This window comes from Streptomyces sp. NPDC058246, assembly GCF_042881985.1.
Taxonomy (GTDB): Bacteria; Actinomycetota; Actinomycetes; order Streptomycetales; family Streptomycetaceae; genus Streptomyces.
Genome location: NZ_JBHVWZ010000012.1, coordinates 1 through 55888, shown reverse-complemented (window position 1 = coordinate 55888; position 55888 = coordinate 1). Strand labels below are relative to the sequence as shown.

Genomic DNA, 55888 nt, shown 5'->3' with positions numbered 1-55888 from the left:
GCAGAACCGCCCGGCGGCCCGGCCAGGCGGTCGGACGACCTGCTGGTCGGCACCTGCCCGGGTGCCTCCTGGCGCACGGCCTGGGTCAGCAGTGGCAGCGGAGGCGGACGAGCACGGTGTCCCCCGGCAACCCGGCGAGATGGGCCTCACTGCCCGGCCACTCCGCAGGCTCGGGGCGGTGCGGACAGAAGGCCGGGTCGCAGGTGCCGTGGACCGCGCCGCCGTCGGCCTCCCGCCACCAGCCGTCCAGGGTGAGCACGTCGGTTTCGACGGGCGTGGACCAGGACAGCTCGCGGATGTAGGCGTCGCGGTCCCCGGGGTAACGGATCACGGGATGCTCGGACAGGAACGGGAAGTCCGGAAACCCCAGGCCGAGACTGAAGGGGTGCTCCATATACGCCTTGATGAGGGGCTGGTTCCGATAGGCGGCCAGCGCCTCGTCCCCGTACGGATCCGTCACCCGCGCGCCCGGATCGTCCTCCCACCGCCGTACGAAGTCCTGGAGCGGTTCCGCCACGGGATGCACGCCCGAGAGCTCCTGCCACAGGTCCCACGACGCAGCGAGCACGCGTCGGCACGCGGCCGGCGGTTCCGTGAAGTCCAGCAGTTCACGAGGACCGCCCGCGCAGACGCCCGGAGGGCTGGGCCGCGGCGTCCCGTCCGGGTCGGGATCGTCGTGGATCAGCCGGGGATCACCCTCGTGACCTGGGGCGACGGCGAAACCGGTGCGGTCGCTGGCGGCCTGGACCCTGCGCCAGTCCCACATGCCGCGCCCGACCGGAACGTCCTCACCGTCCGTGTAGAACGGCGCGAGGGCCGCGTCCAGCGCCGCTTCGAGATCGTCCGCCGCTTCGGGCGGGAGACAGACGGTCACTCGCAGGTGCGCCACCCCGTACACCTCCGTTGTCCATGTGCCGCGCTCGTGTCCCGCGGAGTCGGCAAACCATAACGGAGGCGGTGTGGCCGAGGGTCCGTATTTTCCGCCGGCGGGAGCGGGGCCCTGTCGAGTGGGGGTCCGTCACGAGATATCTTGATGTCGAGCAATGTTGCAGACGTGGAGCGGAGCACCCGGTGACTGACTCGACCATCATCTACACGCACACTGACGAGGCCCCGGCCCTGGCGACGTATTCGTTCCTGCCGGTGGTCCAGGCGTACGCCTCGCAGGCGGGTGTCACTGTGGAGACCCGTGACATCTCGCTGGCCGGGCGCATCATCGCCCTCTTCCCCGAGTTCCTCCAGGAGGGCCAGCGCATCGCGGACGCCCTTCACGAGCTCGGTGAGCTGGCGAAGACGCCTGAGGCGAACATCATCAAGCTGCCGAACATCTCGGCGTCGATCCCGCAGCTGAAGGCCGCGATCGCCGAGCTGCAGGAGCAGGGCTACGCGCTGCCGGACTACCCCGACGACCCGAAGTCGGACGAGGAGCGCGACATCCGCTCCCGTTACGACAAGGTCAAGGGCAGCGCCGTGAACCCGGTGCTGCGCGAGGGCAACTCCGACCGCCGCGCCCCCGCGTCGGTCAAGAACTACGCCAAGACCCACCCGCACCGCATGGGCGCGTGGTCGTCCGACTCGAAGACGAACGTCGCCACCATGGGCGTCGACGACTTCCGCTCCACCGAGAAGTCCACGGTGATCTCCGAGGCGGGCTCGCTCCGTATCGAGCTGGCCGGCGACGACGGCTCCACCACCGTGCTGCGCGAGTCCGTACCCGTCCTCGCGGGCGAGGTCGTGGACGCGTCCGTCATGCACGTCGCACCGCTGCGCGAGTTCCTCACGGCGCAGATCGCCCGCGCCAAGGCCGAGGACGTGCTGTTCTCGGTGCACCTCAAGGCCACGATGATGAAGGTCTCCGACCCGATCGTCTTCGGTCACGTGGTGCGCGCCTTCTTCCCGAAGACGTTCGCGAAGTACGGCGAGATCCTCGCCGGCGCCGGCCTCACCCCGAACGACGGTCTCGGCGGCATCTACAAGGGCCTGGAGTCGCTGCCCGAGGGCGCCGAGATCAAGGCCTCCTTCGACGCCGAGCTCGCCGAGGGCCCGGCCCTCGCCATGGTCGACTCGGACAAGGGGATCACCAACCTGCACGTCCCGTCCGACGTGATCGTCGACGCCTCCATGCCGGCGATGATCCGCACCTCGGGCCACATGTGGGGCCCGGACGGCCAGGAAGCCGACACCCTCGCGGTCCTCCCGGACAGCAGCTACTCCGGTGTCTACCAGGTCGTCATCGACGACTGCCGCGCCAACGGCGCCTTCGACCCGGCGACGATGGGCTCGGTCCCGAACGTCGGTCTGATGGCGCAGAAGGCCGAGGAGTACGGCAGCCACGACAAGACCTTCGAGATCCCGGTCACCGGCACGGTCCGCCTGGTCGACGCGGCCGGGAACGTCGTCCTGGAGCAGGTCGTCTCCGCCGGCGACATCTTCCGCGCCTGCCAGACCAAGGACGCCCCGATCAAGGACTGGGTGAAGCTGGCCGTCACCCGCGCCCGCGCCACCGGCGACCCGGCGGTGTTCTGGCTGGACGAGACCCGCGCGCACGACGCCGTACTCATCGAGAAGGTCAAGCAGTACCTGCCCGAGCACGACACCGAGGGCCTGGACATCCGCATCCTGTCCCCGGTCGAGGCGACCAAGCTCTCCGTGGAGCGCATCCGCCGCGGCGAGAACACGATCTCCGTCACCGGCAACGTACTGCGTGACTACCTGACCGACCTGTTCCCGATCCTGGAGCTGGGCACCAGCGCCAAGATGCTGTCGATCGTCCCGCTGATGGCGGGCGGCGGCCTCTTCGAGACGGGCGCCGGCGGCTCCGCGCCGAAGCACGTGCAGCAGCTGGTCAAGGAGAACTACCTGCGCTGGGACAGCCTGGGCGAGTTCCTCGCGCTGGCGTCCAGCTTCGAGCACCTCGCGACGACCACGGGCAACGCGCGCGCCCAGGTCCTCGCCGACACCCTCGACCGCGCGACGGCGACCTTCCTGAACGAGGACAAGTCGCCGACCCGTCGCGTCGGCGGCATCGACAACCGCGGCAGCCACTTCTTCCTCTCCCTGTACTGGGCGCAGGAGCTGGCCGCGCAGACCGACGACGCCGATCTCGCCAAGGCGTTCGGCCCGCTCGCCGAGACGCTCACGGCGCAGCAGCAGACGATCGTCGACGAACTGATCGCGGCGCAGGGCTCCCCGGCCGACATCGGCGGCTACTACCAGCCCGACCCGGCCAAGGCGGCGACGGTCATGCGCCCGTCGACCACCTGGAACGAGACGCTGGCGACCCTCGCCTGACGCACGCACCACCACGCGGACCCGGGTCCGCAACTGCGCCGCCCCGGCCGGATCTTCCGGCCGGGGCGGTCGCGTATGACGGGTGCTCAGTCTCCCGCTCGGCGCGTCACGGTGAAGGGAGCGGTCCACCTGGGCGATCACCGGTGGCGAGCCCGAACACCCGCTCATAGCTTCGGCCCATGACCAAACGACAGATGGCCTACCTCGCATGCACCGTGGCCGTCGTGGCGTCGGGGCTGGGTGCAGCCCCGTCGGCCGACCATGTGACGGTGCACTGGGTTCACCCCGGCGAGTCGATCCAGAAGGCCGTGAATTCCGCGCAACCGGGGGACGCCGTCATCGTCTCCCCCGGCACCTACAAAGAGAGCGTCCGCATCACCGTGTCGGGCCTGACGCTGCGTGGCTCGGGCACCGGTTCCACCGTCATCGTGCCGGGCACGGCCTCCGGTGACAGCACGTGCGCCAAGGCCGGCAACGGCATCTGTGTGACCGGCACCGAAAGCAAGCCGGTCAAGGACGTCACCGTACGCGCGCTGACCCTCAGAGGCTTCGCCAAGAACGGCCTGTGGGCCGCGGGGACCGACCGGCTGACGGTCCGGAACGTGATCTCCGAGAAGAACGGTCAGTGGGGCTTCGCCCAGGAGCGGTCCGTTCGCGGAGTGTTCCGTCACAACATCGCCCAGAACAACGGCGACGCCGGTGTGTTCCTGTCCAACACGGTCGACACCGAGGAAGGGGCCCGGGATGCCAAGGGGGCGGTGGTCAGCCACAACCTGCTGGCCGGCAACCGGATCGGCGTCACCGTGCGGCGGCTGCGGAACCTGACCATCGACCACAACGACGCGACCGGCAACTGCACGGCGGTGTTCGTCGTCGGTGACGAGAACAAGCCGGCCGTCGGGGCACTGAGCGTGCGCGGGAACTACATCCACGCCAACAACAAGAACTGTGCGAAGACCGCCCGGCTCCCCTTCCTGCAGGGCTCGGGGATCGTCCTCACCGGCGCCGAGGACACGCTGGTGACGGGGAACCAGGTCGAGGACAACGTGGGCAAGTCCCCGCTGTCGGGCGGCATCGTGCTGTTCAAGAGTTTCGTCGGCGCCCACAACCAGCGCAACGAGATCCGCGACAACGTCGTGGTGCGCAACGGCACGGCCGATCTGGCCAACCGGGACACCGGCGAGAGCAACACCTTCCACGGCAACACGTGCGCGGTCTCCGAACCCGCCGGACTGTGCTGACCGGCCCGTTACCCACCCCCACAGACAGCACGACGGCACGACAGCAGAAGCGAGGCATTGGATGACGACTGTCGATCAGGCTCCCCCGCCGCCCATGCGGCTGAGGGAACTCGTTTTCGGAGCGGCGTGCGCCGCCGCCGTACGCGCGGCGGCCCGCCTGGGTGTCGCCGACGCCCTGGAAGACACCCCCATGAGCGTGGACGACCTGGCGGCGGCGGTGAAGACCCAGCCGCACACCCTGCGCAGGCTACTGCGCGCCCTGTCCTGCCAAGGGGTCTTCGTGGAGCACCCCGACGGCACCTTCGGGCACACGGAGATGTCCCGGCTGCTGCGCGAGGACGATCCGCACAGCCTGCGGTACATCGCCCTGTGGTGCACCGAGCCGTGGACGTGGAACGTCTGGCCGAAGCTCGACGAGGCGGTGCGCTCCGGCCGGAACGTCTTCGAGGACGTGTATGACAGGGAGTTCTTCGACTATCTCAACTCGGAGGCCCCCGAGTCGGCCCACGTCTTCAACCGGGCCATGACGACGTCCAGCGAGCAGTCGGCGCGGGACGTCGCGAACCTTCTCGACCTGCGGAACGTGTCCTCGGTCGCGGACATCGGCGGCGGTCAGGGGCACGTCCTGGCCAGTCTGCTGGAGAAGCACCCCACGATGCACGGCACGCTGCTCGACCTGCCGGGTGTGGTGGAGAACGCCGATCCGCGGCTGCGGGACGGCGGTGCGCTGGCCGGCCGGGTCCGCGTCGTGGCCGGCGACTGCCGCGAGGACATCCCGGTGCAGGCGGACGTGTACATCATCAAGAACATCCTGGAGTGGGACGACGACAGCACCCGCAGGGCGCTGGCGAACGTCCGCAAGGCGGCCCGGCCCGGTGCCCGCGTCGTCGTCATCGAGAACCTCGTCGACGACACCCCGTCGATGAAGTTCACGACGGCCATGGACCTGATGCTGCTCCTCAACGTCGGTGGTGCGAAGCACACCCGGCAGAGCATGGTCGACCGGCTGACGGACGCGGGGCTGGTCATCGGAGAGGTCCGTCCGGTCAACGCGTATCTCCACGCCTTCGAGTGCACCCTCCCCGGCTGATCCGAAGCCAGTCAGGGGCTCCGGCCGAACCGGAGAAACCCGAGGCCGCCGGTTCCGCGTCTGACGCGGAGCCGGCGGCCTCGGGTTCTGCTCGGGCGCTCCCTCAGGAAACGCCGTCCCGCTCCCAGCGGTAGAAGCAGTGCGCCATGGCGTCCTTCGGGCTGCGCCAGGTCTGCGGGTCGTACGCGCTCACGTACGCCGCCAGCTGCTCACTGATGTCCCGGAACTCGGGGTGCCCGGCCACCTTCGCGATGGCGGGGGCGGGGTCCTGGTCGGATTCGATGAGGTGCATGTACACGTCGCCGAACTGGAAGAGGCTGCGTCGCTTGACGCCGATCAGGTGCGGGAGCTCACCGCGGTCGGAGGCGGCGAACACGTCGGCGATCGACGGCGCCGAATCGGGCGCCATACGGGCGACGATCAGGGCGTGGTGCATCGGGTGTCCTTCCTGATCCGGCGATCAGCCGGGCATCACGGGCGCGGTCCGGCGGTCACGGGCGACCCGCTCGATCCGGTCCCGGATGAGCGCCATCTGCGTGACCGAGTTGCGGTTGATGTTGTCCGTCATCCAGGCGTCGTCGACGGGCGCGTCGGGCTTCATCGCGAAGTCCTGCACCCAGTGCATGACGGTGCCCTGCGGGGTCTCCTTGTACTCCCACCGGATGTCCATGTGGGCGAAGGGCCCCGTCTCGACACGGCGGGCCCGCACGGTCCGCTTGGCGCGGTCCACGGTCCGCTCCGAGACCCAGCTCCAGACCTTCCCGTTCTCGTCCGGGTGCATGGTCAGGCGGAACGTCGTCGTGTCGCCCTCACGGGAGAGCACTTCGAGGGACGCGTACTCGCTGAAGAGCTGCGGCCAGTTCTCGATGTCGTTGGTCATGTCCCAGACGAGATCGAGAGGCGCGTCGATGGCGATGCTGTTCTCGGTGTGTCCTGCCACTTCAGGCTCCAGCCTTGAGGGTGCTGTTGACGAGGTCGAGGAATTCACGGGGCGTCTTGCAGCGCTCCGCGTCGGGGGGCAGCGGCTGGCTGTACCGGTTCTCCAACTCGCCGACGATGCCGAGCAGACCGAGCGAGTCGAGTCCGAGGGTGCCGAACGGCGAGTCCGACGAACTCTCGAGGTGCTGGGGGTCGACGGTGATACCGGCCGCCTTCTTCATCAGCGAGGCCAGCTCGATGACGGTCACTTCGGTGGTGATCATGGTGTGTTCTCCTTCCCGCCCGGTCCTACCGGGCGGAGTCGCCGCCGCGGCGCACGACCAGCGCCGCGTTGGAGCCCATGAGTCCCCTGCTGAGGATCAGGGCCGTGTGCAGCTCGGCGGGGCGAGCGCTCGACATCACCAGGTCGAGGTCGTGGCAGATGTCGAACACGTTGGGGGTAGGGGGAATCTGGCCGTGTTCCATGGCGAGCACCGCGGTCGCCGTGTCCAGCACCGGCGCGGCGCAGTACGTCCGCCCTATGCCGGTCTTGGGTGCCGTGACGGGGACGCGGGTGCCATGCGCCCCCAGGGCGTCGGCGATGGCCAGGGCTTCGGCGCGGTCCGCCTCCGGTACGCCCAGGGCGTCGGCGAACACGACGTCGATCTCCTCGGGGGCGCAGCCGGCCTCGTCGAGGGCGCCCCGGATCGCGCGGGCGAGTCCCTCTCTCGACTGCTCCCAGCGGGAGGCGCCGGTGAAGGTGGCTGCGTGTCCGGCCACGGTGGCCCGGACGGGCGCTCCGCGGTCGCGGGCCCGTGCCTCGTCCTCGACGACGAGCATGGCGCCGCCTTCCCCGGGAGCGAAGCCGCAGGCTCCCGTGGTGAAGGGCCGGTACGCGCGTGCGGGGTCCTCGACGGTGCTGATCTCGGGGTATCCGAGCTGGCACACCATCGAGTACGGAGCGAGGGGCGCCTCCGCGGCTCCGACGACCATCACGCCGGTTCCGCGCCGCACCTCCCGGGCGGCGTGCGCGATGGAGTCCAGGCCGCCCGCCTCGTCACTGGCGACCACGCCACAGGGCCCCTTGAAGCCGCTGCGGATGGAGATCTGGCCGGTGCTCGCGGCGTAGAACCAGGCGATGGACTGGTACGGGCCGACATACCGCGACCCCTGTCCCCACAGCTTCTGGAGCTCTCGCTGTCCGAACTCACCACCGCCGGAGCCGGCCGCGGTGACCACGCCGATGTCGTACGGCTCCGCGGGGTCACCGCGGCTGACGCCGGCATCGTCGAGGGCGAGGGCGGCCGCGGCCATGGCGAAGTGGCTGAAACGGTCCGTCTGTACGAGGAAGCGCTCCTCGATGAGGGCCGCGGCGTCGAACGCCCGGACCTCGCCCGCGACACGGAGCGGCATGTGCTCGCATCCTTCGCGGGTGATCCGGTCCAGGACGACAAGGCCTTCCTCGACGGACTTCCAGTAGGCGTCGGCGCGCAATCCGTTGGGCGCGATCACACCGATACCGGTGACGGCCGCGCGCCGGGGGCGCTGAGTGCTCATCGTGTCCTCCCACCCGGCCCGGTCAGGAGCACAGCGGACTGGAAACCGCCGAATCCGCTGCCCACGGAGAGCACGTTCTTCAGCTTCCGCGGGCGTGCGGTGCGCGGCACGTAGTCCAAGTCGCACTCGGGGTCGGGAGTTTCGTAGTTCGCCGTCGGCGGCACCACCTGGTGTTGCAGGGCGAGGACGCAGGCGACGACCTCGATGGCGCCGATCGCGCCGAGCGAGTGCCCCACCATGGATTTGATGGAGCTCATGGGCGTCTTGTAGGCGTGCTCGCCCAGGGACCGCTTGACGGCGGCGGTCTCGTGCCGGTCGTTCTGCCGGGTGCCCGAGCCGTGCGCGTTGACGTAGTCGATCAGCGTGGGGTCGAGGCGGGCCTGGTCGAGCGTGGTGTCGATCGCCCGGGCCATCTCCAGTCCCTCGCTGGTCAGACCGGTCATGTGGTAGGCGTTGCCGTAGGTGGCGTAGCCGCTGATCTCGCAGTACACGTGCGCGCCGCGGGCTCGGGCGTGCTCGTAGTCCTCCAGGACCAGCACCGCCGCGCCCTCGCCCATCACGAAGCCGTTGCGATGGGCGTCGAAGGGCCGGGAGGCGTGCTCGGGGTCGTCGTTGTCGGGCGACGTCGCCTTGATGGCGTCGAAGCAGGCCATGGTGATCGGGGATATCGGCGAGTCCGACGCCCCGGCTATGCAGACGTCCGCCCGGCCTTCCTCGATGGTGTGGAAGGCGTAGCCGACGGCGTCGAGGCCGGAGGTGCAGCCGGTGGAGACGGTCTGCACCGGTCCCTGGGCGCCGAACCGCTCGGCGACGACCGAGGCGAGCGTGCTGGGCGAGAACGCCAGGTGCAGCTTCGGGTCGGCGGCGCGGTGGTCCACGTCCCACCGCCGGCCGCCCTCGCTGACCAGGACGTAGTCGTGTTCCAGGCGGGTGGTACCGCCCACGGCGCTGCCCAATGAGACTCCGACGCGCCAGGGGTCCTCCCTGCCGGTGTCGAGTCCGGAGTCGCGTACGGCTTCTCCGGCGGCGACCACGGCGAACTGGATGTACCGGTCGGCGTGTTGGCTCAGCTCCGGGTCCAGGCCGTGCGCCATCGGGTCGAAGTCGCATTCGGCGGCTATGCGCGAGCGCAGGCCCTCCGGATCGAACAGCGTGATGCCGCGGGTCGCGGTACGGCCGTTGGCGAGGAGGTCCCAGAACGCCGTCGCTCCGGTGCCGCCCGGAGCGACCACACCTATACCGGTGACGGCCACCCGCCGGGTCACTTTATGGCCCCACTTCGCTCGGACGGCTGTCCGTGGTCCGACGCGGACAGGTCCGTCCCGGCGGCGGCGAACTCGGGGGTGAGCGCGCAGCCGTCGGTCACCTCCGTGTCGACGTGGCCGAGGCTCGGGCGCGGGGCGAGCGGGCCCAGGTGGAAGACCATCCGGGCTTCCGAATCACCGACGTTGCGGAAACGGTGCCGCATGTTGATCGGGATCAGCAGACCCTGATCCGGCTTGAGTGGGTGCGTCTCACCGTCCAGGTCCACCTCGAGCGCGCCACTGACGACGTACACGAACTCCTCGGAGTACGGGTGGTAGTGCTCGCCGATGCGCTCGCCCGGCTGGATGAGGGCCAGGCCCATGAAGCCGCTGGTGGAACCCGCCGTGGCGGGCGTGAGCATGGCCCGGATGTCACCTCCGCGCCTGCGGTTGGGTTCCGTCTCGCTCAGGTCCACGATGCGTGGATGCCGGTTAACCATGGTTGATACCTCCGGGTGTGGCAGTGACGTCCGGGTGGATCGGCCTCGGACTCGGGCCGCGGGGGTCCGTCAGGAATCCGCCGAGCTTCGGTCGGTGACGGGCATCATGTCGGCGTGCGACAGGAGGCGGTTGATGTTGCGCTCCGTCTCCAGGGAGCCCTCGACGCCGATCGCGGCACCGTCGAGGAGGAGCTCCATCGCCGCCGCCTTCTTGGGGCCCTTGAGGCCGAGCGAGGCGAGGGCGTCGCTGTCGAGTTCGCCCGTGATGTCGATGAGGCGCACCACGATGTCGTCGCGCTGGAAGACCGTGCTGCGGTACACCGGGTTCTTCGGGTCGTCCGCCGCGGCCTCGTCCTGGTGGGCGAGCAGCCGGGCCAGTTCCATGCCACTGCCGCGCTTGGCCGGGTAGTACAGCGCGTGCCGCCGCAGGTCGGCGGGCTCCTTGCGGCCCGCCACCACGTGGTGCACGGAGGGGAGCGCGGCCCGGGTGAAGAAGACCCGCGCCGAGTCCGGGTCGCTCAGGTCCCGGTCCTGCTCCAGGTACGGGTTGATGGCCTCCTCGACCGCCCGCACCTCGGGCTGACGCGCGACGTGGCGCAGGGCCACGAGCAGGTCGCCCTCGACTTCCACGGCCCGTACGACGCGGTTGCCGTGCATGAAGAGCGAGGTGCGGCGCAGCCGCGTGGTGTCGTCGACCTGGGCCTGCGGCGACGCGTACCCGGCCAGGATCTCCGCCACCTTGGACTCGGAGCCCGGCTTGACGGTGAAGGTGAGGGCGTGGCGTGCCACACCGTCCCCGACCCGGGCCGCCACCTGCGTGCCCGTCGTGGCGGATTCCGATGCGTGCCGCTGGGCGGGGCTGGTCTCACGGAGGATGCTGTAGCGCATCGACCGGGTGTCCCGGACGCAGCTGTGCATCGGCCTGACGGTCTCGACGTGCTCCTCGCTGTTCACCCAGGCGAGGAAGGGCGGGGCGCTCTCCCACTCGCTGGTGATGAGCCACTGCGAGGGGTTCTCGATCGACTGGCAGAGCTGGTCACTGATGTGACCGGGGACCGACGCGACCTGGTTGCGCATGTGCTCGTACGCGTCGAGGAACTGCTGCTGGGCTCCGTCGTACAGGTCGAGCAGCAGGATCACCCGCAGCCTCGAGCCGTCGAAAGCCGACTGCGATATACGTCCTGTGGTGGTCATCCGGCGCACCTCTCCTCATTTTTCACAGAAGGTCAGGAGCGACCGCCGTTCCCGAAAGACCGGGGTCGCCATGAGCCGATCGTTGACGGGAGCACGGATGAGCGCGAGCCCCACGGTGCGGACGAGTGAACCGCGTGTCATCCGGGTGCCCCGAGGGCGCGAACCGGTCCGCACCGGGGATGGAAACAGGGGAGGGAATCCGATCCCCTCCCCGACCCATGTCGCAGGTGCACTGGAGGCACTCAATGAACCGATTGGAAGAGGCCGGCGAGGTCGGCCACCACACGTCCGTCCTCATCGTCGGCGGCTCTCTGGTGGGCCTGTCCACCTCGCTGTTCCTGGGGCGACTCGGCGTGCCGCACATCCTCGTCGAACGCCACTCGGGCACGTCGATCCATCCCCGCGGGCGCGGCAACAACGTGCGCACCATGGAGGTGTTCCGGGTGGCCGGGGTGCAGCAGCGCATCAAGGACGCCGCATCGATCCTGGCGGAGAACCACGGCATCCTGCAGGCGCCGACCCTGGTGGGCGATGCCGGCGAGTGGCTGTTCAAGGAGATCGACCCGGGTGGCGGACTCGCGCGCTTCAGCCCCGCCGCGTGGTGCCTGTGCAGCCAGAACGACCTCGAACCGGTCCTGCTGAAGAGCGCTCGGGAGCTGGGCGGAGACCTTCGGTTCTCCACGGAGCTGATGTCGTTCGAGCAGGACGGTCAGGGGGTGACCGCGCAGGTCAAGAGCCGGGAGACGGGTGAGCACAGCACCATCCGGGCGGACTACCTCGTCGCGGCGGACGGTCCGCGCAGCCCCATCCGCGAGCGGCTCGGCATCGGGCAGAGCGGTCCGGGCGACCTGTTCCACAACGTGAGCGTCACGTTCACCTCCCGCCGCCTCGCGGACGCCGTCGGCGACCGGCGCTTCATCGTCTGCTATCTGACCGATCCGGAGGCCGACGGGGCTCTCCTGCCGGTCGACAACAAGGAGCACTGGGTCTTCCACGCTCCCTGGCACCCCGAACACGGCGAGACGCTGGAGGAGTTCACCGACGAGCGGTGCGCGGACCACATCCGGCGGGCCACGGGAGTGCCGGACCTCGATGTGCAGATCACCGGCAGGGCCGCCTGGCACGCCGCCGAGCGGGTCGCCGAGCGCTACGGGGACGGCCGGGTGTTCCTCGCCGGTGACTCGGCCCACGAGATGTCTCCCACCGGGGCGTTCGGTTCCAACACCGGTATCCAGGACGCGCACAACCTCGCCTGGAAGCTCGCCGCCGTACTGGGCGGCTGGGCCGGACCCGGACTGCTGAAGTCGTACGACGCGGAGCGCCGGCCGGTCGCCCAGGCGACGAGCGCACGGGCCTCGTCGCGTTCGGTCGAGCACAGCCACCCCGGGTATACCCCTGGACCGGAAGTCGGCGGACCTGTCGGACCCGGCGGACCCGGCAGTGTCGGCGGACCCGGCAGTGTCGGCGGCCCTGGCCGTCCCGGCGGCGCCGGTGGTCCTCGTGGCGCCGGTGGTCCCGGCGGACCTGGTGGCCCTGGCGGCCCCGGCGGCCCCGGCGGCAGGCAGGGCGGAATCCTCAACGTGGCGCTGGCCTACCGCTATCCGCGCGGTGCCGTCCTGGGAGCCGATCCGACGATGCCGATCGTGCCCGACGGTGTGCGGCTGACGGGTGAGCCCGGAACCCGGGCGCCCCACATGTGGCTGAACCGCTCCGGCAGCCGCGTCTCCACGCTGGACCTGTACGAGCGGTCCATGGTGCTGCTGAGTTCGCAGGGCGACGCCGGCGGATGGCACACCGCGGCGAAGGCCGTGGCGGAACGGCTGTCCATGCCGCTCGACTCGTACCGGATCGGCACCGGGCCCGACGCGGAACTGTCCCCCGAGGACGGCATGGACTGGGCGGCGGTCCACGGCGTCACCGCGGAGGGTGCGGTGCTGGTCCGCCCCGACGGGTTCGTCGCGTGGCGGTCCGAAGGCCCGTCGGCGGAGCCCGAGACGGCGTTGCACGACGCCCTGGCGGCGATCCTGGACCGGGCCTGACCGACGGCCCTCCCAGCGGCGGGTGTCCTCGGCAGCGTCGCCGAGGACACCCGCTCCCTGTCCGCCGAACGCCCCCTCCAACACAGCCCCCTCCAGCACCCCCCGGTTCACCCATGCCCCGGGCCCGCCGCGTCCTCGAACGGCCTGAGGCGGTGAGGGCGAGGTCGAACGGCATCAGCGAGCGCAGCCGGAATCCCCCGACCGCTGGTCGATGCGCCCGCTCGATTCCTTCGATGCGATCGAAGACCCTCGCATCCCCGTGGCTCGGCCATGGCAGCGTGTCCGGCATGACATCCGAGACTCGCACCGACGTGCTGCGGTACACGGCCTTCAGCCCGGATCCCGCGGGCGGCAACCCGGCGGGCGTCGTGCTCGACGCGTCCGCCCTGGACCCCGCGGGCATGCTCGCCGTCGCCGCCGAGGTGGGTTACTCCGAGACGGCCTTCGTCACGGCTCAGGACACCGCCGGCCGCCGGTTCACCCTGCGCTACTTCAGCCCCCTCGCCGAGGTCGACTTCTGCGGCCATGCGACGGTCGCGACCGCCGTCGCGCTGGCGCAGCGCATCGGCCCGGGAGAGCTGGTCTTCGACACCGCGGCGGGCGACATCCCGGTGCTCACGGCCGCCGACGACCAGGGAGTGCTGCGCGCCACGCTCACCAGCGTTCCGACCCGCTCACGCCCGGCCGAGGACGCCGAACTGGACGCGGCGCTCACCGCTCTGGGCTGGCAGCGGACCGACCTCGATCCCGCCCTGCCGCCGCATGTCGCCTTCGGGGGCGTGCAGCACCTGGTGCTGGCGGCCGCCGACCGGGCCCGGCTGGCGGATCTCGCGTACGACTTCGACGCCTTGGCGGCGGTGATGCGCCGGTACGGGTGGACCACGCTCCAGTTGGTGTGGCGGGAGACCCCGACGCGTTTCCACGCCCGCGACCCCTTCCCGGTCGGCGGGGTGGTCGAGGACCCGGCCACGGGTGCCGCCGCGGCCGCGTTCGGCGGCTATCTGCGCACGCTCGGCCTGGTGCCGGAAACCGGCACCGTCGTCATCCGACAGGGCGAGGACATGGGCCGCCCCAGCACGCTGACCCTGCACATCGACCCGACGGACCCACGCGTGCGCGTGAGCGGCCAAGCGGTGACCCTCGCCCAGCGGTGACCCTCGCGCAGCGGTGACCCTCGCCTAGGAGAGACGCACCCCTGGCCCGACGCCCGAGCCGCCCTCTTCGCGAGGGTCGGCCGGTGCGGGGGTGTCGTCGAGGAAGCCGCCCGACTGGTGCTGCCACAGCTTCGCGTAGGCACCGTCCGAGGCGAGCAGTTCATGGTGCGTGCCCTGCTCGATGACGCGGCCGCGGTCGAGGACGACGAGCCGGTCCATGCCGGCGACCGTGCTCAGCCGGTGCGCCACCACGAGCGCCGTCCGCCCCTCCATGAGCCGCCACAGCGCCTCCTGGACGAGGAGCTCGCTCTCGGAGTCCAGGGCGCTGGTCGCCTCGTCGAGCAGCAGGACCGGCGCGTCACGCAGGATCGCCCTGGCGAGGGCGACGCGCTGGCGCTGTCCACCGGACAGTTTCACCCCGCGCTCGCCCACCATGGTGGCGAAGCCGTCCGGGAGCGCGTCGGCGAACTCCGTGACGTGCGCCGCCTCGGCCGCGCGGCGGATCTCGGCGTCGGTGGCGCCCGGCCGGGCGAACGCGATGTTGTCCCGCAGCGTGCGGTGGAACATCGCCGGGTCCTGCGGTACGTAGGCGATCAGGCCCCGCAGGTCGGCCTGGCGCAGCCTGCTGATGTCCTGACCCCCGATCAGGATCCGGCCGGCGTCGATGTCCGTCATCCGCAGCAGCAGCCGGGTGAGCGTGGTCTTGCCCCCGCCGGACCGGCCGACGAGACCGATCTTCGCCCCGCTGGGCACGGCCAGGTCGAGTCCCTCGAAGAGCGGCTCGGCGCCCGCGTGGGTGAAGGTGACGTGCTCGAAGCGCACGTCGGAGGCCCGGGACAGCAGCGGCTCCGGGGACGCGGGGTCGAGCACGGTCGGCGGCGTCAGCAGCAGTTCGGTGAACTGCGCGGCCTCCGTCATCGAGCTCTCCAGGCGGCGGTAGATCTGGTTGAACTCGAACATGATCCGCGTCGCGTTGGAGTAGTACGTGAAGGCGACCACGACCGCCTCGACGCCGTGCCCGCCGAGCGAGACCGCCAGCAGCAGGCCCAGCGCGTTGGTCAGCACGGACAGCGGCGCGACCAGTGTGTCGATGCGCAGGTTGCCGTAGTCCCACGAGCGCAGGGTCAGGCGCCGTGACTCCGCGACGCGGGACCGGTGCTCGGCGGCCTCGCGTTCCTCGGCGGCGAACGCCCGGACCGTGTCCATGTTCATCAGGCTGTCGGCGACATGGCCCGACACCCGGGCGAACGCCTCCTCGCGCAGTTCGACGAGCGCCTGACGGCGGCGGATGAGAGGCGCCACACACAGCGCCGTCAGGGCGATCATCGCCAGGAGTCCGACGACGAGCAGCGGTTCGTAGCGCCACAGCACCACCGACCCGAACATCAGCGGCACGAGGCTGCCCACGATCGAGAACGTCACCGTGTCGACGCACTCCTCGAAGCGGGAGGCGAAGCTGAGGACCCGCTTGGTCAGCGACCCGGCGAAGTTGTCGTGGAAGAACGCGGCGTCCTTGGCGAACAGTTCGTCCATGCCGATCACGTAGAGGTGCTCGATGCCGAGGGCGTCCAGGCGGTTCAGGCAGTGCAGGCCGATGCGCCACAACGTCTCCGCGAGCAGCAGGACGCCGGCGAACCCGAGGACGTAGGGCAGCGTCGAGCCGATGGTGAGATCGGCGTCGCCGGCGATACGGCCGACGAGTTTCGCGACGACCAGCGGCGCGATGTAGTTGATGCCGATGTTGCCCAGCGCCGGCAGCAGCATCGCGGGCACCGTCAGCCGGCGGAGCCTGGCCAACTCCCGTCCGTAGTAACGAAGTGCGAGGAGCACCGAGCCCCTGCGCGGCGGAACCTCGCGCGATTCAGGCGATCCCATTCCAGCCCTGTGTTGTCGTGATGCCGTTGCCCCAGTGACCGTGCGCGGCTTCGGTTCGGGTGAGCGCCCTGGCTCGGGTCGTCCTCGGACAGGCGGGTGTACGACGACAAAGCCCCCAAGCCAGGAAATAAAGTGTCCCGCGACGGCACCCACGGAGTCCAAGCGTTTTCGGCCCAGCGCGGGTCCGGCGTGAGGTCACGCAAAAAGGGCCCCCGCAGGCTTTCGCCTGCGAAGACCCTTCGCACCGTCGGGACGACAGGATTTGAACCTGCGACCCCTTGACCCCCAGTCAAGTGCGCTACCAAGCTGCGCCACGTCCCGGTGCCCTTCACCCGCGGTGACCCGCGTGATCGTGCAGGTGAACACTACCGCACACGGGTGGATGGCCGTGCACGGGCGGTCACCGTCCCGCCGTACACATGGAGTACGCGGGCGTCGCTAGACCGGCGTGGTCGACTCGGCGGCCGCGGTGCGGAGCGCTTCGGCCAGGCGGGCGGCCGGTTCCGGCAGGGGGTGCGGGAGGCGGGCCACAACGATGCGGCGCCGCTCCTCGGGGCCGCCGCGCACGGACAGGATCCGTACGCCGGGAGGTGCGGCGGGGGCGAGCGCGGCGGGGACGGTGGTGAGGCCGCAGCCGGCGGCGACGAGGTGCAGCTTGGCCAGCCAGTCACGTGCGGTGTGCGCGATCACGGGGCGCTCGTCGAGGCCGGGCCAGACGCCCATCAGTTTCTCGTCGCCGGAGGAGGCCCCGGCGATCCAGCGCTGTCCACGCAGCTCCGCGATGTCGACCGAGTCACCGGCGGCGAACGGATGAGTGGCGGGCACCGCGAGGCGCAGGCTGCGTTCGCTGAGCGTGCGCAGGGTCAGCGGGGGCGTCTCCGTGTCGAAGGGGCGAAACGGCGGCATCGAGGCGAGCAGGGCCAGGTCCAGCGTGCCCGCTCGCAGCGCGCGGACAAGGGCTGGGGTGCTGCCCTCCCGGGTGCTGACCGTGATCGCGGGGTGGCTGCGGCGCAGCGCGGCGATCGCCCGGGGCAGCAGAACGGCGCCCGCGCTGGCGAACCAGCCCAGGCGTACCGTGCCGGCCTCGGCGGGCAGCCCGGCGAGTTCGCGTTCCGTCGCGTCGATCTGGTCGAGCACCGTGACGGCCCGCCGCAGCACGATGTGCCCGGCCGCGGTCAGTCGTACGCCGCTCCGGCGCCGCTCCAACAGCGGTGCCCGTGCCGCCCGTTCGAGGGAGGCGATCTGCCGGGACACGGCGGACTGGGTGTAGCCGAGCGCCCCGGCGGCGGAGGTGAGTGTGCCCCGCTCGGCCACCTCACGGAAGACGCGGAGCGCGACCAGCGAGACATCGGTGAAGTCCATGACGTTTACGCATACCAGACGTGAGCATCTTTCGTTGGACGCATGGCCACGGCGTTCTTAGCGTGGAGGGCATGACAGTTGCACGCATCGCTCTGGTCACCGGCGCCAACCAGGGGCTCGGCTTCGCGCTCGTCGAGGGGCTCGCCGCCCGCCTGGGCCCCGATGACCTGGTCCTCCTCACGGGGCGCAACGCCCAGCGGGTCGCGGACGCCGTCTCGCTCGTCACCAAGGATCCCGGCACCCGGAGCCGGGTGGAGGGTCGGGTACTCGACGTCTCCGACGCACGGGCCGTGGACCGGTTGGCCACCGAACTCGGCGCGCGGTACGGCGGGGTGGACATCGTGGTGTCCAACGCGAGCGCCATGCTCACTCCGGACCGGTCGCAGGCCGAGCAGGCCGACGAGTTCATCGATGTCGCCAATGGGGGCGCGCAGGCGGTACTGCGCTCGTTCGGCCCGGTGCTGCGTCCCGGTGGACGGCTGGTCGTCGTAGCCAGTTCCCTGGGCACGCTCGGTCATCTCGATCCCAGTCTGCACCACCTGTTCGACGGCGCCTCGCTCGACGAGGTCGAGGCGGCGGTCGAGTCCTGGCGCGCGGCCGTCCACGCCGGCACGTCGGAGGATCTCGGCTGGCCCCGCTGGATCAATGTGCCGTCCAAGGTGGCCCAGGTAGCCGCGGTGCGGGCGGTCGCGGCCGAGCGCCGGGCCACCGATCTGGAGCGGAACACCCTGGTGGCGGCGGTGTGTCCGGGGCTCGTGGACACGCCGTTGTCGCGGCCGTGGTTCGCCGACTTCAGCGGGGCGCAGAGCCCGGCGCAGGCCGCGGTCGCCGTGCTCGACCTCGTGCTGTCGCAGAAGGTCGACCCGACGACGTACGGCGAACTCGTCCGTTGTGGAGAGGTGCTGCCCTGGCGGGAGGGAAGGCCGCCACTCCACCAGGACGGGCTCCTCGCCGAGTAGCCGGAGCGGGCGGGGCGGGACGGTGCACCACCCCGCCCGCCCCGGCAGCCCCGCCGGTCAGGCGTTGGGGTCGAAGGCGATACCGGCCGGCTTCGCCTTCTCCAGGTGGTAGTTGAAGTTGCCGTCCTTGAGACCGAAGACGGCACTGCCGAAGTCGTACGCGCTCAGCTTGTCGCGCAGACCCGCGGGGTAGCCGTTCCAGCCGACCAGGCTCGGGAACTGCCAGGCGTGGTAGTGGTTCTCCGGCGGTTCGTCGTTGGTGTTGGCCGGGCGGAAGCAGTGCGTGCTGATGCCGTCCTTGTGGTAGACGACCTTGGGGTGCGTGCCGTCCCAGCGGATCGAGTCACGGCCGTAGACGTTGAAGTTGCCGTGGGCCGAGGTCGACACGTACTTGGCCTGGTTGTCCTGCACCCACACCACGACGTGTTCCCAGTCGTTGCGGTGGCCGCCGAGGCCACTGCCCGCCACGGCCTGGTCCTTCTCGAAGTAGAGGCCGTACATGATGGCGCACCAGCCGTTGTTGCACTTCTCGCGCGAGTAGCCGTTGGTGTTGTCGAGGTCCCAGGAGTCGTGGCACTGGCCGTTGAGGGCCCCGGACGGCTTGAGGCCGCCGTTGATGGTGCCGTCGGGGCCGATGGCGGGGGTCGGGTAGCAGCCGTCCGTGTCGTAGTCGTAGGCCGGCTGGAACGTCTGCTCCAGTCCGTCCGCGTTCGCGGGCAGGGCCTTCGGGGGGTCGGCGAGAGCGCTGCCGGGAAAGGCGACGACCAGCGCGATCGCGCTGCCGAGAATGAGGGAGCCTCTGCGGATCCGCGAGCTTTTCTTCACTGCGTCCTCCTGATCGACCGCGGCGTGGGGGCGGGGCAGGCCGGCCGGTCGCGTTGGCATGCCCAGATCAGCTTTCCGGGCCGCCGCGGAATCCGCCAGAGTCCGGAGGTGTCGGAGCGATGAAGGATCAACCAATGCGGAGGGTGCGGGCGGCCCGTGGGCCGTCGAGGGCGCTCGCGTCGCCCAACTCCCGGGCCCGGTGGGCTGGTTGCCCCTGGGCCCGGGAGGCCGCTCAGGGGCTACACCTGGCCGGCCGCGAGCTTCCATTCGCGGTGCAACGTGCCCAGCGGGATGCTGTGTTGGAGGACGGGGGTGCCGAAGATGGACAGCTGGACGCGCAGGGTGCCGGTCAGGTCGACACCGCCGTAGACGGCCCAGGAGCCTGCCGCGCCCACGCCGGTCTTCGCCGTGGCGCCGCCGGCGGAGGTGGCGGAGGTGGCGTCGGCCGAGACCGCCGCCTCACCGCGGAGATACGGGGCCAGGTCGGCGGTGACGCCGACCGTGCCGTACAGGCCGACGGTGGCCTCCGCGCCGAGTGACGCCTTCACGGCACCGGCCGCGGTGACGGAGGTGCGCACCGGGGTGCTCGTCATATGCGACTCGTTGACCGGCGTCCAGCCCTCGGCCGGCCCGAAGGTGCCGCCGGCCTTGAAGTCGCCCTTGAGGTCCTGCTCGATGTCGACGGTGACGTTGCCCTCGGCGCTGATCTGGAAGTAGCAGGTCAGGTCGAGGTTCACCACGACGGGAATCGGGCCGACCTGGAGGACCGGGTCGGCGTGCAGCTTCGCGAACGGGACCCGCACGGGCTGGGCGGAGGCGGCGGCGCGGCCCTTGACCGCCCACCGAGAGGTCCAGTCGCCGGAGACACCGAGGTGAGCTGCCCCTGGCCCGGAGGCCCCGGAGTCACCGCCGTAGGAGAAGTCGACCTCGGGGGCGACCTGGACGAAGCCGTGGACGGACGCGGTGGCCGAGGCCGGCGCCCCTTCCGCCGTGCCGACCTTCGCCCCGACGTCGATCCGCAGGCTGCCGAGCGGGACCTTCGTGCCCTCGGGCCCGGAGTGGATGTCTCCCGTCTTCGCCCAGGAGACCTTCACGTCGGGCAGCAGTCGGGCGACGTCGAAAGAGGCGGGGTCGACGGGGACCGAGCCCTTCGCGTCGTCGTCACCGAGCAGCGTGTCCAGCGTCGTCGGCGCGGTCTGCACCTCGATGCCGTCACCCTTCTCACCGATCACCTTGGTGACCTTGGCGAGGAGTCCTTCCGGAGCGCCGGGCGCGGGGGCGCTGGCGATGACGTCGCCGACGGCCGTGGCGTGCGGCTCTCCCGTGCCGCCGGTGGTCGGCGAGGGCGAGGAAGTCCCGTTACCGCCCGAAGCGCCTTGGCCTCCGGAAGTCCCCTTGCCAGTAGGAGATATGACGGCCCGTCGGGTATGGCTGTCGTACGACTTCACCTTCAGCGCGGTCTTACGCGCCTTGCCGCCCGCGGCGCCCGGGCGCGCGACGGCGGTCGAGGTGGCCGCCGCCTCGGGTGCGGCGGCGACCGCGAGCGGCTGCCCGGCCTCCGTGGTCGCGGCGGCGGAGGCCTCGGCGCCCTGGGCGCGGTCGGCGGCGGACGGATTGTGCGCGGCGGGGTCTGCGGAGCAACCGGCGGCGAGGAAGAGGGCGGATGCGGCGAGCGCGGGCATGAGGGCACGCAAGGGCCGCTTGCGGATACGCAAGATCAGTCCTGAGGGGGGTGGGGGTGACTAGGGTTACCGGTGGGTAACCAGAGGTGAGCGTGTCATGAACCTGTGAAGCTCCGCCGCATGTTCCGCGCACTCCGTGGGTGATGTGCGCCACGCCGACGACCACCGGGGGTCAGAGGGCGTACCCGAGGCTCGTTTTCTCCAATTGCTCTGGGGCACAACACAACTGATGCACCATCGGGAGGCCCCATGAGTGAAGACGCGCAGGGCAACAGAGTCCTCGACTGGCTTGCGGAGAACTCCTCACGGCAGCATCGTGATCCTGAGCGCGACCAGGACAACAGGACCGTGGGACGTCTGCGCCTCGGGGTCGGCGTCATCGGCATCGCGCTACCGCCGGCGGTGCCGCTGGGAAACGAGATCCTCCGTGCGCTGGGGTCCAAGACGCCGATCATGCCCGGATCCATCAGCGGCTCGTACTACACCGGCACCCGCAATGTCTTCGTCGGCAGCCTGTGCGCGCTGGGTGTCTTCCTGATCTGCTATCGCTACAACAAACGCGACGACCGCTTCAGCTCGGCGGCGGGTGTGTTCGCCCTGGCCGTCGCGTTCCTGCCGACGTCACCTGATCATCCGACCGCGCGCCAACAGACTGTCGGTGTCATTCATCTGGTGTGCGCCGCGCTGCTTCTCCTCATGCTGGCGGCGTTCTGCATCGTGTCCTTCTGGGATCCGGCACCGACGGACAGGCGGCAGGTGAATCGCCTCTATCTGACGGCCGGGGCGGCCATCGTCGCCTTCACGGCCATCGCCGGAATCGCCCAATTGACCCGCTGGGGCACCGACTGGACGTTCACCTCCGTCTATCTCTGCGAAACGCTCGCGGTGTGGGCGTTCGGCATCGCCTGGCTGACCGCGGCCCTGGACATCGGCGCCTTCAGGTTCAGGGTTCCCGGCCCTCGTACGCGGCCGTCAGCAGGCCCAGTACGCCATGCGCCGTGACCGGGCGGGGGTTGGCGTAGGAGTCCGTGCCGGCCTGCCCGGCCGCGACCGTCAAGTCGGTCTCCTTCAGGCCGAGTTCAGCGAGTGAACGGGGAGCGCCGAGGCTTCCGGACAGCTCCCGCAGGGCGCGCGGGACGTCGTCGGTGTGCAGGGCGCGGGACAGGGCGGTGATCGCCTGGGGCGCGGCGGACGCGTTGTAGGCGAGGACGTACGGCAGCACGACCGTGTGGGTCTCGGCGTGCGGCAGTCCGAAGGTGCCGCCGAGGACGTGGCAGAGCTTGTGGTGCAGGCCCATGGTGGTGGCGCCGAGGCAGGCACCGCACAGCCAGGCGGCGTACAGGGCACGGCTTCGGGCGTCGAGGTCGTCGGGGACGGCGGCGACGTCGGGAAGTGCCCCGGCCATCGCCCGGACGCCCTCCTCGGCCATGAGCGAGACGAGCGGCGAGGCATCGGGCGCGTAGAGAGCCTCGGCCGCGTGCGCGAGCGCGTTGACGCCGCTGGTCACGGAGAGGGGGACCGGGAGCGCGAGGGTGAGTTCGGGGTCGTAGACGACGCTGCGGGGCTGGACGCCGGGGTCGCGTCCGGTGCGTTTGGCACCGTGCTCGGTGAGGCCCCAGACGGGGGTCATCTCGGAGCCGGAGTAGGTGGACGGTACGGCGATCAGCGGCAGGCCGGTGCGCAGCGCGATCGCCTTGCCGAGGCCGATCGCGGAGCCGCCGCCGACCGCGACGCACCCGTCGGCGGCCGCCGCGCGCGCGACCTCGACCGCCCGGTCGGCGACCTCCACGGGCACATGCATACGAGCCTCGGCGTGCAGCCCCGCGCAGGTGTCGCCGAGGGCGTCGGCGACCGCCCGCGCGGTGTCCTCGCCCCGGCGTCCGCAGACCACCAGCACCCTGCGCAGACCGAGGCGCGCGACCTCGCCGGGTGTCGCGGACACCGCGGCGCCGGGCCGGAAGACGACGCGCGCGGGCCGGGTCTCGTAGGAGAAGTCGAGCGGGGTATTCATCGTGGCTCAATTACGAGGTCGAAGCGGGCGTGCCGGAAGGGGTTGGTGATCCCGAACTCCGTGGCCAGGGAAGGGTCGTCGGTCTCAGCGAAGTCGTGGACCAGGCTCTTCTTCACGGCGAACACCGCGTCGGAGTCGAGGTAGGCGCTGCCGGCCACGAAGATGTGCGTGGTGACGGGGGTGTGGCCGTCGGCCGTGGCGATGAAGTGGATGTGGGCGGGGCGGTAGGGGTGGCGGCCGGTGGCCCTGAGCAGCTCGCCGACCGGTCCGTCGGTGGGGATCGGGTACGGGCTCGGCACACAGGTGCGGAACCAGAAGCGGCCCTCGGCGTCCGCCGTGAAGAGCCCGCGGCCGTTGCCGGGCGGCTGGACGTCCGGCCGCTGCACGTCGTAGTAGCCCTCTGCGTCGGCCTGCCACACGTCGAGGACCGCGCCGGGCAACGGGGTCCCGTCCCGGGACAGCACGCGGCCGCTGACCACGCAGGGCTCGCCGCTGCCCACCAGGTCGATGTCGGCGCCGAGTTCACGTGCCGGCGACTCGGTCATGTGGAAGGGACCGAGGACCGTCGACTCGGTGGCCTCCGGCCCGCGGCGGGCTCCCAGGGTCTCCACGAGCATCGAGACACCCAGCACGTCCGACAGCAGGATGAACTCCTGCCGGGTGTCGGTGCACATCTGCCCGGTCGCCGTCAGGAAGTCGACGGCGCGCTCCCACTCCTCGATCGTCGGCTCCGTCTCGCGGACGAAGTCGTGCAGGTGACGGGTGAGCGCGCTGAGCAGCTCGCGCAGGCGCGGATCCGCGGTGCCCTCGAAGCTGTCGACCACGGCGTCGGTGATGTCCGTCGTGAATTCCGTGACCATGCCGCTCCCCTGCTCCCGCACTGTGGCTCACCCGCGACGGCGCGCACTCCTCCAAGGTACCCAGTCGGGGATGAGCGGGACGACTCGGCCAGGAGCGACCGCGAGCGCCACGGCGCAGTAGCGGGCCGCCGAGCCTCCTGCGTGACGGATGACGGCGTTTTCATCCGTCCGTCCCCCGTCATGCCACCTCATCGCGCCTGCTCGTCGCGCGCTCCGACCGTCGCACGGGACGGGGTACGCCGGGGCGGTGAGCAGCATCAGGGCGTGGCGGCCGCGCAGGGGGCCCGGGGGGCAGGAAGTCCGTCGGTGGCGGAGACGGTGGCGGCCGCGCGGCGTCGCCCGGAGTGCCGCCACCCAGGGTGCCGCCGCGGGATCCGATCCGCGGCCGCCCCCGCCCGTGGTTACCGCGGAGCGGCACGCGCGCAGCGGAAGGCCCGGAAAGTATGATCAATGAATGTCTGACATGACCGAAACCACGCCCGGCTGGCTGTCTCCCGACGAGCTGGAAATGGCCCGCGCGCGCATGCCGATCCTGTACGTGGAAGCGGTACCGGTGCGCGTTGACGACAACGGCGAAGTCACCCGCATCGGACTCCTGCTGCGCATAGGGCCGGACGGGACGGTCAGCCGCACCCTCGTCTCCGGCCGGGTGCTGCACCACGAGCGGGTCCGGGACGCGCTGCTGCGCCATCTGGAGAAGGATCTCGGCCCGGTGGCGCTCCCCCGCGTCCCGGCCTCCCTGCAACCCTTCACCGTCGCCGAGTACTTCCCGACTCTGGGGGTCACTCCCTTCCACGACCCTCGCCAGCACGCCGTGTCCCTCGCCTACATCGTCCCGGTGACCGGCGACTGCCGCCCGCGACAGGACGCGCTCGACCTGGTGTGGTTCAGCCCCGAGGAGGCTTCCTCGCCGCTGGTCCTCGACGAGATGCCGGGTGGCCATGGAGTCCTGCTCAAGCAGGCCCTGGCACATGTCGGCTGCCTCTCCTGATCAAGAGCACCGAGTCTGGAGTCCGGGGAGCGCGGCGTCGGCCGCGCTCCAGCGTCGCCCGCCCTGCTGGTCGCCGGCTCCCACATCGCTCCCAGGGAGCGAATCCGGAAACAGAAAAAGGGCCGTTACGAAAACGGCCCCTCACCTGCGATGTTCGAACCATCGAACCGTCGGGACGACAGGATTTGAACCTGCGACCCCTTGACCCCCAGTCAAGTGCGCTACCAAGCTGCGCCACGTCCCGTTGCCCTTCACCCGCGGTGACCCGCGTGATCGTGCGAACAGAACTTTACCCCACGTGGCGGGCTGCTCCGAAGGTGGAGCCGACCGCGCGACAATCGGCGTATGAGCGGGACATCTGAGGCACGGTGGGACGGCGGGCGCGATCGGGACACGGCGGGGCGGGCACGGAACGCCCGGCCGCGCGACGGATTGGGGCGCCCCCTTCCGTACGGCGCGGACGGGGTGGAACGACAGCCGGAAGGCGTCGTGCGCAGCCCCGAGGAAACGGTCGCCGAGGCCCAGACACTGCTGGAGGCGGGGAAACCGTTCCACGCGCACGAGGTCTTCGAGGACGCCTGGAAATCCGGTCCCGAGGACGAGCGGGCCCTCTGGCGGGGCCTCGCCCAGCTCGCGGTGGGGCTCACGCACGCGGCCCGCGGGAACACGACGGGCGGCGCACGGCTGCTGCGGCGCGGTGCCGGGGCGGCCGAGGAGTGGTCATCGCGGACCGGTCGGGAACGGCCGTACGGGATGGAACTCGCTGAACTCAGCTCCTGGGCAAGGGAGTTGGCATCGGTCGTGGAGCGGGAGGGCAAGGCGATCAGCGCGCAGGCGTGCGCTCCGCGACTGCGCGGGCGCCGCGTCTGAGCAGCGCGTCCGAGCAGGTGGTGCTGTATCGGGGCGGTGGTCCGACGCCGGGTGTGGCGGAGCGGCCCTGGTTTCGGCGGGCCGATGCGAGGGGACCGAGCCGGGGTGCGGCGGCGGCCCGACTCCCTGGGCGGTGGCTCCACCCCGGGTGCGGTGCGTCCACTGTCAGTGGCGTGCGGCAGACTCTCGGTGTGCGAAAGATTCATGTCATCGGGATCGGGGCGGGCGACCCCGATCAGCTCACGTTGCAGGCGGTCAAGGCGCTGAAGGGCACGGACGTGTTCTTCATCCTGGACAAGGGCGAGGTGAAGTCCGACCTCGTCCAGCTGCGCCGCGACATCCTCGACGCGCACATACCGCAGCGGGCGTACCGCCTGGTCGAGGCCCGGGACCCGGACCGTGACCGGTCCGCCGGGGGGGCGGCGTACTCGCCCGCGGTCGGGGACTGGCGCAGCGCCCGTGCGGACATCTACGAGCGGCTGATCTCCGAGGAGCTGGGGGAGGACGAGTGCGGCGCCTTCCTGGTGTGGGGCGACCCCTCGCTGTACGACAGCACGATCGGCATCCTGGAGGAGATCCTGGACCGGGGCGCGGTGGCGTTCACGTACGACGTCGTGCCCGGCATCAGCAGCGTCTCCGCGCTCGTCGCCCGGCACCGCACGGGGCTGAACCGGGTCGCGCGGCCGGTTCAGATCACCACGGGGCGTCGGCTGGCCGAGGGCTTTCCCGAGGGTGTCGACGACGTGGTCGTGATGCTCGACGCCCACCAGGCCTTTAGGCAGTACGCCGACGAGGACATCGACATCTACTGGGGCGCCTACATCGGCACACCCGACGAGATCCTCGCCTCCGGTCCGATAGCCGAGGCGGCTCCCCGTATCGAGCGCCTGCGGGCCGAGGCGCGCGAACGCAAGGGATGGATCATGGACACGTATCTGCTGCGCAGGCACCCGGAGGCCTAGGGAGCTCCCCCGGCGGCCGGGTAGCCGGGCGGGTCGCCCCGCATGCACAGGGCGCCCTGCGATGTGAGGGTGGCGCATGTGACGACCACCGAGGAGACGGCGGCGCCCGCGACGGAGGCGCCCGGGCCGCCGGTGCTGGACAGCCGGCGGCGCAACATCGTCTTCGGGACGATCGTGCTGGGCATGCTCCTCGCCGCCCTCGACCAGACGATCGTGGGCACCGCCCTGCCGACCATCGTGTCGGACCTGGGCGGCGCGGCGCACATGTCGTGGGTGGTGACGGCGTATCTGCTGGCCGAGACCGTCTCGACGGTCCTGGTCGGCAAGTTCGGTGACCTGTTCGGCCGCAAGGTGGTCTTCCAGGCCTCGGCGATCATCTTCATCACCGGGTCGTTCCTGTGCGGCCTCGCCGCGAACATGCCGATGCTGATCGCCTGGCGGGCCATGCAGGGCATCGGCGCGGGCGGTCTGATGGTGACCGCCATGGCGTTGATCGCCGATGTCATCCCGCTGCGCGAGCGGGGCAAGTACCAGGGTGCGATCGGTGCCGTCTTCGGCGTGGCCACGGTTATCGGGCCACTGCTCGGCGGGCTGATCACCGACCATCTCTCCTGGCGCTGGGCGTTCTACGTCAACGTGCCCATCGCGATCCTCGTGGTGATCGCCGCGGCCCGCACCATCCCGTGGTGAAGTCGGCGTCCCGCCCCGTCATCGACTGTCTGGGCATCGCGTTCGTCGCGGTCGGCGCCAGCGCGCTGATCCTGGCGACGAGTTGGGGCGGCAACGTACGAACGTCCGTCGGCGGGGGATGACGTCAGACGCCGAGCCGGGCCAGGGCCGACGCGACGTCGGGCACGGCGGTGACGCCCACCGGGAGCGGTGGGCGGCGGACGACGACCACGGGGAGGCCGAGATCGCGGGCTGCGGTGAGTTTGGCGGCCGTGGCGTCTCCCCCGCTGTCCTTGGTCACCAGGACGTCGATGCCGTGGGTGCGGAGCAGGGCCCGTTCGCCGTCCACGGTGAACGGGCCGCGGGCCAGCAGTATGTCGGTGTCGGGCGGCAACGGCGGCTCGGGCGCCTCCACCGAACGTACGAGAAAGTGCAGTTCGGCCAGGTCCGCGAAGGCGGCGAGGCCCAGGCGGCCGGTGGTGAGGAAGACGCGGCGGCCCAACGCCGGGAGCAGCACGGCGGCTTCGGTGAGGGAGGCGGCCGAGTGCCACCGGTCGCCGGGGCCGGGGCGCCAGCCCGGCCGGCGCAGCACCACGGTCGGAACACCGGTCACGGCGGCGGCCCGCGCGGCGTTCGCCGTGATGCCGGAGGCGAACGGGTGCGTCGCGTCCACCACTGCGGCCACCCCGTGCTCCCGCAGCCACTCCGCCAGCCCTTCCGCCCCGCCGAATCCCCCGATTCGTATGTCGCCCTGGAGTGCCCCCGGCCGGGACACGCGCCCGGCGAGCGAGCTGGTCACGCGCACTCCGGGTCGCGCCGCCAGTTCGGCGGCGAGTTCGCGCGCCTCGGTGGTGCCGCCGAGGACCAGGACGTGTGAGGACATGGGGTCGAGCGTACGAGGGCGGGGCGGGGAGCCGAGCTCCGGGTGGGCCGCCCCGGCAAAGCCGGCCCCGGGTCCGGCTGGGTAGGCCGCCCCGGCAAGGCCGGCCCCGGCTCCGGCTGGGTGAGCCGACGGCGCGGGGCGTCCGCGCGCAGGTACCCGGGCGGTCCTGCTCGGTATCGTCCGGGCATGAAGCGGGACATGAAGCCGGACATGCAGTCGGTACGCGCGGTCCTGATCGACATCGACGGGGTGCTCACGGTTTCCTGGAAGCCGCTGCCCGGCGCGGTCGAGGCGTTGCGACGGATCCGCGCGTCCGGGCTCGGGGTCGCCCTGGTCACCAATACGACGTCCCGTACCCGCGCGTCGATCGCCGCCACGCTGTCCGCAGCCAGCTTCCCGGTGGACGCCGAGGACATCCTCACCGCCCCCGCCGTCACCGCCGCGTATCTCGCCGAGCGCCGTCCCGGGGCCCGGTGCTCCCTGCTGAACAGCGGTGACATCGCAGAAGACCTGGCCGGCGTCGCGCTGGTCGACGAAGCCGACACCGAGGCCGTGCCGGACGTGGTCGTCGTGGGCGGCGCCGGTCCCGAGTTCGACTACGCCGCCCTCAACCGGGCCTTCGGCCACCTCCAGCGGGGCGCGCGATTGATCGCCATGCACCGCAATCTGTACTGGCGTACGGACCGGGGGCTGCAACTCGACGGTGGCGCTTTCCTGCTCGGCCTGGAGCGGGCGGCCCGCACCGAGGCGGAGATCACCGGCAAGCCGGCGCCCGCGTTCTTCGAGGCGGCGCTGACGCGTCTCGGGGTCGGTCCCGGCGAAGCGCTGATGGTCGGCGACGACATCGAGTCGGACGTGCTCGCCGCGCAACGCACCGGGATCACCGGTGTCCTGGTCAAGACCGGCAAGTACCTGCCCGAGAGCCATCGCGCGGCGAACGGCGAGCCCGACCACGTCCTGGACTCCTTCGCGGATCTCCCCGACCTGCTGGAGGTCGCCGACCGGTAGCGGTCAGCGCAGCAGCAGCTGCACTCCGCCCACCACGGTCGCCGCGATCACCAGTCGCTCGAAGAGCCGCTGGTTGATTCGGTGCACAGCCCATTTGCCGATGAACGCCCCCGGCACGACGAACGCGGCCAACGCCGCGTCCAGCAGCAGTGAGTGACCGTCGATCAGGCCGAGGCCCACGCTGAAGGGCACCTTGGAGACATTCACGATCAGGAAGAAGAAGGCGGAGGTGCCGAGAAAGCCCAGTTTCCGGAAGCCCGCCGACAGGAGATACATCGACATCACCGGGCCGCCCGCGTTGGCGACCATCGTGGTGAAACCGCCGAGCACCCCGTACGAACGGGCCTTGATCCGGCCCGTCCGTGTCGCCACCGAGTCGGGTTCGTCGTCCTGCGCGGCGACCCGCCTTCGCCACAGGGTGACCGCCGCCATCAGCAGCAGGATCGCCCCGATCGAGGTGCGTACGACCCCGTCGTCGGCCCACACCAGGAACAGCGTGCCGAGGACGACACCCGCGGCGACCGCCGGGAACAGCCGCCACAGCGTGGGCCAGTGGGCGTGGCGCCGGTAGGTGAGCACCGCCAGCACGTCCCCGACGATGAGAACGGGCAGGAGTACGCCGGTCGAGGCGCGGGCGGGCAGCACGGCGGCGAAGATCGCCAGACTGACCGTGTTGGCCCCGCTCACCGCGGTCTTGGAGAAACCGACGAGCAGGGCCGCGGCGGCGAGAGCGGCGAACTCCCAGACGGATATGTGCCAGAGCGTCATCGTGTTCATTCGGAGACTGATGCTAGGCCCACGTATCTCCTCGCGTAAGGACCGTCTCGCCTGGTGACCCCTTCATCCGGACCGCTGCTCCAAGTTCCCGTGCGTCAGCTCCTGCAACGCGTGCGTGGCGCCGGCGCGCCAGGTGGAGTTCATGGAGACGGTCTGGCCGAAGGCGTGGAAGAGCGGCAGCGCGCCGAGCGCGATGTCGTCGGGGCGGATGTCATTGGCGTCGAAGGCGTTGACCGTCGCATTCATCACCAGGTTGAAGTGGCTGAGGACGGCGCCCTTGGGGACGCCGGTCGTGCCGCTGGTGTAGAAGACGACGGCCGGGTCGTCCGCCTCGCGCGTGACGTACGAGAGCAGCGGATCGGCGTCGGTGGCGAGATTCTCGAACTCGGTTCCCAGCGTGACGACTTGGACGCCGAGGGCCCGCGCGGCGGCGGCAGCGGTGTCGGCCTGCGCCGGGTGGCAGAGCAGCAGCGTCGCGCCGCTGTCCTTGAGCACGTGCTCGACCTCGGCGGAGGACAGCAGCAGATGGACGGGGACGACCACGCCGCCCGCCGCCGCGATCGCGTAGTAGGCGGGCGGGAACTCCGCCGTGTTGGGCGCCATCAGCGCCACCCGGTCCCCCGGCCGCACGCCCAGGCCGACGAGCGCGCCGGCCTGGGCCCGGGCCCGCTCCCACACCTCGGCGAAGGTGAGGCGCAGATCGCCCTCGACGAGCGCCGTCCGGTCCGGACGGCGGCGGGCGTTCTCGGCGAGGATCGCGGCGAGGGACAGAGTTGCCATGAAGGGGGGCTCCGTTTCGTTGCTCACTGACGTACAAAGTACGCAATACGGCGCTTTCCGCGACGCTTTCAGTGGCGCTCGACCAGGACGGTGCTGCCCTGTCCCACCCCGACGCACATGGTGGCCAGGCCGCGCGAGGCGCCGGTGCGGCGCATGCGGTGCAGCAGGGTGGTGAGGATGCGGGCGCCCGAGCAGCCGAGCGGATGGCCGAGGGCGATGGCGCCACCGGTCGGGTTGACGAGGTCCGGGTCGATGCCGAGTCGTTCGACGCAGGCGAGGGCCTGGGCCGCGAACGCCTCGTTGAACTCGGCCTCCTCGATGTCACCGATGCTCCAGCCGACGCGCCCGAGGGCTTTCTGCGTGGCGGGGACGGGGCCGATGCCCATGACGTCCGGGTGGACTCCGGCCGAGGCGCCGGCGACATAGCGTCCGAGGGATTCCAGCCCCAGTTCGTTCAGAGCCTCCTCGCTGACCAGGAGGACGCCGGCCGCGCCGTCGTTCATCGGCGAGGCGTTGCCCGCGGTGACCGTGCCGCCCTCGCGGAACACCGGCCTGAGGCGGCCGAGCTTGTCGAGCGAGGTGTCCTCCCGTACACATTCGTCGCTGTCGACGATGACACCGTCGGGGCGCCGGACGGAGAGGAGTTCATCGTCGAAGTACCCGTTCTTGCGGGCGTCCGCGGCGCGCTGGTGGCTGCGCAGCGCGAACGCGTCCTGCCGTTCGCGCGAGACGTCGTACCGTTCGGCGACCTCCTCGGCGGTCTCCCCCATCGACAGGAGTCCGTGCAGTTCCTTCATCGCGGGGTTGACCAGGCGCCAGCCGAGCCGAGTGTCGACGGTCTCGATGCGGTGCGGCAGGGCTTCGTCGGGGCGGGGCAGCACGAAGGGGGCACGGCTCATGGACTCGGAGCCCCCGGCGAGCACGATGTCGGCCTCGCCGGCGGCGATCGCGCGGGCCGCCGTCGTGACGGCCTCCAGACCGGAGGCGCAGAGCCGGTTGACCGTGGCGCCCGGCACGGACTCGGGCAGCCCGGCGAGCAGCGCGGCCATCCGGGCGACATTGCGGTTGTCCTCGCCCGCTTGGTTGGCGGCGCCCCAGTAGATGTCGTCGATACGGGCCGGGTCGAGCGTGGGCACCTCTGCGACCAGGCCGCGGACGACGGTCGCCGCGAGGTCGTCGGGCCGCACGGAGGACAGGGCTCCGCGCAGCTTGCCGATGGGGGTGCGGCGGGCGGCCGCGAAGTGGACGGGACGCACGGCAGGACTCCTGAGGGATCGAATTAATTAGCGCTGCTAGTTTTAGACTGTAGACCGCCGACCGGCTCCCTGGGAAGATCCCGCATCCGGAGCGGTGGAGCGACGCGGAGTGCATCCGGAGCGGCCTGGAGCGACCCGTAGCGCATGCGGCGGCGACCGGGAGGGTGCCGGGCAGCGTCTCCCTCTCCCTCTCCCTCTTATCTCTATGGCGGGGTCGGCTTCGAGCCGTGGAGGGCGCGACGCCTCAAGCCTCGGCGGGGCGCGCGTCCGCACGCGGAGGCGCCCCCTCAGCCACGCACCCGCAGGACGCCGCCTGCGCATCCGCCACGCGGGAGCAGCCTCATCGGCCACGCGGTAGCGGTGCCGGCCTCATCAGCCACGCGATTGCGGTGCCGGCCTCATCAGCCACGCAGAAGCACCAGCCTCTCGGCCACGCCGAGTCAACAGCGTCAGCAGGGCTCGGCCGCCGCCTGCCCGGGGCAGGACTCGTCCACGAGGCCCAGCGTCGCGAAGGCCTCGGCGAACGACGCGAAGCCTTCCTCGCCGAGGGGTTCCACGACCCGTCGGCGCACCGCGTCGGCGAACACCTTGGCCGCGACCGTGGCGGTCTCGCGGCCGAGCGGCGTGAGCGCCGCGTATGTCACCCGGCGGTCCGAACGTGACGGGCGACGCTCGACGAGCCCGGCGTCGGCCAGCCGGTCGACCACTCCGGTCGTGCCCGCGGTGGAGAAACCGAGCGTCTGGGAGAGCAGCCGCATCGGGGCGGCCTGTTCCGGCGAGGCGATCAGGAAGCAGAGCACTTCGAGGGACGAGGGCGGCAGGCCGACCTCGCCCTGCGCCTCGGCGAGCAGCCGGTCCGTGAGCTCCCGGAATCCACTCGCCAGACCGTTCCAGCGCCGCAGCAGGTCGGCCTGCTCAGCGCTGGGGCACTCGGCCGCCACGCTTGGACACTCGGCCGACGCGCTGGGGTGGTCGACCCGCCCCACCGCCTGCTGGGTCTCCCCCATGCACTGGCTCCCTTCGCCCGATCCCGCAGCCCTGACCCGCTTGCCAAGGATACCCCTCAGAGCTATTATCTCGCCAACTACCTAATAGGCAGCAATGTAATAGCTGGCGATGTATTGATTCTTCAAGTGAACTGACTCCTTACGCCGCCGGCTCCCCGCGGCACCCACCTCGGGCACCCACCTCAGGCACCGACGTCCGGCACCGACCTCCTGACCCACCTCCGGCGCCCGGATCACCGCCCAGTCCCCTCCTCAATTCCTCAATCGCTCTTCAATCGCTCACGAAGGACACCAACGACCATGTCCAACACCACCTCGCCCTCCAGCCCGTCCGGCTCGCTCTCGGATGTCGGCGCCGGGCGCTGGACGCTCGACCCGGCCGGCACGTCGGTCCAGGTCCAGCACAAGACGATCTGGGGCCTCGTCAACGTCAAGGGCGTCTTCACCAAGGTCAGCGGCGAGGGCGAGGTGCTCGCCGGCGGCGGCGCGCACGGCAGTGTGACGGTCGACGCCGCCTCCCTGGACACCAAGAACGCCAAGCGCGACAAGCACCTGCGCACCGCGGACTTCTTCGACGTCGACAAGCACCCCTCCCTCGTCTTCACCGCCACCAGCGTCACCCCGGCCGGCGACGGAACCGCCCAGGTCACCGGCGACCTGACGGTGATCGGCACGAGCCGTGAGCTCTCCTTCACCGCGCAGGCGTCCGAGGTCTCGGCCGACGCGGTCACCCTCACCGCCGAATTCCCGGTGGACCGCGCGCAGTTCGGCATGACCTGGAATCAGGCCAACATGCTGAAGCCGCTGACGTTCGTCACGATCACCGCGCGCTTCACCCGCCAGTCCGCCTGACCCGACGTACTGCGCCGGGACCCGAGCCCGGCGACGGTCTGCTGCCGCCCCGCGGAGACCGTCGCCGGGCTCTCGGCGTCCCGCGAAGACCCTCGCCACCTCACGGAGACCGTCGGCGGGCTCTCGCCACCTCGTGGCCCTTACTGTCGCCGGGCTCTCGCCCCCTCGCGGCCTGACTGTCGCCATGGGAGCCCCCGGCGACAGAGATCGGCGCGCGCGCCGGCACAGGGCCGGGTCCCCCGAGTGGCATTACGTCCAACTGGCAGCAGGCGCGCTACAACCCTTCGGTCGCGGCGGATGTCTCACGTGCGGGAACAGTCGTTCCCCCGCACTTCGCCCGTACGTCGCCGACGCGTAACCCAGAGGGACCTCCATGCTCCAAACCGCTCCCAGCCTTCCCGTGCTCCGCAAGGCCGTCGGCGCGATCGGCGCCGTCGTGCTGATCGCGCTGGGCGCCGGACCCGCCCTCGCCGACGACGCCGCACCCGGACTGACTCTGGGACGGATCGCCCCCATCGACGGGGTGAAGCCGGGCAGCAGCTTCGAGGTACCTGTCACCTTCACGAACACGGGCACCGAGGCAGTCGACAAGATCTGGCTGTCGTACTCCGTCACACGCGGGCTGGGCCACACGGAACTGCCCTCGAACTGCGTTCGCTACGAGGTCGCTTCCTTCGACGAGGCCCCGAGTTCCTCCGATGCGGTCTGCGAGTTCGATCAGACCGTGAAACCCGGCGTCGTCTACTCCCCCGAGAAGCCCCTCTCACTGAAGGCTCTCGACCACGCGCTCTACGACGACCTTCGGGTGGTGGTCTCCACCTACGAGAACGGCCCCGGGGACGGCGCTTCGCAGCCCGTACGCGGAACCGGCCCGGCGGTGAAGCTGGTTGAGCGGCCCGACGCCGCCCCGGCAGGCGCCGGCAGTTCGGCCCACCCCGACTGGGACGCGGCCGAGGTGGCAGTGACCGCGGCGAACACGGCCGACTTCCAGGTGACGGCAGACCGGTTGAAGGGCCGCGTCGGGGACACGGTCCCCCTGAAGGTGACGTTCATCAACGCCGGACCTGCCTGGGTGCTCAGGGACTTGGGGACCCCGGTGACCCAGGTCCTGATCAAGATGCCCGCCGGTACGACGGTGACCAAGGGGAACGGATTCTGCGACAGCGTCGCGGCCGGGCGCTACGCATGCGGCACCAGCCAGTCCTGGGTCGACGAGGGCGACGGAGAGACCTACACGTTCAAGCTGAAGATCAACAAGGTGGTGTCAGGGGCCAAGGGCTCGGTTGCCCTCGCCGGAGAACCTCGGCCGTTCGACAAGAACAAAGCGAACGACACGACCGACATCCTGCTGGACACGGCCGGGGGCGGCTCGACGGGCGGCGACAACTCCACGGGCGGTGACGGCTCGACGTCCTCCACCGGAGGTACCGGGTCCACCGGGGGCTCGGGCACCTCGTCCGCCGGCAGTTCCGGTTCCGGGGGCGGTTCCACGACGGCGGGTGACTCCTCGACGACCGGCTCCTCGGGCACCTCCACCAGCACCGACGGCGACCTGGCGAGCACCGGCTCCGGTACCGCCCTGCCCATCGCGGCAGCGGCAGCCGGGGCCCTGGCCGCCGGCACGGGCGCCGTCCTCATGGTCCGCCGCCGCGCAGCCCGGCGGTGACGGTCCACTCCTGCCGGGAGCGGTGATGCTTCGCTCGCCGGCTCTGCAGCCCCTCCTTGGGCCGACGCCCTCAGCAGCCACGGCCACCGAATCCCCGTACACGCACCGCGCGTTGAACCTGTGAAGGCGGCCACGCCGTTCACCCCGATCCGATGGTCGCCCCAATGGCTCGCGAAGTAAGGGAAGTTGCTGGATTCCGTGGCTGAAAATCGCTTGGTCCAGACCTCTTGACGGAGTCTTTGTTTCCGCAGTTGAATCCCCGCAGACCTCAAACCGCAGATGCAGTAGTGCTCAGCGTGGTGTGCGCCGGGACGGCCCGCACCTCCCCCACCGCAAGCCTGCGCAAGTAAAGCGGAAATCTTGCACGAATTTGCGGGCCCTTGCGCCCGCGTGCCGGTCAGGGACGCTGAGTTCAGCTGTTGAACATCGGAGTCAACCATGAGTGTGTCGCGTCGTACGTTCCTGACAACGGCGGTCGGCGGCTCGGCGGCCGCCGGGCTTTCCATGCTCGGCCTGGCCCCGACCGCCTCGGCGGCGAGCGCGCCGGGAGACGTGGTCGGGAAGATCACGGTCGGCTACCAGGGCTGGTTCGCGTGTATCGGGGACGGTGCGCCGATCAACGCGTGGTGGCACTGGAGCCCCAACTCCGGCCAGGCGCCGTCCCCGTCGAACAACGGCATCAAGTGCTGGCCGGACGTGCGGGAGTACACCAAGACGTACCAGACCGGTTTCGCCGCGCTGGGCAACGGCCGGCCCGCGACGCTGTTCTCGTCGTACGACCAGCAGACGGTGAACACGCACTTCCTGTGGATGCAGCAGAACAACATCGACACCGCGGCCCTGCAGCGCTTCAACCCCAACAGCCCTGAAGGCCCGACGCGCGACGCGATGGCCACCAAGGTGCGCAGCGCCGCTGAGGCGTACGGCCGGAAGTTCTACATCATGTACGACGTGACCGGCTGGACCGCCATGCAGTCCGAGATCAAGACGGACTGGACCGCCAAGATGAAGGCGCACACGGCCTCTTCGGCCTACGCGAAGCAGAACGGCAAGCCGGTCGTCTGCATCTGGGGCTTCGGCTTCAACGACAGCAATCACCCGGCCACCGCGGCGGCGGCCCTGGACGTGATCAACTGGTTCAAGTCCCAGGGGTGTTACGTGATCGGCGGCGTGCCGACCTGGTGGCGGACCGGCACCGGCGACTCCAGAACCGGGTACCTGGACACCTACCGCGCCTTCAACATGATCTCCCCGTGGATGGTCGGCCGAATCGGCAATGTCGCCGACGCCGACAATTTCTACAATGTGGCGACCGTGCCCGACCTCGCCGACTGCGCCGCGCACGGCATCGACTACCAGCCGTGCGTCCTGCCCGGCGACGTCTCGGCGCGGCAGCGGGCGCACGGCGACTTCATGTGGCGGCAGTTCTACAACATGGTGCGGGCCGGGGTGCAGGGCATCTACATCTCCATGTACGACGAATACAACGAGGGCAACCAGATCGCGAAGACCGCCGAATCCCAGGCCTGGACGCCGACCAACAGCGGCATGCTGGCCCTGGACGAGGACGGCACCGCCTGCTCCTCCGACTACTACCTGCGGCTCACCGGTGACGGCGGCAAGATGCTCAAGGGGCAGATCGCCCTCACGGCCACCCGCCCCACCCATCCGATGCTCTCCGGCGGCACGCCCGGCATCGGCTCGGTGATCTCGCTGAAGGCGCTGGCCAACAACCAGTATGTCTGCGCGGACAACACGGGGACTTCCCCGCTCATCGCCAACCGGACGAGCGTCGGCGCCTGGGAGCAGTTCACCCTCGTCGACGCGGGCGGCGGCAACGTCGCACTGCTCTCCCACGCCAACAACCAGTACGTCAGCGCGGACAACACCGGGGCCTCCCCGCTCATCGCCAACCGGACGTCGATCGGGACCTGGGAGAGCTTCCAGCTGATCAGCAACTCCAACGGCTCGGTCAGCCTCAAAGCCTTGGCCAACAACCAGTACGTCTGCGCGGACAACACCGGAACGTCCCCGCTCATCGCCAACCGCACGTCGATCGGAACGTGGGAGCAGTTCACCATGGCCACCGCCTAGCCCGGCCACCCTGTCGGGCCGTGCCGACCCCTGGCGTCCGTGCCGCGGCCATACCCACCCAAGGGAACGTACGTGCGAACTCAGGCGCCTCCGCCGCCCGCACTGGATCCTTGATGACAGGGGACTCGACGAGTGGGCTCGATGAGGACGGCTCGATGAGGACTCCAGGAGGCGCTCGATGAGGACGGCCAGGAGGCGATGGCGGTGATCGCCGTCAACCCGATGGACAGCGCCTCGCTGCTGGCTGCCTTCGGCGCCCTGGGCGTCCTGGTGGTGATCTTCGCGGAGTCGGGACTCCTGGTGGTCGGTTTCGTCCTGCCCGGAGACGCGCTGCTGTTCCCGGCCGGGGTGTTGTGCGCGGGGAACGGCCCCCAGGGGGCGCGGCTGGAGCTGTGGCAGGTGCTCGTGTGCGCGGCCGTCGGCGCCCTGGCGGGCGGACAGGTGGGGTACCTGCTCGGGCGGCGCGGCGGGCGCGCGCTGCTGGCCCGGACCTCGAACCGGCGTCTGAAGGAGGGCGCGGTACGAGCGGAGAGGCTCCTGGCCCGCTATGGATACGGCAAGGCCCTCGTGATCGGACGTTTCATCCCGATGCTGCGGACGGTACTGCACCCGGCGGCCGGTGCGCTCGGCGTGCCCACGCGAACCTTCACCGTCTGGCAGGTCGTCGGCGGGCTGCTCTGGTCACAGAGTTTCGTCCTGATCGGATACACCCTCGGTTCCGCTGTCCCCCACATCGACAAGTACCTGCTGCCACTCGTCGGCGTGGTCGTCGCACTCTCCCTGCTGCCCCTGCTGGCGGAGGCACGCCGCACACGGCGCGATCGGCGGTCGCCCTCGCGGTGAGCCGGGCTCCAGTCACCGGAGACACTCGACCCCGACGGCCCCGAGGTCGGCGTCATCGGCCTGGGCTGTCCTCGGGTCGGTCGGCGTCATCGGCTGGGCTGTCCTCAGGTCGGTCGGCGTCAGTGGTCGACCAGCCGCGTGCCCGCCTCGTGCAGCCGGTCGCCGGCGGCCGGAACGAGGTTGTTCAGCCGGACGAGCTGCTCGGCGGTGAGCGTGACGGCGTCGGCGGCGGTGTTCTCCTCGACGCGGGAGATCCGCTTGGTGCCGGGGATCGGGGCGACGTCGTCGCCCTGCGCCAGCAGCCAGGCCAGGGCCACCTGCGCCGGGGTGGCGTCGACCTCGGCGGCGACGGCCTCGACCTCCTCCACCCCGATGTAGTCCGTGCCGAGCCGCTTGAGGGAACCCTCAAGGGGCGGTGCGGAGGTTCACCGGGCTGCCGTCGATCTGGCCCATGCCGCCGCTCGTGTGCGAGTACATGCCGAACTTCGTCGCCAGGACGACCTGGTCGCGGCGGCCCTTGACGGCCCTGCCGACGAGCTCTTCGTTGCCGAAGGGGCCGTACGCCTCCGCGGTGTCGAGCATGGTGACGCCGAGGTCGAGCGCCCGGTGGATCGCCCGGATGGACTCGGTGTCGTCCGGGGTCTCCCCGGGGCTGAGGTAGACGCCGGACATCGTCATGGTGCCCAGGCCGATGCGGGAGACGTCCAGGTCCCCCAGCTTGATGTGCTTCATGGCGCGAGTGCTCCGCAGGTCGGTTCGGAACGGATCTTCAGTTCCACCCAGCCTGCTCGCCGCGCCCGCCGCATGGCAGGGCGGGCTGTGCCGGGGAGCGGGGTTCAGTGGTGCGTCAGGGCACCCCACAGCCCCGTACGCTCGCCGGACCCGGTCCGAATACCCGACCCGCTCCGAATAAACGAGTGCGCGACCACCGGTGCGAGTGCGGTATTGTTTCCGTGCACGTTCGACCTGGGGAAACCCCAGGTCAGACAGGCACCGGGACGTGGCGCAGCTTGGTAGCGCACTTGACTGGGGGTCAAGGGGTCGCAGGTTCAAATCCTGTCGTCCCGACGGTGCGAAGGGTCTTCGCAGGCGAAAGCCTGTGAGGGCCCTTTTTCGCGTGGGGCGTTTCCGGTTATCGCGTGGGGTGCTTCCGGCATCGCGTGGGGCGCTCCGCTTACACGTGAGTCGTTCACGGCATCGGCGTCGATGCTGATGGGCGGGGCAGGTCGGGCTTGACCTGAAGTTTGGTTGAGGTTGCACGATCGTCGGCATGACGATCACAGCGGAGCAGAACTACCAGTACGCGGACCTGTCCAGGCTGATGGGCCTGATGACCGGCGACGAGAAGCACGGGCCGGCGGCCACGTCCACCATGGACGCGCTCTGGGTCCTGTACGACCGGGTGCTGCGGGTCGGGCCCGACCGGATGGGTGATCCGGAGCGTGACCGGTTCCTGCTGTCCAAGGGGCACGGGCCGATGGCGTACTACGCGGTGCTGGCGGCGAAGGGGTTCGTCCCTGTCGAGTGGCTGCCCGGGTTCGGGTCGTACGACTCGCCGCTGGGACATCATCCGGACCGGGTGCTGGTACCCGGCGCCGAGATCGGCAGCGGGTCGCTCGGGCACGGGCTGCCGATCGCCGTCGGCACGGCGCTCGGGCTGCGGGCGCAGGGGCTCGACGAGCCGCGCGTATGGGTGCTGATCGGCGACGCCGAACTGGACGAGGGCAGCAACCACGAGGCGATCGCGTACGCCGGTCCGGCCGGCCTCGATCGGCTGCACACCGTGGTCATCGACAACTCCTCCGCCAGCCACGCCCGGCCCGGCGGGATCGCCGCCCGGTTCGAGGCGGCCGGATGGTCCGCCGCGACCGTCGACGGCCGAGACCACGAGGCCCTGTACGCCGCTTTCACCGCTCCTCATCCGGGCCGCCCACGGGTGGTCGTCGCCCAGGTCGAGCCGAAGTTCACCTGAGCCGCGCCCGCGCCGCATTCCCGTTCCCCGGCCCGCCAGGCCCCCCGGCCCACCACGCTTCCCCGGCCCGTCCCGGGTTCCCAAGCCTTTACCGGGTTCCCGGCCTGGCCCGGTTCGGCCGCTTCGACCGGCTTCCCGGCGCCGCCCGTGGTTCGTGCGGCACGGCGCATCCCCGCGCCGCCCGTGGTTCGTGCGGCACGGCGCATCCCCGCGCATCACCTCACCTCACCTCGCCGGAGACGGCGGCCCTCACCCGTTGCACCTTGGAAGGACACCTCATCCCATGGACACCATGCGTGACCGATTCGCCCCTGTTGTCGAGCGGCTGCTCGACGAGGACCCGCGGGTCGCGGTCGTCCTCGCCGAGATCGGCATGGACACCTTCGCCGCGGCCCAGCGCAAGCATCCGGGTCGCGTCATCAACGTCGGTATTCGCGAGCAGCTCCTGATCGGGGCGGGCGCGGGCCTCGCGCTGACGGGTCTGCGGCCCGTCGTGCACACCTTCGCCAGCTTCCTCGTCGAGCGGCCCTTCGAGCAGGTCAAGCTGGACCTCGGGCACCAGAACGCGGGCGCGGTACTCGTCAGCGCGGCCGCCTCCTTCGACTGGCCGGCCGGTGGGTTCACCCACATGGCGCCCGGCGACGTGGCCCTGCTCGACACGCTGGACGGCTGGACCGTGCATGTCCCGGGTCACCCGGACGAGGCCGAGACACTCCTGCGCCACGCCGTCGCCGCCGGGGACGACAAGGTGTACGTGCGGCTGTCCCTGCAGTCCAACGCCCAGGCGCTCGCGGTCGACGGGTCGCGCTTCCTCACCGTCCGCGAAGGGCGTGCCGGGGTCGTCGTCGCCGTCGGGCCGATGCTCGACGCCGTACTGGCCGCCACCGAGGGCTTCGACGTCACCGTGCTGTACGCGACCACCGTCCGCCCCTTCGACTCGGCCGCGCTGCGCCGGGCCACCGAGACGGCGGGGACGGATGTGGTCCTCGTCGAGCCGTTCCTGGCCGGTACGTCCACGACCGCCGCGAACGACGCGCTCGCCGACATCCCCCACCGCGTCCTCGGTCTCGGCGTGGGCCGCCGTGAGCTGCGCCGGTACGGGAACATCGACGAGCACGTGGCCGCCCACGGCCTCGACGCGCGGTCCCTGCGGGCACGGATCGACGGATTCCTGGGAGCGCCGGTCCGCATGTGACCGTCGTTCCCGGGCCGGCCCGGCGTTCCGCCGGTACACGTGGACCTCGGCCGCCTACTGCCGGTCCGCGCCGGGACAAACCGCGTCCATCAGTCCGGGTCGCCCGCGACCCGGACACCTCGCGGTCCACGGTCGCAGGCAATCGCGCGCACGGCTCAGCGGTTCTTCAGCCGCGCCCGTCCTGGTATCGCGCCGGACGTACGCGGACAGGGCGGCGCATCGACCCGTACCAGGTCGCGTATCGCGGGCACCGACAGGAGGGCCGTCGTGACGACGAGGGCCATGACCCCGGCCATGAGGAGCACATGGTCCGCGCCGAGGGCCGTGGCGGCCGGCCCCGCCAGGGCCTGGCCGACCGGCATCATCGCCAGGGAGCCCGCGACGTCATAGGCGTGGATGCGGTTGAGAACATCGGGGGCGACCTGCGTCTGGATGCTCGTCGCCCACATCACGCCCCAGAGCGCCATGCCCGCGCCCGCTGTCGCCGCTCCGGCCGCCATGGCCGGCAGGCCGAGCCCCGCCCCCACGGACGCCGGGAAGCAGGCGAAGGCGAAGAGGGCGAAGGAACCGGCGCGCAGCATGCGGCGGGGGCGCAGCCGCAGCGCGATCAGTCCGCCGATGACGGTGCCGGCGCCGAGGGCCGAGTTGACCAGGCCGTAGGCGCGCGGGCCGTGCCGCTGGACGACCTCCGTGGCCACCAGGGGGACGGTCGGACCCCAGACGGCGATCATGTACACGCACCAGATCACGATGACGCTCCACAGCCACGTTCTCGACCTGAACTCCCGCCAGCCCTCGGCGAGATCGGCCTTGAAGCTGCTGCCCCGCACCCAGCTTCCGGGTGCGGCCGGGGGCAGCCGGAGCAGCAACAGGCACAGGGCACTGAGCGCGTACGTGGTCGCGTGGGCCGCGAAGACTCCTCCGGCCGAGGCGAACGCCACCAGCAGTCCCGCGAGGGCCGGCCCGGCGAGTTGGGCGGCGGCCTCGGCGATCCGTATGGCTCCGTTGGCCCCCTGCACGTCCGTGGCGAGGCGCGGGACCGTGCTGGCGACGCCGGGCTGGAAGACAGCACCCGCTACTCCGTTGACGGCGCCGATCGCGCAGATCTGCCAGAGAATCACATGGTCGGTGAAGAAGAGCGCGGCGGCGAGTGACTGCGTGACCAGGCGCACCAGATCGGCGCCGATCATCAGCTTGCGCGTGCTGAACCGGTCGGCGATGACCCCGCCGAAGATCACCAGCCCCGCGAACGAGGCGGCCGAGGAGGCCATGGCCAGGCCGACCGCGCCCACCCCGTACCCGTACTGCAGGAGTCCCGCGGCGAGCGCCACCGGCAGCATGGCGTCGCCGAGCCCTGCAAGGGCCCGCGCGACGAAGAACAACGCGAAGTCGCGCGACCAGACGGGCCGCCGCGTCCCGCTCATGGCAACGATGTCACGACGCCCGGGACCCCCGAGCGACACCCCCGAAGCCCCCGAAGCCCCTGCATCTCCGGAGAGTGCTGCCAAGTCTCCCTGCGGCTCCGCCGCCCGAGAAGCCTCGCGCCACCCCTCCGCAGCCCCCCGTCGAGCCCCGGAAACACATGGCGGCCTGTCGCCCGATGACATCCCGGCCATCCCCCTCGCACCCCTCCCCAGCCACGCTCTGCCGAATCCTTCCCGGCTTTCCACCCCTGTTGCCGGATCATGCCACGGAGCACCGACAACGCCGGGGGGATTTCAGTCGGCGGACGGCAGGCCCAACTCCGGGTAGGAATCGAGCAGTCGGGGCGGGGCCGCCTGGCGCCAGGAGTCGGCGAGGATGTCGTGGAGTTCGCCGTCGTCCTCCAGGGCGGTGAGACGGACCCGGACCCAGGCGAAGCCCGCCTCGTGGTCGGCGATCCAGAACTTTCCCGGCTCGGCCAGAACGAGCTCGTCGCGCTCCTCCTTCGGGCAGCGAACGGCGATGGAGGTCTCCTCCTCGGGCAGCGTGGCGAACATCTTGCCCGCGACCCGGAACGTGGGCATGCTCCAGGCGACCTTCTCCGTCGTGTCCGGCAGAGAGAGGGCGATACGGCGTACGTCTTCGGCATCCGGCATGAGACGCACCGTAGCCAATGGCACTGACATCGAAGCGTCGAGGACGAAATGGGACGAGACCGAGGTCAGAGGGGAGGGAACGCGCGGAGCCGCCACGGGAGATGCGATGGCGCGCACCACCTGACGCACCCGCGCACCCGCGCACCCACCGGCCCAACGGCCCGACCCACCGACCCACCGACCCACCGACGCACCGACGCACCGACGCACCCAACGGCCCGGCGCACCGACGGCCCAAGGACCCTCGGTTGTTCACTGCGGACGCTCGGCAGCTCCCACCCGCTTGTAGAAGATGGTCGTCGGGCGCAACTCGCCCGACGGCGTTGCCGCGTAGTCCGGTATCGCTCCGAGCCGGGTCCAGCCGGCGGAGCGGTAGAGGGACTCGGCGGGGCTGTCGGTCTCGGTGTCCAGGTGCAGGAGGGTCAGTCCCGCCGCGGCCGCCTCAGTCTCGGCGGTTGCCAGGAGCGTACGGCCGAGGCCTTGCCCGCGGCCGTCCCGGTGCACCATCAGCTTGACGAGTTCGGCGCGGTGGCGGCTGTTGGCCTTGTCCGGGAAGGCGAGGCTGACGGTGCCGAGCAGTCGATCAGCGCTACGCGCCACCCACACGGCGAGATGACCGGCCGACACCGCGACAGCGCGCCCCTCCCACCAGGCGGCGGCCGCCGCGCGGTCGAGCGGTGAGAGGAATCCGATCGAGGCCCCGCCGTCCACGGTGTCGGCCAACAGGTCCGCCAACTCCTCTACAGAGGCCAGGAGTTCTGCCGCGTTCAGCCGGGAGACGCTGATCATGGCAGCACCACCGCCAAGGCGTAGCGCACGTCCTCGGGACCGGGGCAGCCGAAACGCGTCGGGCCCCACACCCGCAGCCGAAGACAGTCACCGGCGTCGAGGCGGTGCTCCACGTCCTGCGCCGTCACGTCGAGCGCCCCTTCGAGGACCCAGATGTGCTGTTCCAGGCCGGGCACGGGAGGACGGTCGTACGCGATGTCGGCGCCGGCGGCGAGCCGACCTTCGACCAGTTCTCCGCGCAGCCCGGCATGCGGCGGCGAGACCGATCGCCGTACGAACCCGGAGGCCTTGTCCTCCCAGATCGCCTGGTCGGCCGCGCGGACCAGCAGGGCGGGTTCGGCCTCGACCTCGCTGAGCAGTTGGGACATGGTCCGCCCGTACACAGCGCACAGACGGTTCAGGAGCGAGGCCGTGGGGCTGATCTCCACGCGCTCGGCGCGGGAGAGGGTGGAGCGGCTGATCCCGCTGCGCTCCGCCAACTCCCCCAGGGACCAGCCGCGTTCGGCCCTGAGCTCGCCCAGCCGGGTGGCAAGGCGCGCGGAGACGGGATCGGGATCGAGATCAGGTGCAGGTGCAGGTGCCGGCTCGGGTGCGGGTGCGGGTGCGGGACCGTCGCCGCCGACGTCAGTACCGTCGCCATCGATTCTCATATTCGGGATTCTATCCCGTAAGCGAGACGGACTTCCGGGCGACAAAGATCTCCAAGACGGCCCTGCACCCCGAAATGCCACCTGTGTCCGCTCCAGCATCGGCAGCGCCCGCACCACTCGCCGTGCGCGGAGACGCCGGTCGCCCGGGGTCCGGTGGCCGCTTCCCGCTACTCCTCGGCCGCTTCGCCCAGCGCGGTCAGCACCGGGTGGATCAACGGGTGCTCCTCGGCCCCCCGCCGTACGGCCGCGAAGACGCGGCGGGTGGGGGCGATCCCGTCCACGGGGCGCACGACCACGTCCGTGAGGTCCATGCCGCGCAGCGCCGAGCGGGGCACCAGGGCCACACCCGCGTCGGCCGAGGCGAGCGCGACGACGGCGCGGAAGTCGTCCGAGAAGTGTTCGAGGCGGGGCTGGAATCCGGCGTTCTCGCAGGCCAGGACGACGACATCGTGGCAGGGGTTGCCCTGATACGGGCCGATCCACGGATCCTTGGCCAGTTCGGCGAGCGGCACTTCCTCGGCGTCGGCGAGGCGGTGGGTGACCGGGACGACCGCGTCGAAGGGCTCGGCGTACAGCGGGACGTGTGTGAGGCGCGGGTCGTCCGCCGCCGGGGCGCCCCGGTACTCGACGGCGACCGCGATGTCGACCTGCCGGTCGAGCACCATCGGAAGGCTGGCGTCGCCCTCGGCGTCCTGGACGCGGATGTGGATGCCGGGTGCCGCGACGGCGAGGCGGGCCAGCGCGGGGGCCACGACCAGGCCGATGCCGGTCGCGAAGGAGGCGACGGTGACCGTGCCCGCCGAACCCGAGCTGTACGCGGCCAGTTCGGCCTCGGCGCGCTCCAGTTGGGCGAGGACGGCGTTGGTGTGGCTGAGCAGGATCTCGCCGGCGGGCGTCAGCCGTACGCCCTTCGCGCCGCGCTCGACGAGCCGGTGACCGGTCTCCTGCTCCAGGGCGGCCAGCTGCTGGGAGACGGCCGAGGGAGTGAGATAGAGCGCGGCGGCAGCCGCCGTCACCGTGCGGTGGTCGGCCACCGCACGGAGGATGTGGAGCCGCCGCGCTTCGATCATGCGACCGATTCTCTCAGGTCAGCCGCCCAGCTCGGCACGGGCGGCCACGAACGCGTCCACCGCCCGGTTCACGTCCTTCGTGGAGTGCCCGGCGGACAGCTGGACCCGGATCCGGGCCTGCCCCTGCGGGACCACGGGGTAGGAGAAGCCGATCACGTACACACCGCGCTCCAGGAGCAGCTCCGCCATGCGCCCGGCGACGGCCGCGTCACCGATCATGACGGGGGCGATCGCGTGGTCGCCGGGGAGGATGTCGAAGCCCTCCTCGGTCATCCGGGAGCGGAACAGCGCGGTGTTCTCGGCGAGCCGGACGCGCAGGTCGTCGGCCGACTCCAGCAGGTCGAGGACCTTCAGGGAGGCCGCCGCGATGACCGGGGCGAGCGTGTTCGAGAAGAGGTACGGGCGGGAGCGCTGGCGCAGCAGGGCGACGATCTCGGCGCGGGCGGCGACGTAACCGCCGGACGCGCCGCCGAGTGCCTTGCCGAGGGTGCCCGTGATGATGTCGACGCGGTCCATGACGCCGTGCAGTTCCGGGGTGCCGCGGCCGCCGGGGCCGACGAAGCCTACGGCGTGCGAGTCGTCGACCATGACCATGGCGTCGTAGCGGTCGGCGAGGTCGCAGATCTCCTTCAGAGGCGCGACATAGCCGTCCATCGAGAAGACGCCGTCGGTGACGATGAGGCGCCGCCGGGCGTCGGAGGCCTCCTTGAGCTGGGCTTCAAGGTCGGCCATGTCACGGTTGGCGTACCGGAAGCGGCGCGCCTTGGACAGCCGGATGCCGTCGATGATGGACGCGTGGTTGAGGGCGTCGGAGATGACCGCGTCCTCGGCGCCGAGGACGGTCTCGAAGACGCCGCCGTTGGCGTCGAAGCAGGAGGAGTAGAGGATCGTGTCCTCCTGGCCGAGGAACCCGGACAGGCGCGCCTCCAGCTCCTTGTGCACCTCCTGGGTACCGCAGATGAAGCGCACGGACGCCATGCCGTAGCCCCAGCGGTCGAGGGCCTCGTGGGCGGCGGCGACGACCTCGGGGTGGTCGGCGAGTCCGAGGTAGTTGTTGGCGCAGAAGTTGAGGACCTCGCCGGGGCGGCCGCCCGCGGTGACGCTGACGGTCGCGGACTGCGGGCTGCCGATGACACGCTCGGGCTTGTGCAGACCGGCGGCGCGGATCTCGTCGAGGGTGGTGCGCAGGTCGTCGCGTACGGAATCGAACATCATCAGTTCCTTAAAGTTCTCAAGCAGTCCGGGGCTGAGGGGGGCCAGGGATCCCGGCCACTCCGGGGTCTCAGGCGGTCCAAAGGTCCCGGCCAACTCCGGGGTCTCAGACGGTCCAGGGGTCCCGGAGGTTCCGGGGTCTCAGGCGGTCCAGGGTCCCGGAGGTCCGGGGGTCTCAGGCGGTCCAGGGTCCCGGAGGTCCGGGGGTCTCAGGCGGTCCAGTCGAGGATGACCTTGCCGCCGCGGCCGCTCGCCGCGTCGGCGAAGGCCGCCTCGTAGTCGCGGTAGCCGTACCGGCCGGTGATCACGGGAGCGAGGTCGAGGCCGCCTTCGATGAGGACCGACATGGCGTACCAGGTCTCGAACATCTCGCGGCCGTAGATGCCCTTGATCGTGATCATGGACGTGACGATCCGGGACCAGTCGACCGGGAACTCCTGCGACGGCAGTCCGAGCATCGCGATCCGGCCGCCGTGCGTCATGTTGGCGATCATCTCGCGCATCGCTTCCGGGCGGCCAGACATTTCCAGGCCGATGTCGAAGCCCTCGCGCAGACCCAGTTCGCGCTGACCGTCGGCGATCGTCGTGTCCGCGACATTGAGGGCGAGGCTCACGCCGATCTTGCGCGCGAGCTCCAGACGCTCCTCGCTGACGTCCGTGATGACGACGTTGCGGGCGCCCGCGTGCCGGGCCACGGCGGCGGCCATCAGACCGATCGGTCCGGCGCCGGTGATGAGGACGTCCTCGCCGACCAGCGGGAACGACAGCGCCGTGTGCACCGCGTTGCCGAACGGGTCGAAGATCGCGGCGACATCGAGGTCGACCGGGACGCGGTGCACCCACACGTTGGCGGCGGGCAGGACCACGTACTCGGCGAAGGCTCCGTCGCGGCCGACGCCCAGGCCGACCGTGGCGCGGCAGAGATGGCGGCGCCCGGCCAGACAGTTGCGGCACTTGCCGCAGACCAGGTGACCCTCGCCGCTGACGCGGTCGCCGACCTGGATGTCGGCGACGTCACGGCCGGTCTCGACGACCTCGCCGACGAACTCGTGCCCGAGCACGAGCGGGGTCTCGATGGCCTGCTGCGCCCAGCCGTCCCAGTTGCGGATGTGCAGGTCGGTGCCGCAGATACCGGTCCTGAGGACCTTGATCAGTACGTCGCCGGGGCCGGCCTGCGGCTCCGGGACGTCCATGAGCCAGAGCCCGGGCTCCGCCTTCTCCTTGACCAGCGCCTTCACGCGACGGCTCCTGTGGGTGAGGTCCCGGGGCAGGGCACGCCGAAGGAGCCCGTACCGGGGAGAGGGGTGAATTCTCGTAGGAATCTGCCGTACGGCGATGCCCTTGGTCCATCGAGGATTTCTTAAGCGCGGCCGCAGCTTTCCTTCACGCCTGCACTGGTGCCCGCCTTCAGGGAGCCGGACCGGTGCACGCGTTCAGGAGGTCTGCCGATGTCCAGGGGCTTCTCGACGAGGACGGCCTTGCCCGCGCGCAGCGCCCCGCACGCGATGGCGACTACGGAGACATGCTTTACGTACATCCCATGGGGGCGCATCACATACACGGGCGGAGCATACGCAAGGCCGGGGGACGACTGACCGCCCGACACGTCCTCAGAACCCCCGCACGTCCTCGGACCCCCGCTCGTCCTCAGATCCCCGCACGTCCTCGGACCCCCGCACGCCCTCAGAACCCCGCACGTCCTCGGACCCCCGCACGCCCTCAGAACCCCGCACGTCCTCGGAACCCCCGCACGCCCTCAGAACCCCGCACGTCCTCGGAACCCCCGCACGTCGTCAGATCCCGCCGCCTCCCTCTCGTCGTTCGATCTGCTCGACCAGTTCCGCGGCCAGCGACTTGATGGTCTCCAGCCCCGCCGTCCCCCAGGGGCGCGGCTCGACGTCCACGACGCAGACGGTGCCGAGGGCGATGCCCGTGTGGTCGATCAGCGGTGCGCCGAGGTAGGAGCGGACGCCCATCTCGTCGACGACCGGATTCCCGGCGAAGCGGGGGTAGTCGCACACGTCCTCCAGGGCCAGCGCCTTGCGCCGGACCACCACATGGGGGCAGAAGCCGTAGTCGCGGGTCAGGTAGCGGCCGACCTCGGGGGCGGCACGGCCCCCGTCGTCGGCGGCCGTGGCCGGCAGGGCGCCGGGGCCGCCCGGGTCCGGGGTGTGCAGGCCCGCGAAGAACTGGTGGTTCTCGTCGATGAAGTTGACCATCGAGTACGGCACGGCGGCGACCTCCGCGAGCCGGTCCGCGAAGGCGTCGAGGGCCGGTTCCGCGCGCTCCCCCAACCCCAGCCTGCGCAGTCGCCGCACCCGGGCGGGGGCGTCCTTGTCCTCCGGGGTGAGCAGCAGGCGACCGGCCGGACGCGGCGGGTCGTACCTCATGTATGGGCTCCATGGCTCGGGGCGTGTGCGGGCGCGTGGGCGAGGAGATGGCGGACCAGGACGAGCAGGGTCTGCACGCCCGAGCTGGAGATCCGGGCGTCGCAGCGCACGACGGGGATCTCGGGGTCGAGGTCGATGGCCGCACGCACCTCCTCGGGGTCGTAGCGGTACGAGCCGTCGAACTCGTTGACGGCGACGATGAATCCGAGACCGCGCTGCTCGAAGAAGTCGACGGCCGCGAAGCAGTCCTCCAGGCGGCGGGTGTCGGCGAGGATCACCGCGCCTAACGCGCCTTCGGAGAGTTCGTCCCACATGAACCAGAACCGCTCCTGCCCGGGGGTGCCGAACAGATAGAGGACGTGTTCCGGATCGAGGGTGATGCGGCCGAAGTCCATCGCCACGGTCGTTTCGACCTTGTTCTCGATGCCGTCGAGGCTGTCGGTCGCGGCGCTGACCGTGGTGAGCAGCTCCTCCGTGCTGAGCGGCGCGATCTCGCTCACCGCGCCGACGAAGGTTGTCTTGCCGACCCCGAACCCTCCCGCCACCAGGATCTTCAGCGCGGTGGGGAAGGGATCAGAGCTGTCGTCGTAGTCCATCAAGCACTGCCTCCAGCAGAGACCGGTCAGTGGGGTTGTGGTGGAACTCCGGGGGTTTCGTGGTGAGTGCCCCGCAGTCGACGAGGTCGGACAGCAGCACCTTGGTGACCACCGCCGGGAGTTTCAGATGGGCGGCGATCTCCGCGACCGAGACGGGCGACCGGCACAGTTCGAGCGCCTGGGTGTGCTCGGGGCCGAGGTAATCGAGAGGCGTGGCTCCGGTGGTCATGACCTGGGACAGGAGGTCGAGCGCGGTCGTGGGCCGGGTCCGGCCGTTGCTGACCGTGTAGGGGCGTACGAGGCGTCCGGCTGCGTCGTCGAGCCAAGGTCCGTCGCCGGTCGCGGCCACGCTCAAGGCCTCATCGCCGAGGGTCCGACGGCGGGTTGGCGGGGCGCGGTCATCAGATACGGCCGGACGCTCTTGACGAGCATCGCCATCTCGTAGCCGAGCACCGCCGCGTCCGCCTCGCGTCCGGCGAGCACGGCGAGACAGGTGCCGGAGCCCGCGGTGGAGACGAACAGCAGCGTCGAGTCGAGTTCGACGACGACCTGCCGTACGTCGCCGCCGTCCCCGAAGCGGACGCCCGCGCTGCGGCCGAGGGAGTAGAGGCCGGAGGCCAGCGCCGCCATGTGGTCCGCGCTGTCCGGGTCGAGGCCGTGGACCGACTTCACGAGTCCGTCGCAGGAGAGCAGTACCGCGCTCGTGGTGTGCGGTACGCGCTGGACGAGACCGCTCATCAGCCAGTCGAGATCGGATACCTGGCCGGTCGGCGCATCGCTCGCCATGGTGGATCGACTCCTTGGGGTACGAAGGTCTGCGGGAGCGGAGGGAAGGGGCGTGGGGGTGGGGATGGAGAGGGGGTTGGTCATCCGGCCGGTGTGCTCCCGTCGTGCCGGGCGGTGAGGTCGTGTCCGGGCGCGGGAGCGCTGTCCCGCGTCCCTCGGGCCTGATGCGGTGCGGGTCCGCTGTCCAGCGCCCCTGTGGCCTCGTGGGGCGCGGACCTCGTGTCCCGCGCCCCGTCGGCCTCGTGTGGCGCCGGCGCGTGCGCCGTGTGCGGGTCGGCTATGTGCGCCGCGTCCGCGTGGGCACCGTCCGGGTGCGTCACGTCCCCATGCGGCGCGTCCACCCTGACCACTTCCAGGGGCGGCAGCTCATCCATGTGCACCAGGCCCAGGTGCGCCCGGTCCCCGGGTGCGGCGGACGTGCGTGACGAGGAAGTGGGCGAGACGAACGCAGGCGCTGCGGACGTACTCGACGGGGACGTGGGCGATACGAAATTGGGCTCTGCGGACGTAGGCGATGCGAACGTGGGCGACGCAGACATGGGCGACGCGGACGTGGCCGGAGGAGGCACGGGCGACGACGCCCGCATGCGTTCCGTCTCGGCGTGGGCCGCCTCCGCGAGCCCGATCCCCCGCTGGAACGCCGCCATGAGGCCGGGGTCGTGGCCGACGACGTACTCCGTGTCCTGCCGGGGTGCGGGCCCCTCGCGCAGTTGAGGCGCGATGTGCTCCTGGGCGCGGCGCCTGGGCAGTTGGGGCTTGCCCATGGTGCCGCGGACGGCGCCGCCCCGCGGCGTGGGCGGCGCGGCCGCGTTCTCCCGCGCGGTGCGCCGGTCCTCGGCGCGGATGCCCGGCAGCGCCTCCGCCGGGTTGGGCCGCTCCGGGTGGGTACCGCGCACGGGAAGCGGCGCGGGCCCGCTGCCCTCCCCCGGCAGCGCGCCCGGCGCGCCGGCGTAGGGTGCCTGGTCCCGCCGGACCTGCCGTGGCACGGGGGCCGAGGCATGGCCGCCGGGCGACGCGGGCGCCGAAGCCGCCTGCGTGGCCTGCGGTCTCGGCTGCGGCCGCCGTCCCCCGGACGTCTCCGGCGGCTGCCCCTGCGCTACGTTCCCGGGGGCGCCCGGCGCGTTGCCCAACAGTCCCTGGGGCACGACGAGTACGGCTTGGACGCCGCCGTAGATGTTGCTCTGCAGCCGCACATGGATGCCGTGCCGGCGGGCGAGCTGCGAGACCACGAACAGGCCGATGCGCCCGTCCTGCAACAGGCTGGCGACATTGACCTGGTCCGGGTCGGTGAGCAGGGCGTTCATCTTGTTCTGCTCGCCCAGGGGCATCCCCAGGCCCCGGTCCTCGACCTCGACGGCGAGCCCGGACGTGACCAGGTTGACGCGCAGCAGCACTTGGGTGTGCGGGGCGGAGAACACCGTGGCGTTCTCGACGAGTTCGGCCAGCAGGTGGATGACGTCGGCGACCGCGTGCCCGCGCAGGGTGCCGTCGATCGGGGGCACCAGCTTGACCCGCGAGTACTGCTCGACCTCGGCGATCGCGGACCGCAGCACCTCCGTCATGGACACGGGGTTGCTCCACTGCCGGCGCGAGACGGCGCCGCCGAGCACGGCGAGGTTCTCGGCGTGCCGCCGGATGCGGGTGGCGAGGTGGTCGATGTGGAAGATGCCCTTGAGCAGGTCCGGGTCCTCGATCTCGTTCTCCAGCTCGTCGAGGATGGAGATCTCGCGGTGCACGAGGGACTGGAGGCGGCGGGCCAGATTGACGAAGACCTCGACCTTCTGTTCGCTGCCCGCCTGGCTGGAGAGCTGGGCGGCCTGCACGACGGCCGCGACGGCGCCGTCGTGGGCGCGGGAGAGGTCGGCGGCGAGCAGTTCGAAGTCGTCGGCGTCCGCGGGGGGTTGCCGCCGGGTCTTGCGCGCGGGCGGGGTCTCGCCCCGGCGCAGTCCCTCGACGAGGGCGCGCAGGTCGCCGTCCGTCCGCGCGCTGGTGCGACGCAGGGCGCCGATGCGCTCCCGTACGGATCTGGCGGCGCGGTCGGCGGCCACGGCGGCGATCAGGATGCCGGCCAGTGCCACGCCCACGGCCCCGGCGAGTACGGCCCACAGCGTGAGGCCGGGCCGGGCGCCGGTGGAGCGGACCGTGAACAGTACGGCCGCGCAGGCGCTGAGGGCCACCGCGGTCGGCGGCAGCACCGCGAGGCGCAGCAGCTGGGGCCGCAGGTGGGACTCGGGCAGCGAGGGGGCGGTGTGGGCGACCGGTCGCCCGTGCCGCCCGCCCTCACGGCGGTCTGCGCGTGCGGCCGGTGCGCGAAGGTGAGACATCGGTGTCCTCGTACGGTGGCGTCGGGAGCGCGGGGCTCCCGCGGGTCTGCGCGACTCGGGCGTGCGGCATCGCGGTGCCGGTCGAGAGAGCCGAAGAATTCGGCCCTGCGTCGCCCGACGGCAACTGACAGTAGTCGCCAATCCATCATGTGCGGTGGGCAGTTGACAAAGTCACCCGCAGAGCATCCCGCTCTGGTATGAGGCGTCGTACGACAGACCGATAACTCCATCGGACACGCGTTCCATCGACGCGTCGATCCGATCGCAGCTGGTCAGAAGTGGTCGCAAACAGACGGCGAGGGCCGGAGAGCGGTTCGCTCTCCGGCCCTCGCCGTCCATCGGAAATTCAGGAAATTCAGCCTGCGGGTACCGGCTCCGGCTCCCCGGTGCCCTCCGCCGAGCCGTCGGTGACGTCACCCGGCGTGTCGGCGGCCGCCTCCTCCACCGCGGGCCATCCGCCCTCCGGCGGCACCGCCACGCCACGCCACCAGGGCTCGGACGGGACGGTCTCGGCCGTGGGTTCGAACGGCTCGCCGGGGCGGGGCAGTGCGATGCGCGCACCGGCCGCGCGCGCGGCGGCGATGGTGCCCTCGCCCGGCTCCACCCAGGGGTGGGTCGACAGGTTGAACGTCGCCCAGTGGATCGGCAGCATCACCCCGGAGGGCCGCCCGCCCTGGAGGTCGAGGTGGGCGCGCATGCCCTCCTCGGGCGTCATGTGGATGTCGGGCCAGAAGTCGCTGTAGGCGCCGATCTGGATCATCGTGGCGTCGAACGGGCCGTGCTCGGCGCCGATGTCCTTGAAGCCCTGGAAATAGCCGGTGTCGCCACTGTGGTAGATCCGGTGCTCGTCGCCCGCGACGGCCCAGGAGGCCCAGAGCGTGTGCTGCGTGTTGCGCAGGCCGCGGCCGCAGAAGTGGCGCGCCGGGGTGGCGGTCAGGGTGATTCCGCCGATCTTCGTCGACTCGTTCCAGTCCAGCTCGCGCAGCCGGTCCGGGGATACGCCCCAGTGCTCCAGGTGGGCACCGACGCCGAGCGGCACCGCGAAGACCGTGTCCGTGTCGGCCAGGGCCTTGATGGTGGGCAGGTCGAGATGGTCGTAGTGGTCGTGGGAGATGACGACGACGTCGACCGGGCCGAGCGCGGCCAGCGGCAGGGGCACCGGGTGCAGCCGCTTGGGGCCGGCGAAGTTGAACGGAGAGCAGCGCTCGCCCCAGACCGGGTCGAAGAGCACACGGTGCCCATCGATCTCGGCGAGGACGCTGGAGTGCCCCATCCAGGTGATCCGCAGGCCGCTCGCCGCGGGCTTGGCCAGGTCGGCGAGCGTCGTCGCATGCACCGGGATCGTCCCGGCGGGGACGCGGTGGACGCGCTCCTCCTTGCGGAAGTACACCTTCGCGAACTCGATCATGGAGCCGTCGGGGCGGGTCCGGGCACTCTCCGCGTTCTTGAAGACACCATCCGCGAAGTTCGGCGATCTGCGGATGCGCTCCAGGCGCTCACCACCCGGATCCGCGCCGAAAGCGGCGGGCCGCAGCGCGCGGAGCCCGGAGCTCAACGTACGGAAACCGGTCACGGTTACCTCCAGGTGGAGTCGGTCAGGCCTTCCATTATGGTCGTCGCCTCTGACAGCGCCGGGTCGCCCCCGTCACAGCGCGATGTCCATGACCCTCGGTCTATGTCTCCTCAACCCCGCCGCGCACGCGCTTCTTCCGCGCCGGCGAACAGTGCTCGGACAGCCCCCCACACGCGCGGCCGCCTCCGCGTGACCCACTACTGATGATCCGTTCAGTACGTTGACAGAGCCCCACGCGGTTCCGATACTGACTGATGATTCAGTAACCGACTGATTCAGCAACCGTCCGGTGGCCAGGGGCCACGCCGATCCGTCCGCATCCGGAGGCACCATGTCCGACCTCCCCACCGAGCTGGCCCCCCTCAGCGCGGAGCAGCGCGACATCGTGGAACTGACGCGTGCTTTCGCCCGGGAGGAGATCCGTCCACGCGCGCGTGCCGTGGACGAGGCGGACGTCGAGACGCCGTGGGACCTGTGGCGCAAGGCGGCCAAGGTGGGGATCACCGGCTTCATGCTGCCGGAGGAGTTCGGCGGGGGCGGCTTCACCGACGTGTTCACGCAAGTCCTGGTGCAGGAGGAGCTGTGCGTCGGTGACCTGGGCATCGGCAATCTGCTCTGTTCGAACGGCTTCTTCGCGGACCCGGTCCTGGAACTCGGCACCGAGGAGCAGAAGCGGGAGTTCCGCAGGCCGGTGTGGGTTGGCGAGGAGGTCTGGTGCCAGCTCTTCAGCGAGCGCGGCGCGGGGTCCGAGCTGGGCGGGCGCGGTACGCGTGCCGTCCGGGAGGGCGACACC

General features: G+C 70.9%; 50 protein-coding genes, 3 tRNA genes and 3 pseudogenes. 20 read left to right on the top strand and 36 right to left on the bottom strand.

Going from position 1 to position 55888, the window contains the following annotated elements; genetic code table 11:
* Positions 1–85: 85 nt before the first annotated feature.
* Entirely contained in the window at positions 86–889 is an 804-nt protein-coding gene (locus tag ACFVXA_RS19405) for a hypothetical protein (protein ID WP_383740685.1), read from the bottom strand.
* A 182-nt stretch (positions 890–1071) separates the two neighbouring features.
* Between ACFVXA_RS19405 and ACFVXA_RS19400 the strand changes: the two genes are divergently transcribed.
* The 3 genes from ACFVXA_RS19400 (at position 1072) to ACFVXA_RS19390 (ending at position 5622) form a co-directional block, all read left to right on the top strand.
* On the top strand, positions 1072–3291 hold the full coding sequence (locus ACFVXA_RS19400; protein WP_362020410.1) for an NADP-dependent isocitrate dehydrogenase: 2220 nt from the start codon (positions 1072–1074) through the stop codon (positions 3289–3291).
* Between the two features lie 179 nt (positions 3292–3470).
* The gene (locus tag ACFVXA_RS19395) at positions 3471–4532 is read left to right on the top strand and encodes a nitrous oxide reductase family maturation protein NosD (protein WP_384018675.1); all 1062 of its coding nucleotides are present in this window, start codon (positions 3471–3473) and stop codon (positions 4530–4532) included.
* A gap of 61 nt (positions 4533–4593) precedes the next feature.
* Positions 4594–5622, top strand: coding sequence for a methyltransferase (locus ACFVXA_RS19390; RefSeq protein WP_383904290.1), 1029 nt, complete (start codon positions 4594–4596; stop codon positions 5620–5622).
* Positions 5623–5725: 103 nt separating this feature from the next.
* On the opposite strand, the gene ACFVXA_RS19385 is transcribed toward ACFVXA_RS19390, so the two are convergent.
* The 7 genes from ACFVXA_RS19385 to ACFVXA_RS19355 form a co-directional block, all read right to left on the bottom strand.
* Positions 5726–6058 carry a TcmI family type II polyketide cyclase gene (locus tag ACFVXA_RS19385; RefSeq protein ID WP_362020401.1) on the bottom strand — a complete coding sequence of 111 codons (333 nt, stop codon included), beginning with the start codon at positions 6056–6058 and terminating at the stop codon, positions 5726–5728.
* A gap of 24 nt (positions 6059–6082) precedes the next feature.
* Positions 6083–6562, bottom strand: a complete 480-nt coding sequence (locus tag ACFVXA_RS19380; RefSeq protein ID WP_362020399.1) for an SRPBCC family protein — start codon at positions 6560–6562, stop codon at positions 6083–6085.
* A 1-nt stretch (position 6563) separates the two neighbouring features.
* Complete coding sequence (locus ACFVXA_RS19375; RefSeq protein WP_362020396.1) at positions 6564–6824, bottom strand: phosphopantetheine-binding protein; 261 nt, start codon at positions 6822–6824, stop codon at positions 6564–6566.
* 25 nt (positions 6825–6849) lie between these two features.
* Positions 6850–8097 (bottom strand): ketosynthase chain-length factor, encoded by a 1248-nt coding sequence (locus ACFVXA_RS19370; RefSeq protein ID WP_383746702.1) that lies wholly within the window; start codon positions 8095–8097, stop codon positions 6850–6852.
* Positions 8094–9362, bottom strand: coding sequence for a beta-ketoacyl-[acyl-carrier-protein] synthase family protein (locus ACFVXA_RS19365; protein ID WP_362020390.1), 1269 nt, complete (start codon positions 9360–9362; stop codon positions 8094–8096). The genes ACFVXA_RS19370 and ACFVXA_RS19365 overlap by 4 nt, the downstream gene beginning before the upstream one ends.
* Positions 9359–9841, bottom strand: a complete 483-nt coding sequence (locus ACFVXA_RS19360) for a cupin domain-containing protein (RefSeq protein WP_362020387.1) — start codon at positions 9839–9841, stop codon at positions 9359–9361. The genes ACFVXA_RS19365 and ACFVXA_RS19360 overlap by 4 nt, the downstream gene beginning before the upstream one ends.
* 69 nt (positions 9842–9910) lie before the next feature.
* On the bottom strand, positions 9911–11035 hold the full coding sequence (locus ACFVXA_RS19355; protein ID WP_390025768.1) for a SchA/CurD-like domain-containing protein: 1125 nt from the start codon (positions 11033–11035) through the stop codon (positions 9911–9913).
* Between the two features lie 245 nt (positions 11036–11280).
* On the opposite strand from ACFVXA_RS19355, the gene ACFVXA_RS19350 reads away from it, so the two are divergent.
* Together ACFVXA_RS19350 and ACFVXA_RS19345 are read left to right on the top strand one after the other, a co-directional pair.
* On the top strand, positions 11281–13074 hold the full coding sequence (locus ACFVXA_RS19350) for an FAD-dependent oxidoreductase (RefSeq protein WP_390025766.1): 1794 nt from the start codon (positions 11281–11283) through the stop codon (positions 13072–13074).
* A 287-nt stretch (positions 13075–13361) separates the two neighbouring features.
* Positions 13362–14228 (top strand): PhzF family phenazine biosynthesis isomerase, encoded by an 867-nt coding sequence (locus ACFVXA_RS19345; protein WP_390025764.1) that lies wholly within the window; start codon positions 13362–13364, stop codon positions 14226–14228.
* Between the two features lie 24 nt (positions 14229–14252).
* Here the strand turns inward: ACFVXA_RS19345 and ACFVXA_RS19340 are convergent, their stop codons facing one another.
* The 3 genes from ACFVXA_RS19340 to ACFVXA_RS19330 all read right to left on the bottom strand — a co-directional run bounded on the left by ACFVXA_RS19340 (position 14253) and on the right by ACFVXA_RS19330 (position 17465).
* Entirely contained in the window at positions 14253–16103 is a 1851-nt protein-coding gene (locus ACFVXA_RS19340; RefSeq protein ID WP_362020376.1) for an ABC transporter ATP-binding protein, read from the bottom strand.
* A 247-nt stretch (positions 16104–16350) separates the two neighbouring features.
* A tRNA-Pro gene (locus tag ACFVXA_RS19335) sits at positions 16351–16424 on the bottom strand.
* A 117-nt stretch (positions 16425–16541) separates the two neighbouring features.
* Positions 16542–17465 carry a LysR family transcriptional regulator gene (locus ACFVXA_RS19330; protein WP_362020374.1) on the bottom strand — a complete coding sequence of 308 codons (924 nt, stop codon included), beginning with the start codon at positions 17463–17465 and terminating at the stop codon, positions 16542–16544.
* A 71-nt stretch (positions 17466–17536) separates the two neighbouring features.
* Here ACFVXA_RS19330 and ACFVXA_RS19325 point away from each other — a divergent pair, with 71 nt between their 5' ends.
* A complete protein-coding gene (locus tag ACFVXA_RS19325; RefSeq protein ID WP_383904311.1) occupies positions 17537–18424 on the top strand; it encodes an SDR family NAD(P)-dependent oxidoreductase in 888 nt (295 codons plus the stop codon).
* A 57-nt stretch (positions 18425–18481) separates the two neighbouring features.
* Here ACFVXA_RS19325 and ACFVXA_RS19320 read toward each other — a convergent pair whose 3' ends face one another.
* The gene (locus tag ACFVXA_RS19320) at positions 18482–19249 is read right to left on the bottom strand and encodes an NPP1 family protein (RefSeq protein WP_390025762.1); all 768 of its coding nucleotides are present in this window, start codon (positions 19247–19249) and stop codon (positions 18482–18484) included.
* Positions 19250–19488: 239 nt separating this feature from the next.
* Positions 19489–20964, bottom strand: coding sequence for a hypothetical protein (locus ACFVXA_RS19315; RefSeq protein WP_390025760.1), 1476 nt, complete (start codon positions 20962–20964; stop codon positions 19489–19491).
* 315 nt (positions 20965–21279) lie between these two features.
* Here ACFVXA_RS19315 and ACFVXA_RS19310 point away from each other — a divergent pair, with 315 nt between their 5' ends.
* The gene (locus ACFVXA_RS19310; RefSeq protein ID WP_390025758.1) at positions 21280–21933 is read left to right on the top strand and encodes a hypothetical protein; all 654 of its coding nucleotides are present in this window, start codon (positions 21280–21282) and stop codon (positions 21931–21933) included.
* On the opposite strand, the gene ACFVXA_RS19305 is transcribed toward ACFVXA_RS19310, so the two are convergent.
* Both ACFVXA_RS19305 and ACFVXA_RS19300 read right to left on the bottom strand, forming a co-directional pair.
* Positions 21875–22942 carry a maleylacetate reductase gene (locus ACFVXA_RS19305; RefSeq protein ID WP_390025756.1) on the bottom strand — a complete coding sequence of 356 codons (1068 nt, stop codon included), beginning with the start codon at positions 22940–22942 and terminating at the stop codon, positions 21875–21877. The two genes, ACFVXA_RS19310 and ACFVXA_RS19305, sit on opposite strands and share 59 nt — an antisense overlap.
* Positions 22939–23802 carry an intradiol ring-cleavage dioxygenase gene (locus ACFVXA_RS19300; RefSeq protein ID WP_362020361.1) on the bottom strand — a complete coding sequence of 288 codons (864 nt, stop codon included), beginning with the start codon at positions 23800–23802 and terminating at the stop codon, positions 22939–22941. The genes ACFVXA_RS19305 and ACFVXA_RS19300 overlap by 4 nt, the downstream gene beginning before the upstream one ends.
* Before the next feature lie 463 nt (positions 23803–24265).
* Between ACFVXA_RS19300 and ACFVXA_RS19295 the strand changes: the two genes are divergently transcribed.
* On the top strand, positions 24266–24793 hold the full coding sequence (locus ACFVXA_RS19295; protein ID WP_362020478.1) for an NUDIX hydrolase family protein: 528 nt from the start codon (positions 24266–24268) through the stop codon (positions 24791–24793).
* Positions 24794–24963: 170 nt separating this feature from the next.
* On the opposite strand, the gene ACFVXA_RS19290 is transcribed toward ACFVXA_RS19295, so the two are convergent.
* Positions 24964–25037, bottom strand: a tRNA-Pro gene (locus tag ACFVXA_RS19290).
* A 101-nt stretch (positions 25038–25138) separates the two neighbouring features.
* Between ACFVXA_RS19290 and ACFVXA_RS19285 the strand changes: the two genes are divergently transcribed.
* The 3 genes and pseudogenes from ACFVXA_RS19285 to ACFVXA_RS19275 form a co-directional block, all read left to right on the top strand.
* Entirely contained in the window at positions 25139–25663 is a 525-nt protein-coding gene (locus ACFVXA_RS19285; protein ID WP_390025754.1) for a DUF309 domain-containing protein, read from the top strand.
* A gap of 191 nt (positions 25664–25854) precedes the next feature.
* Positions 25855–26625, top strand: a complete 771-nt coding sequence (gene cobF / locus ACFVXA_RS19280) for a precorrin-6A synthase (deacetylating) (RefSeq protein ID WP_362020355.1) — start codon at positions 25855–25857, stop codon at positions 26623–26625.
* A gap of 78 nt (positions 26626–26703) precedes the next feature.
* A pseudogene (locus ACFVXA_RS19275) lies at positions 26704–27410 on the top strand (MFS transporter); the annotation flags it as partial.
* 29 nt (positions 27411–27439) lie between these two features.
* Here ACFVXA_RS19275 and ACFVXA_RS19270 read toward each other — a convergent pair.
* Positions 27440–28177 carry a cobalt-precorrin-6A reductase gene (locus tag ACFVXA_RS19270; RefSeq protein ID WP_383904321.1) on the bottom strand — a complete coding sequence of 246 codons (738 nt, stop codon included), beginning with the start codon at positions 28175–28177 and terminating at the stop codon, positions 27440–27442.
* A gap of 210 nt (positions 28178–28387) precedes the next feature.
* Here ACFVXA_RS19270 and ACFVXA_RS19265 point away from each other — a divergent pair, with 210 nt between their 5' ends.
* Positions 28388–29185 carry an HAD-IIA family hydrolase gene (locus ACFVXA_RS19265; RefSeq protein ID WP_390025875.1) on the top strand — a complete coding sequence of 266 codons (798 nt, stop codon included), beginning with the start codon at positions 28388–28390 and terminating at the stop codon, positions 29183–29185.
* A 3-nt stretch (positions 29186–29188) separates the two neighbouring features.
* On the opposite strand, the gene ACFVXA_RS19260 is transcribed toward ACFVXA_RS19265, so the two are convergent.
* The 4 genes and pseudogenes from ACFVXA_RS19260 to ACFVXA_RS19245 form a co-directional block, all read right to left on the bottom strand.
* Entirely contained in the window at positions 29189–29962 is a 774-nt protein-coding gene (locus tag ACFVXA_RS19260) for a sulfite exporter TauE/SafE family protein (RefSeq protein WP_383746670.1), read from the bottom strand.
* Between the two features lie 105 nt (positions 29963–30067).
* Positions 30068–30742: pseudogene (locus tag ACFVXA_RS19255) on the bottom strand (AMP-binding protein); the annotation flags it as partial.
* Positions 30743–30810: 68 nt separating this feature from the next.
* Positions 30811–31998, bottom strand: coding sequence for a thiolase family protein (locus ACFVXA_RS19250; protein WP_362020346.1), 1188 nt, complete (start codon positions 31996–31998; stop codon positions 30811–30813).
* Positions 31999–32447: 449 nt separating this feature from the next.
* Positions 32448–33005 carry a MarR family winged helix-turn-helix transcriptional regulator gene (locus ACFVXA_RS19245; protein ID WP_390025752.1) on the bottom strand — a complete coding sequence of 186 codons (558 nt, stop codon included), beginning with the start codon at positions 33003–33005 and terminating at the stop codon, positions 32448–32450.
* Positions 33006–33305: 300 nt separating this feature from the next.
* On the opposite strand from ACFVXA_RS19245, the gene ACFVXA_RS19240 reads away from it, so the two are divergent.
* From ACFVXA_RS19240 to ACFVXA_RS19225, 4 genes are all read left to right on the top strand, one after another.
* The gene (locus ACFVXA_RS19240; protein ID WP_362020341.1) at positions 33306–33857 is read left to right on the top strand and encodes a YceI family protein; all 552 of its coding nucleotides are present in this window, start codon (positions 33306–33308) and stop codon (positions 33855–33857) included.
* 373 nt (positions 33858–34230) lie between these two features.
* Positions 34231–35523, top strand: coding sequence for a hypothetical protein (locus ACFVXA_RS19235; RefSeq protein WP_390025750.1), 1293 nt, complete (start codon positions 34231–34233; stop codon positions 35521–35523).
* A 438-nt stretch (positions 35524–35961) separates the two neighbouring features.
* Positions 35962–37617, top strand: a complete 1656-nt coding sequence (locus ACFVXA_RS19230; protein ID WP_390025748.1) for a xylosidase — start codon at positions 35962–35964, stop codon at positions 37615–37617.
* 204 nt (positions 37618–37821) lie between these two features.
* Entirely contained in the window at positions 37822–38460 is a 639-nt protein-coding gene (locus ACFVXA_RS19225) for a DedA family protein (protein ID WP_383746706.1), read from the top strand.
* Between the two features lie 119 nt (positions 38461–38579).
* On the opposite strand, the pseudogene ACFVXA_RS19220 reads toward ACFVXA_RS19225, so the two are convergent.
* A pseudogene (locus ACFVXA_RS19220) lies at positions 38580–39192 on the bottom strand (aldo/keto reductase).
* A 262-nt stretch (positions 39193–39454) separates the two neighbouring features.
* Here ACFVXA_RS19220 and ACFVXA_RS19215 point away from each other — a divergent pair.
* From ACFVXA_RS19215 to ACFVXA_RS19205, 3 genes are all read left to right on the top strand, one after another.
* A tRNA-Pro gene (locus ACFVXA_RS19215) sits at positions 39455–39528 on the top strand.
* A 202-nt stretch (positions 39529–39730) separates the two neighbouring features.
* The gene (locus tag ACFVXA_RS19210; protein WP_389757156.1) at positions 39731–40432 is read left to right on the top strand and encodes a transketolase; all 702 of its coding nucleotides are present in this window, start codon (positions 39731–39733) and stop codon (positions 40430–40432) included.
* Between the two features lie 283 nt (positions 40433–40715).
* Entirely contained in the window at positions 40716–41627 is a 912-nt protein-coding gene (locus tag ACFVXA_RS19205) for a transketolase (protein ID WP_362020329.1), read from the top strand.
* 155 nt (positions 41628–41782) lie between these two features.
* Here ACFVXA_RS19205 and ACFVXA_RS19200 read toward each other — a convergent pair whose 3' ends face one another.
* The 14 genes from ACFVXA_RS19200 to ACFVXA_RS19135 form a co-directional block, all read right to left on the bottom strand.
* Positions 41783–43051, bottom strand: a complete 1269-nt coding sequence (locus ACFVXA_RS19200) for an MFS transporter (RefSeq protein ID WP_390025746.1) — start codon at positions 43049–43051, stop codon at positions 41783–41785.
* Between the two features lie 294 nt (positions 43052–43345).
* Positions 43346–43705 carry an MmcQ/YjbR family DNA-binding protein gene (locus ACFVXA_RS19195; RefSeq protein WP_390025744.1) on the bottom strand — a complete coding sequence of 120 codons (360 nt, stop codon included), beginning with the start codon at positions 43703–43705 and terminating at the stop codon, positions 43346–43348.
* A 252-nt stretch (positions 43706–43957) separates the two neighbouring features.
* Complete coding sequence (locus ACFVXA_RS19190; protein WP_384018725.1) at positions 43958–44494, bottom strand: GNAT family N-acetyltransferase; 537 nt, start codon at positions 44492–44494, stop codon at positions 43958–43960.
* Entirely contained in the window at positions 44491–45144 is a 654-nt protein-coding gene (locus ACFVXA_RS19185; RefSeq protein ID WP_390025742.1) for a helix-turn-helix domain-containing protein, read from the bottom strand. Before ACFVXA_RS19185 ends, ACFVXA_RS19190 begins: the two co-directional genes overlap by 4 nt.
* A 167-nt stretch (positions 45145–45311) precedes the next feature.
* Positions 45312–46214: a LysR family transcriptional regulator gene (locus ACFVXA_RS19180; RefSeq protein ID WP_362020316.1), complete on the bottom strand. Its 903-nt coding sequence runs from the start codon at positions 46212–46214 to the stop codon at positions 45312–45314.
* An 18-nt stretch (positions 46215–46232) separates the two neighbouring features.
* Complete coding sequence (locus ACFVXA_RS19175; protein WP_383746704.1) at positions 46233–47426, bottom strand: glycine C-acetyltransferase; 1194 nt, start codon at positions 47424–47426, stop codon at positions 46233–46235.
* Positions 47427–47635: 209 nt separating this feature from the next.
* Entirely contained in the window at positions 47636–48664 is a 1029-nt protein-coding gene (tdh, locus tag ACFVXA_RS19170) for an L-threonine 3-dehydrogenase (RefSeq protein WP_362020313.1), read from the bottom strand.
* Between the two features lie 122 nt (positions 48665–48786).
* Complete coding sequence (locus tag ACFVXA_RS19165) at positions 48787–48963, bottom strand: hypothetical protein (protein WP_384018734.1); 177 nt, start codon at positions 48961–48963, stop codon at positions 48787–48789.
* Positions 48964–49219: 256 nt separating this feature from the next.
* The gene (locus ACFVXA_RS19160) at positions 49220–49816 is read right to left on the bottom strand and encodes a GAF domain-containing protein (protein ID WP_390025740.1); all 597 of its coding nucleotides are present in this window, start codon (positions 49814–49816) and stop codon (positions 49220–49222) included.
* Positions 49813–50412: an ATP/GTP-binding protein gene (locus tag ACFVXA_RS19155; protein WP_362020307.1), complete on the bottom strand. Its 600-nt coding sequence runs from the start codon at positions 50410–50412 to the stop codon at positions 49813–49815. The genes ACFVXA_RS19160 and ACFVXA_RS19155 overlap by 4 nt, the downstream gene beginning before the upstream one ends.
* Complete coding sequence (locus tag ACFVXA_RS19150) at positions 50390–50761, bottom strand: DUF742 domain-containing protein (RefSeq protein ID WP_390025738.1); 372 nt, start codon at positions 50759–50761, stop codon at positions 50390–50392. The genes ACFVXA_RS19155 and ACFVXA_RS19150 overlap by 23 nt, the downstream gene beginning before the upstream one ends.
* Positions 50762–50763: 2 nt before the next feature.
* Complete coding sequence (locus tag ACFVXA_RS19145) at positions 50764–51198, bottom strand: roadblock/LC7 domain-containing protein (protein ID WP_362020302.1); 435 nt, start codon at positions 51196–51198, stop codon at positions 50764–50766.
* 80 nt (positions 51199–51278) lie between these two features.
* Entirely contained in the window at positions 51279–53522 is a 2244-nt protein-coding gene (locus ACFVXA_RS19140; protein WP_390025736.1) for an ATP-binding protein, read from the bottom strand.
* A 355-nt stretch (positions 53523–53877) separates the two neighbouring features.
* Positions 53878–55095 carry an MBL fold metallo-hydrolase gene (locus ACFVXA_RS19135; RefSeq protein WP_362020299.1) on the bottom strand — a complete coding sequence of 406 codons (1218 nt, stop codon included), beginning with the start codon at positions 55093–55095 and terminating at the stop codon, positions 53878–53880.
* Positions 55096–55426: 331 nt separating this feature from the next.
* Here ACFVXA_RS19135 and ACFVXA_RS19130 point away from each other — a divergent pair.
* Positions 55427–55888, top strand: a 462-nt coding sequence (locus tag ACFVXA_RS19130) for an acyl-CoA dehydrogenase family protein (protein ID WP_390025733.1), incomplete at its 3' end; no start/stop codon positions are given.

Coding starts and splice junctions, on each gene's coding strand:
- ACFVXA_RS19395 (WP_384018675.1), top strand. CDS start 3,471: ATGACCAAACGACAGATGGCCTACCTCGCATGCACCGTGGCCGTCGTG.
- ACFVXA_RS19390 (WP_383904290.1), top strand. CDS start 4,594: ATGACGACTGTCGATCAGGCTCCCCCGCCGCCCATGCGGCTGAGGGAA.
- ACFVXA_RS19385 (WP_362020401.1), bottom strand. CDS start 6,058: ATGCACCACGCCCTGATCGTCGCCCGTATGGCGCCCGATTCGGCGCCG.
- ACFVXA_RS19375 (WP_362020396.1), bottom strand. CDS start 6,824: ATGATCACCACCGAAGTGACCGTCATCGAGCTGGCCTCGCTGATGAAG.
- ACFVXA_RS19370 (WP_383746702.1), bottom strand. CDS start 8,097: ATGAGCACTCAGCGCCCCCGGCGCGCGGCCGTCACCGGTATCGGTGTG.
- ACFVXA_RS19360 (WP_362020387.1), bottom strand. CDS start 9,841: ATGGTTAACCGGCATCCACGCATCGTGGACCTGAGCGAGACGGAACCC.
- ACFVXA_RS19355 (WP_390025768.1), bottom strand. CDS start 11,035: ATGACCACCACAGGACGTATATCGCAGTCGGCTTTCGACGGCTCGAGG.
- ACFVXA_RS19350 (WP_390025766.1), top strand. CDS start 11,281: ATGAACCGATTGGAAGAGGCCGGCGAGGTCGGCCACCACACGTCCGTC.
- ACFVXA_RS19345 (WP_390025764.1), top strand. CDS start 13,362: ATGACATCCGAGACTCGCACCGACGTGCTGCGGTACACGGCCTTCAGC.
- ACFVXA_RS19340 (WP_362020376.1), bottom strand. CDS start 16,103: ATGGGATCGCCTGAATCGCGCGAGGTTCCGCCGCGCAGGGGCTCGGTG.
- ACFVXA_RS19330 (WP_362020374.1), bottom strand. CDS start 17,465: ATGGACTTCACCGATGTCTCGCTGGTCGCGCTCCGCGTCTTCCGTGAG.
- ACFVXA_RS19325 (WP_383904311.1), top strand. CDS start 17,537: ATGACAGTTGCACGCATCGCTCTGGTCACCGGCGCCAACCAGGGGCTC.
- ACFVXA_RS19305 (WP_390025756.1), bottom strand. CDS start 22,942: ATGAATACCCCGCTCGACTTCTCCTACGAGACCCGGCCCGCGCGCGTC.
- ACFVXA_RS19300 (WP_362020361.1), bottom strand. CDS start 23,802: ATGGTCACGGAATTCACGACGGACATCACCGACGCCGTGGTCGACAGC.
- ACFVXA_RS19295 (WP_362020478.1), top strand. CDS start 24,266: ATGACCGAAACCACGCCCGGCTGGCTGTCTCCCGACGAGCTGGAAATG.
- ACFVXA_RS19285 (WP_390025754.1), top strand. CDS start 25,139: ATGAGCGGGACATCTGAGGCACGGTGGGACGGCGGGCGCGATCGGGAC.
- ACFVXA_RS19270 (WP_383904321.1), bottom strand. CDS start 28,177: ATGTCCTCACACGTCCTGGTCCTCGGCGGCACCACCGAGGCGCGCGAA.
- ACFVXA_RS19265 (WP_390025875.1), top strand. CDS start 28,388: ATGCAGTCGGTACGCGCGGTCCTGATCGACATCGACGGGGTGCTCACG.
- ACFVXA_RS19260 (WP_383746670.1), bottom strand. CDS start 29,962: ATGAACACGATGACGCTCTGGCACATATCCGTCTGGGAGTTCGCCGCT.
- ACFVXA_RS19245 (WP_390025752.1), bottom strand. CDS start 33,005: ATGGGGGAGACCCAGCAGGCGGTGGGGCGGGTCGACCACCCCAGCGCG.
- ACFVXA_RS19240 (WP_362020341.1), top strand. CDS start 33,306: ATGTCCAACACCACCTCGCCCTCCAGCCCGTCCGGCTCGCTCTCGGAT.
- ACFVXA_RS19235 (WP_390025750.1), top strand. CDS start 34,231: ATGCTCCAAACCGCTCCCAGCCTTCCCGTGCTCCGCAAGGCCGTCGGC.
- ACFVXA_RS19230 (WP_390025748.1), top strand. CDS start 35,962: ATGAGTGTGTCGCGTCGTACGTTCCTGACAACGGCGGTCGGCGGCTCG.
- ACFVXA_RS19210 (WP_389757156.1), top strand. CDS start 39,731: ATGACGATCACAGCGGAGCAGAACTACCAGTACGCGGACCTGTCCAGG.
- ACFVXA_RS19205 (WP_362020329.1), top strand. CDS start 40,716: ATGGACACCATGCGTGACCGATTCGCCCCTGTTGTCGAGCGGCTGCTC.
- ACFVXA_RS19200 (WP_390025746.1), bottom strand. CDS start 43,051: ATGAGCGGGACGCGGCGGCCCGTCTGGTCGCGCGACTTCGCGTTGTTC.
- ACFVXA_RS19195 (WP_390025744.1), bottom strand. CDS start 43,705: ATGCCGGATGCCGAAGACGTACGCCGTATCGCCCTCTCTCTGCCGGAC.
- ACFVXA_RS19190 (WP_384018725.1), bottom strand. CDS start 44,494: ATGATCAGCGTCTCCCGGCTGAACGCGGCAGAACTCCTGGCCTCTGTA.
- ACFVXA_RS19185 (WP_390025742.1), bottom strand. CDS start 45,144: ATGAGAATCGATGGCGACGGTACTGACGTCGGCGGCGACGGTCCCGCA.
- ACFVXA_RS19180 (WP_362020316.1), bottom strand. CDS start 46,214: ATGATCGAAGCGCGGCGGCTCCACATCCTCCGTGCGGTGGCCGACCAC.
- ACFVXA_RS19175 (WP_383746704.1), bottom strand. CDS start 47,426: ATGTTCGATTCCGTACGCGACGACCTGCGCACCACCCTCGACGAGATC.
- ACFVXA_RS19165 (WP_384018734.1), bottom strand. CDS start 48,963: ATGTACGTAAAGCATGTCTCCGTAGTCGCCATCGCGTGCGGGGCGCTG.
- ACFVXA_RS19160 (WP_390025740.1), bottom strand. CDS start 49,816: ATGAGGTACGACCCGCCGCGTCCGGCCGGTCGCCTGCTGCTCACCCCG.
- ACFVXA_RS19155 (WP_362020307.1), bottom strand. CDS start 50,412: ATGGACTACGACGACAGCTCTGATCCCTTCCCCACCGCGCTGAAGATC.
- ACFVXA_RS19145 (WP_362020302.1), bottom strand. CDS start 51,198: ATGGCGAGCGATGCGCCGACCGGCCAGGTATCCGATCTCGACTGGCTG.
- ACFVXA_RS19140 (WP_390025736.1), bottom strand. CDS start 53,522: ATGTCTCACCTTCGCGCACCGGCCGCACGCGCAGACCGCCGTGAGGGC.